A 57,671-nucleotide genomic window follows, 5' to 3' on the forward strand; every position below is an offset into this window, starting at 1 on the left:
AGACGGAGTTGAAGCAGAAGAACTGACGCACCTGGAGCTGCAGGGTGAGGCGATATTTGAGCAAAGCTCTCAGCACGGTCTGGGCTAGAGAAGGTATGGTTCTCGTTCATGAGGCATTCTCCGTTAGGTGCATAGACTCGAATGGTGTAGCTCATAAGGGTGTGGTGTAGGGGTGAGTAGGAGTCTGAAATCGTCTCTTTTTCAGCAGGGAACACAGAAGGGTTAACGGGCTTTTGAGAAGTGAAAAGTGACTTGGGGGAATAACAGTAACTCGTTACTGAAAAAACGGTCTAGCGCTTCTAGCAGGTCTCCTTTTAGCTGCGACCGCATAAAAGGACTGGTTAAGGCGGTTTCGCTAGTGATGGGGTAGTCGCGCTTAGCGGGGTTCATAGGAGTAGGAGTTGAAATCGTCTCTTTTTCAGGTGTGACGGGTTCAACAGGTGAACATTCAGCTCTCAGTTGAGCCATTAATACAAACGCGTCATAAACAGCATTAGCGATTAAAGCACTTGGAGCATTAAGCTTGCACATCTCGTAACCGTTATTGCGAAACCATGTACCCCATGACTGAAGTTCAATGCGTTTCATCTGAAATACCTTGTCAGGATTAGCAAGCAATTCATTTTTGGTGGGGTAGTTGTAACGCATTTCTCAATCTCCTTAATTTGATTCGGTCTCTTAATCAAACTAACGGTTGTGAAGTTGACCGTCAATAAGTATTTATGCTTATTTTTCCATAGCTTTCTTTAATAGTTCCTCTACTTGTTCAACGGTAAAACCCTGTGCAATAAGCTCATCAATGATTTCAACCATTTTACGAACATCTTCTTTATGCTTGGCGGGAACCTTAATACTCAATGTTTCGTTGTCTGTAAGGTATTTTGGTTTCCTGCCACTACCCTCTCTTGCCCCGCCTCTACCGAATCCTTTAGCCATAACTCAACCTCCCATCACTGCACTACCTGATTCTCTCATAATGCAAAATTTGAAAGCGTAACGTAATCAGCGCTTACCCTTAATCAAGTGTGAAAAGTGTGTGCAGAGAAGTGTGCAATACTGTGAAAAGAGAGACGTAACGTGACCCCTGAAGTGGGTTGCGCGTACTGTCAGGGCGATTAGCACAGTGGTAGCGCACTTCCTTCACACGGAAGGGGTCACTGGTTCGAATCCAGTATCGCCCATACAACTCAAAAGCCTTGAAACGAAAGCCTTGAAAGACGCGAAAGCCTCTCGGGGCTTTCGTTTTTAATGCCACTATGTCGATTTAGAGAAGTAGTACATTTGTGAAGATTAGTCAGGGCAACCGCATACTCGAAATGCGAGGCTTGAGGGGCAACAAACAGAAAGCAGGAAGCTATGCCTCAGTTGGTTGAATCATCCGCCCCATTGCTAGCACATTTCAAGCACCTGGAAGACCCGCGATCGCAGCCTTTGCTGGAGCACGGGCTACTTGACATCATTGGACTGACGATTTGTGCGGTGATTTGCGGTGCCGATACCTGGGTCGACATTGAAAACTACGGGTGTGCGAAGGAGGAGTGGTTGAGGGGCTTTCTGCGGTTGCCCAATGGTATTCCCTCCCACGACACCATCGCTCGGTTATTTGCAGCACTCGACCCAGGAGCCTTGCAGAATTGTTTTTTGAGCTGGGTGCGGAGCGTGGCGCAATTGAGTCAGGGAGAAGTGATTGCGCTTGACGGCAAAACCCTGCGGCATTCCTACGAGACCGGGGGTAGCAAAGGAGCGATTCATATGGTCAGTGCTTGGGCAAGCCAAAATCGCTTGGTTCTCGGACAGACGAAGGTGGATGAGAAGTCGAATGAAATTACAGCGATTCCACAATTGCTGGCGGTGCTAGACTTGCACGGTTGCATCGTCACCATTGACGCGATGGGTACGCAAAAGGACATTGCCAAGCAAATTATCGCTGGTGGTGGGGAGTATGTTCTGAGTCTCAAAGGCAATCAGGGCAACCTTCACCAGGATGTCGAGCAACTGTTCCAATGGACGCGCAAGATTGCGTTCAAAGACGTGACCCACGAGTTTTATCAGACTATTGAGTCAGGTCATGGTCGTGTTGAAATTCGTCGTTACTGGTTGCTCGATGGGGTTGAGCACTTGCTTGATGCTCCGTTGTGGGTCGGACTTCGACGGGTTGGCTTAGTCGAATCGGAACGCCGTTGAGCCGGACAAGCACCCACAATTGAGCAGCGCTACTATTTGGTGAGCCTTGATGGCAATGTTCAACGCTTTGCCTACGCCGTTCGCGCTCATTGGGGCATTGAAAACCAAGTCCACTGGGTCTTGGATGTTGCCTTTGATGAAGATGCCTCTCGCATTCGCAAAGACCATGCTCCCGAAGACCTTTCCCCGATCCGGCATATAGCGCTCAACCTTTTGCGTCAAGACACTGAGACCCAAAACGGCATCGAGGCGAAACGGCTGAAAGCAGGATGGGACAACAACGACCTCGCGCGTCTCCTCACTGCTTGAATATGCGTTTGCCTTAGTGCTTGAGCAGTTAGCGTTGACTGAAATGCTATCTCATGGCAATTCAAGAGACATTATTCTGAAAATTGCTGCCAATCCCAACACAACTGAGACAACGCTGACTCATCTAGCCGAAGCCTTAACTCGCACAATTCGAGCGGCGGTTGCTGCGAATGCCAAGACTCCACTATCTGTTCTAGAGCAACTGGCGCAGGATGACCGACCAGAAGTGCGTCGAGCAGTGGCTGAAAATCCTAATATCTCGGTTGCTCTGAAAGCGAAATTACGGGAGTTTTCGCCTTAATTTTCCGCCACAGCAACGAACAACTCGACGGTAGGCGACTTATGACCAGCTCCAGCATTCTCAATTGACAACTGGGTCGATCGGATCGGGCATATTGAGGTAAGACGCGATCGATCCTGACTATGCTAACGCCAGAACAACAAGCCGCAGACGAAGCAACGCCTGTAGAGAAATTGCGGGAGTTCGTCCAGCAAAGCGTTGAACTCGCACGAATCGTTTCTCGAAATTCCTATGCTGATCCAGAGCTATTGCGAGAATTAGCCGCCAGTTCAGATCAGGAAGCCCGTTGTGGCGTTGCGGCAAATCCCAATGTACCTGTAGAAGTTCTGTTCAAACTAGGTGAGGAGTTTCCAAAGCAGCTATTAGAGAATCCTGTGGTATCTCTTTTGTTATTAGAAAATCCAGATCTCTTTAATAATCTTCCTCGCCCGACGGTAGACAGCATCTTGAAAGAGGAGTGCATCCCGACCTTCTTTCTAAACTGGGCAATCAATCAGCGTCGGATAGATTTTTCAACGTGGCTTGCTAAACAGCCTGAAACACCCAAGCGAGTCCTCGTAGAACAAGCAACTCGCTCAATTGCAGAGCAAAGCGAACCCTGGTGTGAGTTTTTGGAAAGTGTCATTCAAGATCCCAATACGCCTGACGATGTGCTTGAAGTCATCGCGACTAGAGATGACAGACTGCGAAACCCAATGACGGATAGAGTTGATCAGGCGCTTATGCTTAGACCGAAGCTACCCAAACCTGTGATCGAAATTTTGGCAGTCCGAGGTGCCGTCTCTGCCAAGATTGAAATTGCTAGACGACCAATCTCTGCTGATCTTCTCCGAACACTGGCGGAAGATCAATCAGAAGTCTGGCTGCTTTGTGCCGTCGCCCTGAATCCCAACACACCAGAAGATCTGTTAGAGGAATTGATTGTGGGCGATCGCAGTCCATACTATGTCAAAAACTCCGTCGCTTTAAGTCCCAACCTTTCTGATCGACTGGTGTTCCTGCTGCTTGAGAAGGATAATTTTGATACCCGATCACGGCTCGAAATCAACCCCCATCTTCCCATTACAGCATTAGAAAAATTAGCAAAAAGCTCAAACCGGATTCACCAATGGCTTGCGGCTATGCATCCAAATACACCCATGCCAATCTTGATGGATTGGCTCAAGCATGATCCATCCAAGCACACGCTCCTAGCTAGAAATCCTGCCATGCCGGAGGAGATCATTCGCCAATTCTTGAAAAGTCCATCTGCGTCGGTTCGTGCAGGAGTTGCCGAAAATCCCAGTACTCCAGAAACCTTCCTAATTCAGCTATCAACCGACCATGATTCCAATGTCCGTCATGCAGCACAAAAAGCTTTAAAGGACACCGACTCCAGGAAAGCCTGGCAGGAAGTTTACTTCAGCCAATCTACCTGGCAGTAAGCTCCGCGATTTTTGAATCTTCTTTTCACGATTTGGTCATTGATTGCTTCATTATGACTCCCACTGAACTGAAAGCCTACCTTGATCGTCTCCTCACCCAAAACTTGAAGATCAGCACGATGATTTGGGGATCTCCAGGAATCGGCAAATCGAGTATTGTGGGTCAACTGGCGTTGGAAAAGGCGATCGACTTTATCGATGTGCGACTCTCCCAACTGGCCCCCACGGATTTGCGAGGGCTTCCGGTTGCCATAGACGGGATTTCCAAGTGGTATCCGCCAGAATTTTTGCCCCGTGAGGGGAGGGGTATTCTCTTTCTCGATGAACTGAATATGGCTCCTCCAGCTATGCAGGGAGTCGCTCAGCAATTAATTCTCGATCGTCGGGTGGGTTCCTACACAGTTCCAGAGGGGTGGTTTGTTTGGGCAGCAGGGAATCGCAAAGAAGATCGGGCGGCGGTATTTGAGATGCCTGCACCCCTGGCAAATCGGTTTCTACATCTTCAGGTGGAGCCAGACTTTGAGAGTTTCAAAGCCTATGCGCTAGAAACAGGCGTACACGAACAAACCATCGCGTTTCTCTCGTTTCGATCGACGCTACTGCATAAGTTTGACCCCCAGCAGCCTGCCTGGTGTTCGCCGCGATCGTGGGTGATGGCAAGTGCGCTGCACACAGCAGGGTTAGGGATTGCGCCAGCGGTCGGAGTGGCGGCAGAGGCAGAGTTTGCGGCGTATCTTCAACTTTACCGCACCCTACCGGATCTCACGCCCATTCTGAAGGGGAATGGCGATCGCATGGCTTTTCCCACTGAACCGTCTGCCCGCTATGCCACAGCGATCGGTCTGACGGTACGGGCAGCAGACGCAAATCAAGCCTACAGCGCCTTTACCTGGCTCAGTCAAACGGCGACAGCGGAGTGGGTACAGCTATTTGCCATCGATATGTTTCGAGTCATGCGGAGCAAAGGACAGATGGGAACCCTGGCAAAACTGGTGCAGAAAGATGCTCAACTTCAGAAATTTTTGCAGGAGTTTCAGCAATTGGTGGGTTTATGAATTTAGATTTAATTGGGCTTAAATTTTATCTTTAGCGTTTTTTTAGCTGCTTTTATAACACTCTCATCATAATCTCCAGGTAGTTCTTCGCTGATGGCGGTCGATTGCGATCGATAATTTCCAGCGAGTTCTTCAAGGATGGCTGTCGGTGTATTAACATTGCTGGCGATCGCTCTGCGAATATGATCAAACACATATCTAAAGCGTTGGTGGAGCGAGTCTGGCGGATTCGTCGCCAGCATTTCTAATATGTGGGGCGGCGTTTTGGGATGCCCTGCTATCCCTCTGAGAATCCACTCTCCATCCAAATCATCTTCCTGAGTTTCAGTTGCTATCTCGTCAAGAATATCCTCATCATCCCAGTCACCTTCCTGCGTCTCAGTCTGAGCTAAAGTCGCTTCTATTAACGTCTCAAGAACAGTTTCGGTCAAATCATGGCGTCTTAGTACTCCCTCTCGGACTCGACCGCTCGGATCGGTTGCCAACGTTGCGACACTCTCAAGGGACGTATTCGGATGGGTTGCAGCTCTGTAACGCACGTCCTCAGTCTGTGCGTCAACCAGCCGTGCAAGAAGCTTGGCAGGGGTTTTAGGATTTTTGAGCAGGCTGGTGCAAAGTTCTATCAGCCACTCTGCGATGCGCTCTAGAGTGCTAGCCGACGCATTAGGATGTTCTGCCACTTTAAGGAGAATATCCTCATCGGCATCCAGGCTCAGTGCTTCTAACACATGGGAGGGTGTATGGGGATGGTCAGCCACTAATCGACGCACCGCAGGATGGCTATCGGCTGCAAACATTTCCAAGAAATGAACAGGGGTTCCCGGTTTTTCCTCCATAAACTCAGCAAGCGCGATCGCCATCTCTGAAGCATTTGGATGAGCCTTAACCAGACTGCGAATTTCCCAAGACTCTTCTCCAGCTAATTTCTCTAATACGGTTGCTGGGACACCAGGTTTTTGCAGAATTGCCCGATGTATTTCATTATTCCGCCAACTGGCAAACCGATAGAGAATATCAGCGGGTGTATTGGGATTTTTGACAACTGCGGATAGAACATCAAAACTTGAATCTTCTGCCAATTCAATCAATAGTGACGTTGGGGTGTTGGGATTCTTGGCAACGTGACATCGCACAGTTGTTTCAGGGTGTTGGGCAAGCTGCTCCAAAATTGAAATAGGCGTGTTGGGCTTCTGGGCGATCGCACCCAAGACTTCCAGGCTTGGCACCGTAGACAAATTTGCTAACGTCTCACCGGAAGCCGTTGAGCTACGAGCTAAAGATAGGCGGATAAATAAACTCTCAGGTTTCTCTAACAGCAGAATGTTGAAAATCGGGTTGGCAACGATCGCGTCAGGAAACTCTTTGCCCAGCTTCAGGAGAACGTCTTGCGGCGTGTTGGGATGGCTGGCAACTGCCCGACGAACGTCTGCATCTTCATCGTCGGCAAGCTGCTTGAGTAAATCAGGAGCGGTATGATCAGCAAGAGCAAGACGGGTGGCGCGACTCATAGCAGTATCCCGTAAGGCCGTAAGGCAGTAATGATGCTAGTTTGCCCTGAAATTAAGGGCATTTTTACAATAGAACCTGACACCTGGCAATTTGAAGATTCGTGAAGGACTTTCAAACCCTGATCAGTGCCTCTCTCCTGCGGTTGCGAATGAAATCTCCTTTCTTCGCCACACTGGCTCTCTTTGCTCAGTTTATCCCTACGCAGCAGACTCCCGCAGCCGCAACGGACGGCAAGGATATATTCTTTAATCCAGACTATTTACTCTCCCTACCTGCTGCTCAACAGGACGGGCTATTCCTGCACGAAGTCTTGCACGCTGCTCTACTACATCCTTTGCGACGAGGAGTGCGCGATCCCAAACTCTGGAATATTGCTGCTGATATTGTCGTGAACGGCATGATTATTCAGCAAGGTGTTTTTCAATTACCGCCCAACGGATTATGCGATCCCAAACTAGAACATTTCGGTGTAGAAGAAGTATATGAACTGCTGCTGAAACAAGATTCGGAGCAAATGAGTTTACCTAACCCTGATTTGCTCGATCGTCCGCCAGAGGATACTGATTCTAACCAAACTCAGAAGCAAAATCAGTCTAGTCCGACTCCCTCAAGTGAGCAGGTGCAGCAAAGCAGCAAGAACGCTCAAGGAAACGATCGGGACCAAACCGGTAATATCTCTCAGTCAAACAATCGGAACCAGAACCAGGACAATCGGTCTCAGAGACACGATCGAGAACAAACTGGCGATGATACTTCTCAAGCAGACGGTCAAAATCAGGATAAAGGCCGTGGTTCCCAGACGAACGATCAAGGGCAGGTGAGGGAGAATACCGCTCAGATCGGAGATCGGAGTCAAGATACAGAGAATGCAGCTCAATCGCGTGATTTGAGTCAGGATGCAAACCAGCCTCAAGCCAATGCATCCAAGCCAGCATCCGCGAACTCATTTGCGTCTGATAGCCTTTCCCAAGCTCAGAAAGCAGCCCTAGAAGCCCACTGGAAAAACGCACTTCAACAGGCAACGGTGATTGCGCGAACGGTGCATCATGGCAACCTGCCCGCAGGACTGGAGCGAGAGCTAGGCGTAGTGACCACTCCCCAACTGGACTGGCGATCGTATTTGTGGCGCTATCTGATGCAAACGCCGACTGATTTTCAGGGGTTCGATGGCGATTTGTGTACCAGGGGTTATATTTGGAATCGCTGATTGGCGAATCGGTGAATGTTTTTGTGGCAGTGGATACAAGCGGGTCGATCGGGCAGGTAGAACTCCAGGCATTTTTGAGTGAAGTTTATGGCATTTTGGCGGCTTACCCACATCTCCACTGTCTGTTGTACTACGCAGATGCCGATGTGTATGAACCCTATGAGTTAGAGTCGCAGCAAAATTTACCCAAACCGCAGGGGGGCGGCGGAACTTCCTTTGTACCCTTCTTTAAAGCGATCAACCAGGAGTGGGATAGACACAGTCAAGCCGTTAGCATTTACCTGACCGATGGCTATGGAACCTTCCCTTCAAAGCCACCTGAACTACCGACGCTATGGGTTGTGACGCCTGGCGGGTTAGCGTTAGAGCAGTTTCCATTCGGCGAAGCAGTGCGTCTGCTATCCATCGATTAACTTAGAGTTGAAGAGATAAGACGCAAGAAATGTCAAAGTTAGTTGCGTTTGACACGACCAACTGTCGATCGCCATACCACTGCCTCAATTTCTGCTCAGTCTCATCCAGGATAGCGATCGACCCAAGGCGATTGCCACAATTCCCTCAATGGCTTGCAAGCGGTCGACAACATGACAAATGAGCTGGGGCAACTGCTGATTCATAGTACTTCGTCCCATCACTTGTTCTAAATAATAATTGGGTGAACTGAAGCAGCGAAATTAACCACTTCAGTTCACCCGCGACAGATTGCCAATCTGGAACTGATTGTACCTGCTTCAGCCCAGGCAGTGGCATTGATTAAATGATCGTTCAAGAAAGCTTTAAGCAGAGGTTATGTCGGCTGCACTTAGTTTCACCACGATCTAGAAACCTCAGCGTTTAGATACACTAATACCAGCTTGCAATCATCTAGGCATCGCTAAAGCTACCTAGAGGAAATTGCCCACTAACGGAGAGAACAACTATGGCAATTGATTTATCTCCAATGATACAAAGTGCGAAGACCGCCGTTTATAGCTTTATAGCTAACGCAACAAACTCAGCCAATGCTGAAGCAAAAAGCGCACTTAGCAATGCGAGAACTTTAGCCGAAGAGCCGAAGCACTCGATCGAGACGTTGACCAGTCATCTAAGCCAATCGATCAGTAATCTAAATGCATTTATAGGAAACCTAAAAACGTCTGTCTTGGAGACAACTAGTGGTGCCATTAGCAACAACATAGGCACCATCCCAGAGTCTACCAATCAGGCTACAAACACCATCGTAGAAAACACTGGACGGGCATCAGGAGCTTTCGATGCTGCTACCAGCATTGCTGTACAGGTGCTAAACGATGCGGCAACTTCTCTGACTCAAACAGCAGGAAAGACAAAAAATTCACTGAATGAGACATGGCAAAAAACAGGGCAAGTCAGTGAAATGCTTTCTAGCAGCATTCAAAATCTGGTTGTGACTTCAAATCAGTTATGGTTAGAAGAACATCCAATGGTATCTTGGCTAGTCGCTCATCCCTTTTGGGCGATCGCGCTAGTTCTACTGACTCTTTTTCTAACCTGGAGCTTGTTGGGAGCGATCGCCCAATTTACGCAACAGGCTTTTTTGTTGATTTTACAAGCACCACTCAGATTAATTCAATCACTGTTTAGAGGTGTATTTCAGTTACTTAAGCGCACTGATAATCTTCCACTCACTCAGTTCAATGAGGAACAAATGCCTCAAAAGCGGCTTGTTGAAATTCTCAATCGCTTAGAGAGCTTGCGACAGGAACAAGAGGCATTAATGAAGGAAATGCAGACCATTCTTCTCTCCAAGCACTGAAAAGTGCCGCAGTAAATTTGAGCCCCTTTGACGCATCGATGCTGTCTGCTATTCCCAGGCTTCGAGTTCAGTGACCCAATATTGTATCAGGGCAGAAATTTGCGATCGTCGCGCTTCAAACGTCGCCGCAACCCAAATAAATACCAATCCCAGCAAAATGCCCAATGCCCATAGCAGCAACGAGTAATTGTCGATAAAGCGCCAAAGTTGTCGCAATACCTGGATTACAAACGCAGCCGTACCGACAAACAGAAAGGCCCGAATACGCAACACCAAGCCAGCCAGAATAAACCCAAGCTGAAGACTGATGCTGAGAAAGCCCAGTAAGAGGGACGATACACCTGCAATGCCTACTTCCGCTTGATAAAATCCAGTCAGGCAGACTAGTGCTGTTGCAAAACTCCGTAAAAGATGGCGTTTGTCACGATCGCTCGCCCCTCTAAATGTGGGGTCAACTTGCGCGAGATACAACAGCGATAGACTCACCAGTGCAGCAATCCACAGCGGTTCTTCTGCCCTCAGATTATGTAACCACCGCAGTACCGCCCAGTCTGCCAGCAACACACCGATGTAGCTAAGCCGTATTTGTCGTTCCGCTTTTGCTAACCAGGCGTAGAACGCTGCCACAATGAACAAACCCTGAATAGCGATCGCGCCAATCGTCAGCACAGTTACCGCTATAGGTAGAATCGCCGCCGATCGCTCCCACGGTTCGCGTTGCCATCCCCACCGTCGCCAAGGCAATTGATACAGCAAGAAAGCTAGCCCTGCCGCGATCGTCCCGCCCCACGCCAGCAGCAAGCTATCTGGAAGCAACTGGTGCAGAAGATGGGCGATCGTGGCGATCGCTTCGATAATACCTGCGTAAGTCCAGATGAGAAATGAGGTATGGGGTGTGGGGTGTGGGGTGTAGGGTGTAGAGGTCTGAATTGCTCCCGCTGCTTCCCCTGCCCCCCTCTCCCCTCTCTCCTCTCTCCCCATCGCCAATGCATACGCCGCTAAGGTCGCCGCGATGCTTGTCCACAGCCATTCTCCAGTGCTACTTAATGAACTGACGAACGCAAGTGGCAGTAACGCACTGCCCAGTGCCCAATGTAAATGAGCGATCGCTGCTACTTCGTGAACCGAAAGCCGTAGATAGGTCACCAGCCAGCGTTGCAGGAGTTGAACAACGATCGCGATCGCCGCCGCCAATCCTGCCATCAGAACAAGGCCATCCCCTGCTGCGCCGCCTTTTGCCTGCGAGAGTTGGTAAATCAAGAGTTCATACGCTGCGATCGAACCCCCCAACACTGATAGATAAATCAATGGTTTGAAGGGGTGCCTTCGCCCTACACCAATCCCAACGAGCGCTGCCGCCAGCGTGTAAAGCCCGGTTGTAGCGGTAAACGAGCGGTGTTGGAGAAGCAAGCCAATCAGGGCATAAAGAAGAGGGATGAGGTGCCAACTGGAAAGGGGGAAAGGACGGGATGAGGGATGAGGGATGGGGGATGAGGAATGAGTCTCTGGCCGCAGATTGGTGACTTCTGACTCCTGACTCCTGACTCCCCGATGCACTTGCCACCAATCACCCAAAAGTTGCGTTCCTAGACCAAGGGCAAGGTTCACGATCGCCACCGCATCAAGCGATCGTCCAGTTAGCGAGATGATGCCTGTAATCATAAGTTCCAGGCTCCAGGCGATCGCATAGAAGCCTGGGTTTTGAGGCCGTTGCCAGGTGCGATAACTGGTAGCCAGAAAGAGAATGCCAGCAGCCGCTAAGTACTGCCAGTGGGGAGACTCAATCTGTATATAGACTACTAGATGACAGAGCGTCAGGACTGTCAGGGTTACGACTGCAAGCGCGATCGCCCATCCATCTGTTGCCTGTCGATAGAGGGTTGCTAGCACTGTTTCACGACGGCATAGCCATCCCCACAGCAGCCACAGCAGGAGCAGGGCGATCGACAGCAGATTCACACTTAGCTCAACCGTGAGCGAATCTTTAAAAACCTCCCAGACTACAGCCGCCGCAAACGTAAGCCCAAAGCCAATAGTGATCACGGCTGTCAGCAACTGCCGTAACTGATGCGTATTGCTCAACATCAGCACAGTAGCCGTCCCTAACCCAATCAACCGTGCAGGAGCAGAATCGAACATCAAGAGCTGCACTAAAAACAGGGCGATCACGCTCAAAACGCTCGCCGATCGACGTTGAGGGAGGCGGCTACGGCTACCCAACACTGTCAAGGCAAGGGGTACTGCTAGCCACATGCTGCCCCAGGTTGTGGTATTTCCAAAGGTGTGGCTCACAAGCTCCCACAGCGACCATCCACCCAGCACTTTGGTAGACAAGAGTACATAGCTGCTAGCAGCAAGGAGAAGACCTGCATGCCAGGTGCTTTGCTGCCAGCTTGGGAGGGGGAAGGCAGGGGGCGCTGGGTGAGCGGAGGGGGAAGGGGAAGCGGAGGAAGAGTGAGGGGGAAGGAGGAGACTAGCGCTTAGGCTCCATTCAGCGATCGCACCAACAAGTAAAAGCGCTGCCCAGGTGTTTTGGTTCAGGTTGGGCAACCACAGGTGTATGAGAGAGGCGATCGCGGCTAGCCCAGTGCCATGCGTCAGGTAAAGCAGCGCAGCGGTTGGACGAGTGCGCCCTCGCAAAAGAGCAATCAGCGTAGCGGTCAATAGCACTAAATTGAGCGATCGTGTCCAGCTATTGCCAAAGCTGATGGCTGTGAGAACAAGCCCCAGCCCCAATGCCAACCATTCTGCCCGTTTCGCCAAATCGGGTTGCTGCCAACGGCGAAATCTTGCCGCCAACCCTAGTGTGAGTAGCACGTATGGAAAGACCGCTATCCCCAGTAGCGCCACTGGCATTCCCGCTTGCCCAGCCAGTTGAATACTCGTTTCAATGACACGCTGCTGCCAGTCTGGAGGGACGGCACGCCACAGCAGCCAAACCGTTTGCAGCCCTACAAACCAGCCTGCTATGAGATACTGCCCCTGACTCGATCGCAACAGATAATCCGCCAACAACCATATGCTAAGCCCACTGATGGCGATCGCCTGCCAGGGTGGAGTGACTGTCACAGCAATCAGCCAGCCAATCAACAATAAACCAGTACCACCCCGCTGCCAACCAATGCGACTGGCATCTCGTCGCCCCAGCCAGCACAGCAACCAGCCACAGACTCCCACCGCTAAACCAAGTCGGTCGATGGGTACGCCTGCTGCTAAAACAGCACGAGCAAGGAGGAGAAGAGTGGCGATTGCGATCGTGATGGTGGAAAGGGGTTGGGGGGAAGCAGAGGGAGCAGGGGAAGCGAGGGGAGCAAGTTCGTCTACATCCGCTAAATCTTCCTGAACCTCCGTCCCCTCAGAGACCGCTTCTGGCTCCTGACTCCTAACTCTCGACTCCTGACTCTCGTCTCCCAACTCCCGATCCTGATAGACCAGCGCGATCGTCGCCCCGATCGTCCCTACGTAAGTCGCCACTAGAGGAAAGCCTGCCCAACTCCAGCCCCAGTGCAGCCAACTCAACCCGATCTCGGTTCCGAGTGGAAGCAAGTCTCGACTCCCGACTCCCAACTCCCGACTCCCCATCTCCGGTTTAAGCAACTGCACCGTAATGCCTGTCAAGACCAGCGCTGCGATCGCTGCTATCCCCCAGCCCAGCCCACCACTCCACAGCCGAAAGCCATCCATCATCCAGAAATTGACGGGAATAATCAGCAGCGTAGCAATCTGAAGCATTCTTGCTGTCAATCGCAGCTTGGGCTGTCGTCCCGTCCAGACGCTTGCTGCCCAAAAAGCCAGCGTATAGGCAAACAAAATCCCGTACTGCCCGATCGGAGAAAAATTGCGCCACTGAGTTGCTGCCAACACCCCAGACGACACCACCACCATGAACACACCCAGAAACAGCAGCCAGATCACACTGACTTCTGCCATAAAGGATTGAATGCCTCGTGCGATTGGGCTAGGCGAACGTTCAACCGCTACACTTGCCCCTACAGGAACACGTGCGTCTTCAGTCGCAAAATCATTGGCTGCGGCAAAATCATTGTCGGTCGATCGCACCACGATCAACTCTGGTAAGGGGCATGTGAGATGATCGGCACAGATTTGTAAAACGGTGGCCTCCGAAAGCAACCCCAAACGCAACCAAACATCTAAGCCTTCCAAAAGGTTGGGATGCCCGGATTGGACGACAAGCTCAAAGATGATGGGGCGATCGAGCGGAGAAACCATAGCTTATTCAGAGTTTGAAACGTTGCTAGTTGTTAAGCGACTTGAGGCATGGATATAGGATGGCAACCTGAAGTGTGACTGTCAGTGTTTCACCTCAAGTTAGCCCAAAGCGTCTCCAAAAAGCAGGCTCAAGGCACGACGAACATATGCCGTCCAATCTTCTGATGTTGGCTGAAAAATCAAGGCGTAAAGCATAATGCCGCTCATGGCATCGAATACTAAATCTGGATCTAAATCCATCGGAACCTCATTTCTTGCTTTGGCTCGCTCAATGACAACAGCAAACGCCTGTCTTCGAGGTTGTAAGTATTTTGTCCAATAAATCTGGGCAAACCCAGGATTGCTTGATGCGCTGCTAATAATCATGGCAACTGTTTGTCGCCCAAGAGGACTGAGCGTCATTTGTGCAGCGTTCTTAATTAAGACATCAATGTCACTCCCAAGCTTTCCTGTATCAGGAATGACTATCTCTTCGCGGATGCTCTCGATCGCATCAGCCGTCAACTCCTCTTTACCGTTGTAGCGTCGATAAATAGTTGTCTTTCCTACACCAGCGCGATCAGCGATCGCATCAATGCTCATCGCCTCAAAGCCAACTTCTGCCAGCAATTCTAAAGTGGCTTGCAGCATAGCTTGATGAGATTGGGCACTCCGAGGTCTTCCGGGCGGCTTTTTACTTGCATCAGTCATAAGTGCTATCTTAAAAACGATACCGTATCGTATCGAAATAGAATGATGAAACAATATTCTCACTACATGGCTCAAGACAGCACTCAAACCCTTCGAGAAGGTTTAGAGGAATACTACGCGCTAAACCCGCACCTGACGTCGCCGGACACGCAACCACCTGAATTTGCCAAAGTTTTGCGGGCGCATGATGCTGGTCATGTTATCTATGGTTGCGATACAGGAATGTATGACGAATTAAAGATATTACCGTTGTTTTGGTGGACAAGTGAGTGTACCTTTCAACGGTTCCGTGAGATGAGAAATACACCTGCTGTTGATGTCATGTACGACGACATGATCAGAGAAAAGGGAGTTCTTTGGCTCTACGGAGCAGTGATCAGGGTGCTTCCGCTATTAATTCCAGCGCTAGTCTCAATTTGGTTCAAAACCCGTAAACGCCATAATCGTGTTCCTTTTCTGGAGTTTGAGCCGTTGCTCGATCGCTCTCTTCTAGAGATTCGCCAAGAGTTTGATCTTTTACCACTGTTTAAATAATTGGGTATGAGCCATTTACCGTTGCTGTTGCACCCACTGGCGAAAGTTGATTTCGGCAGACACTTCATCCAGTAATGCCGCTTCTAAAAATTGGTATAGATCTGTTTTTTGCACTGAGGGAAAGGTGGAAGAGCGATCGCGCTCAACGTAATGACCATCCACCAGGCACAAAATCTTCCATGCTCGTCCATTAAATCGCCAAAACTCCGGTACACCCATACTGGCATAGAGCCGATTTTTATTAATATCAGTGTTGGTAATATCAACTTCAACGACTAAATCTGGAGCCGGATCACGCTCTAAATCAATTTCGTGATCCGCAACCATAGCGTAATTTTGAATGTAATAGCCGTTATCTGGTTCGGCGCTTTTCAGTAAGTCTTCGCGATTGAGCGTCGTCGACCCCATCGTCTTAATTTTCATACCCAGCTCAACGACCAGAATACGGATAAAAAGTTCAATCAGCCGTGCATAGCGCTCATGGCTTTCAAGGGGCCTCGTAATTTCTAACACTCCGTTGTCATAGATGAAGCGAGCACGAGTACGCTCAGTCAACAATTGCTGAATTTGCTTAAACGACGACCAATCGAGATCGCGAAAGGTAATCCGCTTTTCACCGATCGGCTTAGGTGGAGACTCTAGCAGCATAGAAATAACCTCGCTTCAATGACTCGATGAGTGTTTTTGAGAAAAGGCTTCAAACTAACAACTAATAATAAAATTCTCACTCACTGAACGCAGATGACCTTTGCAGCTCAGCAGCCATATTTTACGTCCGGTGCAGCGCGACCGTCCTCAACCGTATTCCGGCTTCTTAGTTTTGTCAGTCAAGCAGGAGCTTCCCCTATGCTATCTGGAGCCCACGGCACTAATTGTGATCAGAGAAGTGCAGATGAATGCGATCGCTAGTAATAGTCTCTTTCCCACATAACCTTCCTTTGGACGCTAATAAGTGAGCTTCATTTATTAAGCAGTGAAAAGCTTAAATCGCCCTGATGATTAACTTGGAGAAGCCTAAAAATTGAAAAGAAACTATTCGGTAAATAATACTAACTAATGAATCGAGCGCATATCAAATCGATCGCGACTCCATTCTAGCGATCGTGCTGTTTGAGAAAGGTTTCCACTGTGGCGCGATCGGGCAAGGATGACTGTGCGCCTGCTTTAGTAGCGGAGAGCGCTCCAGTTGCTGCGCCCCAAACGATTGCCTGCCGTATTGACAAGCCCTCTGACAGGGCGGCGGCCATTCCCCCATTAAAAGCATCGCCAGCCGCCACCGTATCAACCGCCTTCACTGCAAAAGCCGGGATAAAAAAGGATTCGTCTGGCGTTGCACAAAAGACCCCGGTTGCGCCTAGTTTAATCACAACAGTCTCCACACCCCGTTGATGTAGGACAGTGGCAGCCTGAGCAGCAGTCGTTGGATCATGTACCGGAAAAGCAACCAATTTGCTTGCTTCAACGGCATTGGGCGTCATGATGTTGACACAGGCATAAAGCTCCGCTGGCATGTCAGATCGCGCTGGGGCTGGATCTAAAATCACACGAACTCTAGCCTGATGTGCGGCTTGCGCGGCGGCTAATACAGCCGGAAGCGGAATTTCAAATTGCAGCAAGAGGGCAGCAGCACCCGGTAGGCGCTGGATGACGCGATTAACGTCGATCGCCTCAATCTGTCCGTTTGCCCCTGAAATGACAATAATGTGATTTTCGCTTCGATCGTCCACTGCAATCATCGCCACACCCGACGCAGTAGTTTCATCAACCAACACATCTGATGTGTTAACCTCAGCCGACTGAAGATCGGCAAGTAGAGCTTGCCCGAACCCATCGTTTCCTACACGCCCTACCATCACGGTCGGTATATGCAATCGCGCGACAGCTACTGCCTGGTTTGCGCCCTTGCCACCGGGAATGGTTGCAAAGCTGTAGCCCAAGAGTGTTTCACCCGGAACTGGCAGTGAGGGCGTTCGGGCAACTAAATCCATATTAATGCTGCCAAAAACAACAACATGTGGTGCATTCATAAGCGTACCAACGGGTTAGATGAGAGCCAGGAGTTACTTTTTATTAAGCTTACGACGGTTTTAATGTTAGGAGAAAAGCTAAAACTGCCTTCTAAAAAGGGTTTTAGCACACAAGAATCTGCACTCTATCTTTGGGTATAGACGCTTGTCTGAGGATTTTATTTTGCAAACCATCACGGTAGGATAGAAATCTGGGAAGTGAAATGAAAGCAATAGCTGCAAGTTTAATGACAAGCAGGTTTAATCAAAGTTGTTTAATTCACTGAGACTGTTTATATCATCTACTTTAGACGTAACTAGTAGTGATTTTAGAAACGCAAACTCATTGCCTGGTTCACGTTTAAGCTTACGGCTCAAGCGAAACCCGGCATTAAACCATCTGAAACAATCGCCTTGCTGGCAACTCATACGGGTTGTAAAACGTTGATACTGCAAGTCTGGCACTGCCGATCGTAGTGTATTGCTGATTTAATCTTTAGCGATTCACTATTGTTTGTATTGACATCATTTGCATTTGTCCATGAGTCTGCTTTAACTGACTTTCTGTTAATGAATGGGTGACATGACCGTGAAAAAAGTAGCAATTCGTAACGCGCTCCGTCAAGGCAGTCTTGCGGCTGGCATCGTGGGTCTTGCTAGCAGTGCCTTTGTCGCTTGTACCGCAGGCAATCAGATTAATGAAGGCGTTCAGAAGGCGGTGCAAAGCGGTGATTTGAAATCGATCGCCGTGACCGTTGGCGACCTCAGCAATCCCTTTTTTGTGCTGATGGGACGGGGTGCAGAGGCAGAAGCCAGAAAGATTGGTGGTGACAGCGTGAGAACGACGATTGTTTCTAGTGGGTATGACCTGAATCAACAGTTCAACCAGATTGAAAACTTCATCGCGTCCAATACCAATGTCGTTATTCTGAATGCTGCTGATAGCAAGGGCATTGCCCCCGCAGTCGCCAAAGCCAAGCAAGCAGGGTTGATTGTCATTGCGGTGGACACGGGCGCTGATGGCGGCGTGGATGCCACGATTACGTCCAACAATGTGCAAGCGGGACAGCTCAGTTGTCAATACATTGTTGATCGCCTCAAGGGTAAGGGCAATGTAGTTATCGTCAACGGGCCGCCCGTCAATTCAGTGCTCGATCGGGTGAAAGGCTGTGAAGACGTCTTTGCCAAAAATCCAGGTATCAAAGTGCTGTCTAAAGACCAGAACGCGGAAGGCAGTCGAGATGGTGGGTTACGCGTGATGACGGATTTGCTGACTTCGTTTCCCAAAATTGATGCCGTCTTTTCGATCAATGACCCTAGCGGCATTGGGGCAGAACTCGCTGCCAAACAGGCGAAACGCAATGAATTCTTCATTGTGAGTGTAGATGGTGCACCCGAAGCAAAACAGGCGATCGAAGACCCTAAGAGCCTTTTTGTTGCAACGGCTGCTCAAGACCCACTGGGCATGACTCAGAAAGCCGTGCAGGTGGGTAACGATATTTTGCATGGTAAAAGACCTGCCGACCCCAACATTTTGATTCCCGTTAAGCTCATTACCCGCGACAACGTCAGTAGCTACAAAGGCTGGACGGGAGAGTGAGGGATGAAGGCTAAAGGCTAAAGGCTGAATGCAAGCCATCTAGAAACTTCCATCTTTATAAATAGAACAATAAAATTTTTTGGGAGTTGTTTATGACAATTGATACACAAACCTCAGTGCCTGATGCGCCGATCGCAACACCCGTTTTAGAAATGCGAGGTATTACCAAACGGTTTAGTGGTGTACCCGCGCTGCAAAACGTCAATCTCACCATTTATCCCGGTGAAGTCCATGCCTTGATGGGTGAAAATGGCGCTGGCAAAAGCACGCTGATGAAGATTCTGGCGGGGGCGTATATTGCCGATGAAGGCGAAATTCGCATTAACGGCGAACCGATCGACATTGCTGATCCGGGCAGAGCAAGACGTGCAGGCATTACGTTGATTTATCAAGAACTGAACGTTGCACCCAATTTGACCGTAACGGAAAACATCTTCATGGGCAGCGAGTTGCGACGGGGGCAATTTCTCGATCGCGAACAGATGGAACGTCATGCCGCAGAAGTGTTAGCAACTCTGGGAGCTGATTTTGAACCAAATGATGTGGTCTCTACTCTGTCGATCGCTGAGCAGCAGCAGCTTGAAATTGCCCGTGCGCTCAAAGACAAAAGCCGCATTTTGGTGATGGATGAACCGACGGCAGCCTTGTCCGATCGGGAAACCGAGCGCTTGTTTGAAGTCATCCGCAAACTTCGCAGCGATGGCATTGCCATTATCTACATCAGCCACCGCATGGAAGAAGTGTATGCGCTCGCCGATCGCATTAGCGTGCTGCGCGATGGCGAATACATCGGTAGCTTGACGCGGGATGAAATTTCCGCAGACCGCCTGGTGCAGATGATGGTGGGTCGATCGATGGGCGATTTCTATGAACACAAGCGGCAGACTAATGTGGGTGCTGCGGTGCTGGAAGTCAGAAACATCAGCGACGGACGCAAGGTCAAACCAGCCAACTTGACGCTTCATGCAGGCGAAATTGTCGGACTGTCAGGCTTGGTGGGTGCAGGGCGCACGGAGCTATCGCGGCTCATTTTTGGTGCCGATCCAAAGACCAGTGGTGATGTGTTTCTGAATGGTAAACAGCTACGGATTAACTCACCCGGAGACGCGATCGCGGCAGGCATTGGCTACGTTCCCGAAGATCGCAAAGATCAGGGCTTGTTTTTGGAGATGAGTTCGGGCAAAAACATTGCGCTCAATTCACTGCGGGAGGATGCCAGAATCGGCGTCATCAACTTTGGCACGATTGGCAAAATTGCCTCAGATGCCGTTCGCGATTTCAATATCCGGCTGGCGAATTTAGAAATCCGCGCGATGGATTTATCGGGTGGAAACCAGCAAAAGCTTTTGCTGGCACGGTGGTTAGCCATTAAACCTAAAGTGCTGCTGCTGGATGAACCCACTCGTGGCGTAGATATTGGTGCCAAAAGCGAGATCTATCGCATTATCAGTGACCTATCTGCACAAGGGGTTGCCATTCTCATGGTGTCCAGTGAACTGGCAGAAATTGTGGGCATGAGCGATCGCGTCCTCGTCATGCGCGAAGGGCAACTGGTTGGCGAACTGGGCGGCACAACAGGCATTGAAATCACACAGGAGAACATTATGGGTTACGCCACAGGAGCATCGGAGGTTACCGCATTATGAGTCAAACCGAGTTAACCCCACTGGGGCGGAACACGGGCGATCGACCCAAAGCGCGACAGCGAAGCAGCACCAAAAACTGGCTGCAAGTAGCAGGCATTCTACCGATTTTGCTGCTCATTTGCATTCTGTTTACCGTGCTTTCGCCCAGCTTTCTGACTCCCGGCAACCTGGTCAACATTGCACGGCAAGCCTCGATTAACATCGTGCTGGCAACCGGGATGACGTTTGTCATTCTCACAGGTGGCATTGATCTATCCGTTGGCTCTATTCTTGGCGTATCGGCTGTCATCGCTGTTCTGGTCTCCTTATTGCCTGCGCTAAGTTGGGCTGCGATTCCCGTGGCGCTGTTAGCAGGCTTGCTGATGGGGTTGGCAAATGGTGCGCTCATTGCCTTTCTAGATTTGCCGCCGTTTATCGTGACGTTGGGCGCACTCACCGCCTGGCGGGGTGCGGCATACCTTGTGGCAAACGGTACCACGGTCATCAACCGCGACCTTGGTTTCGCCTGGATTGGTAACAACTACCTGGGGCCTTTACCCTGGTTGGTAGTGATTGCGCTGTTAGCGATCGGTGCAAGCTGGTTTGTGCTACGACGCACTGTATTGGGTGTGCAGATCTATGCAGTGGGCGGCAATCAACGAGCGGCACGGCTTACAGGTATTAAAGTCAACCGAGTGCTGCTATTTGTCTATGGGGTCAGCGGTCTACTGGCAGGCTTGGCAGGCATCATGAGTTCCAGCCGTCTCTACAGTGCTACTGGGCTGTTGGGGAATGGGTATGAGTTAGACGCGATCGCCGCTGTCATTTTAGGCGGCACGAGTTTTACAGGCGGCATCGGCACCATGCCAGGAACCCTGCTGGGTGCGCTGATTATCGCCGTGCTAAACAACGGGTTGACGCTGCTAAACATGTCGTACTTCTGGCAGTTGGTGGTGAAAGGTCTGGTGATTATTGTTGCCGTCACCATTGATCGACTCCGTAGGCGAGGCGGACGCTAAATTCAGCCGATTGAACAACTAACGGCTCCTTAAGGTGCGATCGCTAGGAACGATCGCCACCCAAGGAACCATCGTCGTTTCAATTAAGCCTAATATGTCATACCAATTTAAAGCATGATTACTTCAGATCAATCGCCGGGAGGGGCACGGCAATGCCGTGCCCCTACAGAATGTGCAGCTTAAATTGGTATCAGTACGCTCAATAGGCTAGAACGCACGCGAAGCAACCTCTTCTGCCTTTACCTTTTGCCTTCTCTAGGGACCCGTAGGGTTAGTCGAAACATCAGTCGGAACCACCACAGGCTGCCCTTTTTGCTGACGAATCTGGTAAGAAACACTACTTTCAGCCGATGGACAACACAGTGCATCAGCCTCTTTGTAGCGTGCAAATTCAGCCGAAAGCTCGGTCTCTTCAAACAAGTAGGTGCGACCAGACGCGCCATCTGTCCGTGAATCCATTGGCTGTGGGGAAAGCGTTCCAGCAAATTTGCCATTCACAAATACAAAATCCTGATAGCCCAACGGACGGCACATACCATCGACACCGCTAAAACCTGTGACAAGCGACACTTTCCCAAACCGCTGATAAGACCCAAAAAGTTTCCATCCAGCACTGTTTACGGCTTTATCTTCAGGAGCCGTGGCAGGTCGTATCGTCGCCTTGCACTGGTGGAAATTGTCTAGATCAACGCTGGATAAAGGCGCTTTGGGTAGGGAAGCACCCGGTTTATTCCAGTTGGCTGGTTTTGCCTGATCTAACCAGAAGCTTTTGCCTGGTGGCTGAGCGATCGTGACAGAAATGGTACTGAAGGCAAGGAAAATCGCCGTGGCATATCCAATTGATTGATAATGTGTTCGCTTGCAGTCGCTCATGCTGAATACTTTTTCATTTACTTACATTTTTGACAAACCTAATTTTACGCGTCAGAAGCTCAAGACAAATTAAGAGCAGCGATCGCCTCATTCTGATGCCAATACCGTAACTTTAGCGTCGGAAGCCTTTTTTGCCTGCACGATGGGCATTTCTATATAAAAGGCTGAACCTTGATCAGGGGTAGACACACAACGTAGCGTACCGCCGTGTCGTTCAATAATTTGATAGCTGATGGAAAGCCCTAACCCTGTCCCTTTACCAACAACTTTTGTTGTAAAGAACGGGTCAAACAGCTTTTGCTGCGTCGCACTTGACATCCCTGGCCCATTATCGCGCACCACAATCTGAACGTGCTCTGTATCGAGCCTTTGAGTTTGAATGGTAATCACTCCGGGCCGATCGCGATTCACGTCCTTGTCATCGTTGGCATGAGCGTCTTGCAACGCATCGATCGCATTCGACAAAAGATTCATAAAGACCTGATTTAATTGCCCCGCCGAGCATTCCACCAACGGCAATTCACCATAGTCTTTAATCACTTCAATACCCGGTTGCTGAGGAGACGGTTTCAACCGATGCTGCAAAATCATCAGCGTACTGTCAATCCCTTCATGAAGCCATACATGCTTCATTTCAAACTGGTCTAAGCGCGAAAAATTGCGGAGCGACAGAACAATTTCACGAATGCGATCGGTGCCTACCTTCATAGATGCTAGTAGCTTGGGTAAGTCTGCCAAAATAAAGTCCAGATCAATCAAATCAATCTTTGCCTGCACATCTGCTGGCAACACAACATAAATCTCTTTGTAAAGCTGCAAAAGGTCGAGCAAATCTTGTGTGTAGTGGTCAACGTGAGCCAAATTACCATAAATAAAATTGACTGGATTATTGATTTCATGCGCCACACCCGCTACAAGTTGCCCCAAAGACGACATCTTTTCAGATTGCACCAGTTGAAGCTGCATCGCCTGCAATTGATGCAAGGTTGCTTCAAGCTCCTGAGTCTTTGCCTGTGTTTCCTGAAGCAGTTCTGCCTGATAAAGCGCCACATCAAGCTGAACGGCAATTTGGCGAACAAATTCAATCTCTGATGTTTGCCACTGACGCGGTTCAGAACATTGATGAATACACAACAACCCCCACAGCACCTTGCCTCTCAGAAGTGGCACAATCAAATTAGCTCTGATTTGAAACTGTGAGAGAACCGCAATATGGCAATCGGCTAACCCCGCGTTGAGCACATCGGCTACCGCTTGAATTTGCCCCTGCTGATAATGCACCGCATACCGTTCGCCAAAACAATGGTCATGAATACGGCGCTTGAGAGCCGATGCATAGGGCGGGAGTACCGCTTCTGAAACAAATTCACCGTCATCAAAGCCTGAGTCGGGGTAGAACCGAAAAATACCCACCCGATCGACATTGAGTAGCTGACGCACTTCGGTCGCTGCCAAATGAAAAATAGCGTCTAGCCCAAGTGGGGCACGAATCTTACCAATGACCTCTGCCAGAGCCTGTTGCTGCTCCGTAAGGTGTTGTAACGCAGCGGTGCGTTGCTCAACATGAAGCTCCAGATCCTCATTTTGACGCTTGAGCTTGTTCTGAGTTTGTTCAAGCAGTTGCTTGCTCACTTGCTTGTGCTGCTGAAGCTGGTACACCAGCCACAAGGATACCCCACCAAGAATGGCGATCGCGCCACCACACAGCAACAGTAGGAGATCAGCACCGCTCCAATCAGATTCAACGACAAGCAAAAACAGCCGATGTAGATTCAGAGCCCAATCCATCATTGAAGCATCCTCTCAACCACGCGCATGATGCTTCAGACCTTAACATTTGCAAGAATCAGTAACCACAGTAAAAGTAGCCAAAGTGGTACGCTTCTTCTCCAAGAAGCGCCTGCACCTCAAAACAGATTCAACAGAGAAAAGATGAATCTCAATCACCGCTTAAATGTAACCTCAAGCATCGAATCTGTGTCGTTGCTTGAGGCTGCTTTCAGAGTCTATTCATAATATTTATAAAGAGATCGCTGTAGAAAACCCTGTATGCAAAATTTTGCAACATTAAGAAAGCTTGCACCACAATCGCCATTGCTAGATGTTAGACCCTGTCGGCGGAATGCCAAGGATAGCACAAGGGAACTCCGTCTCTAACTGTTGTACTAATGGGTGTGTGGCCGAATCGCACCCTAACAGCAGTAAGGCAGCGGATTCTGCTTGAGCCACCCGCCGCAATTCAGTAGCCACCTGCCCAAAACGGAGATGGGTTTTGAGAGAACCACGCCATTCATCCGCCAAATGGCGCGCCTGCCAAAGAATTAAATCGGCCTGGTCAAACTGATTGAGTTGGCAGGCTGCTGCCCGTATCGGTGATTCAGCGACAGCGCTATTAGAGCGATGCCCTGCATCGAGAGGACGATAGTCAGTGTCGATCACACCGCGATACAACCGCTGGTCAAACTCCTTCTGGTCATAGCCCCACGGGGTGGAACACTGAAGCGGCAAGGATGGAGCAGGAGAACAGGCATCCGCTGCATCCAAAACATAAACAACTTGCACTGTAACCTGCTTACCCGTTGCCAACCGTGTCTGGTGCGCAATCCACAGGGTTAAATCCAGAGCCGTTTGGCTACGAGGAGAGCCATTGTAGGCCACAAGAAGGTTGATTCGTTTAGAAGAACTGGACTCCACTCCATTAAACGGCACCAACACCATTTGTTTGGCGAGATTAGGGCAGCCCAGCGCGTCTTGCAGACGTGCAAGCATTGATAAAATATTCACGGTTGAACCTCTCAAGAATAGAGTGTACGAGAGGTGGGTCAGTAACAGATACGAAACCGTTGCTGAGCGGTAGGACGTATCTATCAGGAGACTCCAATAACCATAGCTTTTTAAGCAATAGTTTTGGGCGACTCCTCCCATTGCCGACGGAGTTAGCTGACGGGCTAAGACTGGAAGGTGTCTCTCTCAAAACGCTGAGATTAGCCCCAATGATTTGGTTCCTCCGCTTGAGTTGAAGCGCTGTATACATGCCCTTGCTTAGGCATCAACTCATATTAGGCTACCCACTTGTCTAACAACTGACGGACGAGTCTGATCGTCACCAAATGTGTTGTAAAAGAGCAAAGCACAGTGCAGTAAAGCTAACTTAGACCATGTTAAGCGGTCTAAACTGCTATCTCTAAAACAGAAGCAACACATCTCTGCTTGATCAAGTTAAATCATCCTTAGTCAATATAGCTCACTGAAGCTTTATTGGTTATCTTCCCTTGGAGAGTTTAACGATGTGTTTACCGTACTATCGCATTCAGGGCTTGAACTTAAACCTTTTATCTCCCAAGTCTTAGCAGAGGGTCCATCAGCGCTTTAAAGCATGGGTATAGGTTATGGAAGAGCCAGTCTAAAATCAAGCTATATGATGAATGGAACGATCGCGTTGATCGAATCGCGTAAGTCGATCGCTTAGTCTCCACTACAGGTAGGATTTTTGGGCGTGACTGTTTCCCCTTTAGCGTCAGGGCTAGACCTGACGACTCTTTTTCCCTTTGAGTTGGACGATTTTCAGCAGCAGGCGATTGCCGCGTTGGAGGCGGGTCGATCGGTCGTGGTCTGCGCGCCTACAGGATCAGGAAAAACGCTCATTGGGGAGTATGCCATCTATCGAGCGCTTAAGCGCGGCAAGCGAGTTTTTTACACCACCCCACTTAAAGCACTGTCGAACCAAAAACTGCGCGATTTTCGAGAACTTTTTGGCAGCGATCAGGTGGGTCTGCTGACCGGGGATGTGTCGGTCAATCGGGATGCCCCCATCCTGGTGATGACCACAGAAATCTTTCGTAATATGCTCTACGGTACCCCGATCGGCGAAGTGGGCACGTCGCTTACAGGCGTTGAAGCCGTGGTGCTGGATGAATGCCACTATATGAACGATCGCCAGCGTGGCACCGTTTGGGAAGAATCCATTATTTACTGCCCACCCGAAATTCAGCTTGTGGCGCTGTCTGCCACTGTTGCCAATAGCGATCAACTCACGGATTGGATTCATCAAGTCCACGGCCCGACCGATCTTATTTATTCTGATTTTCGCCCCGTCCCCTTAGAGTTCCACTTCTGCAACCCCAAAGGCCTCTTTCCCTTACTCGACGACAGCCAAAAGCGCATCAACCCCCGCCTTAAGCTGAAAGGTGTGAAAGGTGCCCCCGGTGGTAGTAAACGCGGCCCGCGCCAGGAAAGCCCCAATCTAGCCTTTGTGCTGAGCCAATTGCGGCAGAAAGATATGTTGCCTGCCATCTATTTCATCTTCAGTCGGCGGGGCTGTGATCAGGCTGTTGCGACTGTCAGCGATGCACCGCTATCGATGGTCAGTGAAGCAGAAGCCGCGCAACTCCGCGCACAGGTCGATGCCTTTCTAGCACAAAACCCAGAAGCAGGACGGGCAGGGCAGATTGAACCGCTATACCAGGGCATTGCAGCACACCACGCGGGCATTTTGCCTGCCTGGAAAGGATTGGTAGAAGAGCTTTTTCAGCAGGGCTTAATCAAGGTTGTGTTTGCTACCGAAACGCTCGCAGCCGGAATTAATATGCCTGCCCGCACAACGGTGATTTCGAGCCTCTCTAAGCGGACTGATCTGGGACATCGCTTGCTGAACGCCTCTGAGTTTTTGCAGATGGCAGGACGAGCAGGGCGGCGCGGCATGGATAGCCAGGGGCATGTCGTTACTGTGCAAACGCCTTTTGAAGGTGCACGCGAGGCAGCGTATTTAACCACTGTGGGGGCCGATCCACTAGTAAGCCAGTTTACCCCCAGCTACGGCATGGTGCTAAATCTGCTGCAAACCCATACGCTGGAGGAGGCAAAAGAACTGGTTGAACGCAGTTTTGGGCAATACCTCTCCACGCTCTACTTACGACCTCAGCAGGACGCGATCGCCCATCTCGAGGCGGAGCTTGCCCAACTGCAAGCACAACTAGAGGGCGTGGATTGGAGTTTGCTGGCACAGTACGAAAAGCTGCAAGAACGACTGAAGGAAGAGCGCCGTCTGCTGAAGATTCTGCAAGACCAGGCAGCGGAAGTGCAGGCTAGCGATCTGCCCGTGGCGTTGTCGTTTGCGATCGCAGGCACCGTCCTCAGCCTCAAAGGTGCCAACGTGCCTGTCGCCCAACCGCTACCCGCCGCGCTGGTGATGAAGGTGCCTGGTGCGGGACAGTTTCCTTACCTCATCTGCATTGGGAAGGACAACCGTTGGTATGTCGTTACGGTAAAAGATGTTGTGGGTCTGCGGGGCGAAATTCCCCGGCTCAGTGGTGTGGATCATCTCACGCCACCCCCTGAAATGCCTCTCAAACCGGGGCAGATGAAGTCAGGGGACAGCACCACAGCGACGATCGCCAATCAAATTCCCGCTGTCCCGTCTCCAATCGACGAAGCGCCCGAAGTGTACGAGCAGCTTCAGCGTATGGAAGGCGTCCAACATCAGCTTGAAGCACATCCAGTTAACCGTTGGGGTAATCGTGTGACCATTCTCAAGCGCCAAAAACGCATCACAGCGGTACAGACTGAACTGGTCGATCGCCAGACCAAGCTTGATCGGCAAGCTCAACAGCACTGGCGAGAATTTCTGGACTTAATCGAAATTCTGCAACATTTTGGCTGTCTCGAAGGCTTAATTCCCACACCGTTAGGTCAAGCGACTGCTGCGATTCGGGGCGATAACGAGCTTTGGTTGGGACTAGCGCTCATGTCTGGAGAGCTTGATGTGCTGGATCCACACCATCTGGCAACGGCCTGTGCTGCACTCGTCACCGAAGTGTCGCGCCCTGATAGCTGGACACGCTATGACCTTTCTGGCGAAGTCGAAGAAGCGTTGGGTGGCTTGAGAGGCATTCGTCGTCGCCTCTTTCAGCTTCAGCGCAAATATCAAGTTGTACTCCCTGTATGGCTAGAGTACGAACTGGTCGGCCTGGTCGAGCAATGGGCGCTCGGCGTGGAATGGACAGAACTCTGCTCGAATACCAGCCTTGATGAGGGCGATGTGGTTCGCATTCTCCGCCGCACGCTCGATTTTCTCTCGCAAATTCCGCACGTGCCGCACGCGCCGAACGAATTGAAACATACAGCACATCAAGCCATTCGCTTGATCGATCGCTTTCCTGTCAAAGAGGGTGTGTAGTCTACAAAAGGTTGTTTAGCCCCAAACGTAACCATATCGGCTAGCCTTCTTCCAGGCCGCCAACCACTCGGTTACGCCCAGCAGCTTTTGCTTTTAAGAGGTTTTGGTCGGCACGTTGCAGCAGGCTGGCTCCTTTCAGATCGTCACTAGCTTTTAGGGATGCAGCACCCGCGCTAATGGTCATGTCAAGCGTGAGGGCGTCGTCGATCGCAAACGTCTGGTCACCAATTAAGTGACAGAGGCGACGACCAACCAGCAAAGCTTCTTGCTCATCGGTACTACTCAGCAGAATGACAAATTCTTCGCCGCCATAGCGAAAGAGCGTATCGCGAAACCGGAGGTTGTGGCGCAGCCGACCGGCGATGAGTTGCAGGGCGCGATCGCCAACAGGATGCCCGTAGGTGTCGTTAATGTTTTTGAAGTAATCCACATCCAGCATCAGGATGCTCATTTGCTCTGAGCGAACGCGAGAATTTTGGATCTGACGAGGCAGTTCCCAATCAAGGGCACGACGATTATTCAGTTCTGTGAGCGGGTCTGACAGCGCGATCGCAGACAGAATATCGTTCGTTCGCATCAGTTCACGGTGATTCTTAACGGTACGCAACCCAGAGGCAATTTGTGCGCTGAGCAAACGGTCTTGCTGTATGACCACATCTAGATCCAGTGTCTCCCCTTTGGCATCCTGTTTAGGAAACCATAAATAGGCATCGGCACCGCTCTCCAGCGCATCGGCTCGGCACTCCATTTCCCAAAAGCGATCGCGCCACGCTTCTGCCAGGGTATGCGTCGGATAATCGAGCAGCAAGCAATAAATCCAGGCAAGACGCGTTTGCTCTTTAATTTGGCGGCAAAGTTCTAAGCTACCCGGTTGATTTCCCTGAAGAATGACCAGATCGGGCTGCTGTGCTTGAACCAGCGGCATGGCTTCGCTTGCATTTGTTGCCACTTCTACAGTGCAACTCACTAAGTTTCGGATACGAACCAGAAGTGTTGCCAGAAAGTCATCACCTCCGACTAACAAAATCGAAGCGTCCATTGGCGTTTTAGCAGCCTAGTTTAAAAATCAGGTTCATACGTTATTAAGGTACTGGGGTTTCTACTGCGAGAGTATGCATCATAGACCATTTGGCAGGCGGAATCAGAACACCGAATATTCAGGTATCAATCTACACTTTAAGAAAAGAAACACACGGAGGTTCAACGTTTCCGCAAGTCTTGTTTGTAGAAAACGATTGAGCGCTTGGAGTCTTTATGAACTGGCATATAGGGTAGAGCATCCGTAAACTTTAGCAGGATGGGGTTGCCATCCCTCGGCGATCGTGGTGAGAATCTGCACCTAACAGCCATACAATCACACGAACGCTACCTTTTTTCGAGGAGTATGCCCAAATTTCCACTTGTCCAGGCTATGTTGTGTCCCTTTCCGCCATTCTGCGAAAGCTTCAGGATTCCATGACACTTCAAGCAGAGATTAACTACCGCTGGGTTAGACAACTGTTAGGTTAAATAGGCTAAACAACATCAGTAATGTGGCATTAGTGATGTGGTCTTAAGGCACTGCCCTCAATAAAATCTAACAAGATACGTTGATGGGGTTTGCCGAGCGGGCGCGTCTGGTTCGCCTGGTGCGAGTAGCGATCGCCCCGCCGAATGTCTTCAACACTCGCCAGTGCCATATCCCATCCTTCCTTTAGGACAAGCTGGCTGAGATCGACATCCAACACGCCTTGGTAGACACAGCGAACTACCTGGATATCTTCATAAAAGCCGAAAGGGGTAAGCATGGCGGGTGCGTAACTAATTTCTTCCACTAATTCCCGTCGAATTGCCTCATCAGGATGCTCACCAGGCTCTAGGTGACCACCAAACAGCGCCCAGTGGCCGGGGTAGAGAATGCCAGGAATATCGTCACGGAGTTGGAGTAAAAAATGACCGTTTTGATGCAGAATGACGATCGCAACTTTATGACGATGCTCCTGACTAATATCCAAGTGTTCTATCCTCCCACGTCAAGCTTTTGCAGAAAGTTCTATGCTCGTAGGTGAGCAGTCAGCTCTCAGCGTGGGACGTGCCACGATCGCTTTTGACGGCAGGCGTATGCTGAAGTTGCCGCTGCTGCTCAAGATAAACAGATCCCTGTTCTCTGCCGTTGAGTTGAATAGTTTGATAGAGCAGTTTGCCCTCTACCACAACGCCATCACCTAAATTTGGGATCGCGTCTGTGGCAATCACCCAGAGGCTTCCCGTAGCGTCGCTGAGTTCGTAAGCAGTCTTGCCTAGGAGAGGCACCCGTTGACCCACCTGCCCTTTAACCTTCACGATCGCGTTGACATGAGGCGTCTGTTTGAGCGTCGCGATCGTATTGGTGGCGATCGCAAACTCAACAGGTTGAATACCACCACTGCCTTGTGCCTCACCGAACGAGACACAACCCGTTAGACCCATCATAAGCAGAGCCACCATTGACCACTCGGTATGAGCTTTCATGGGAGCGGTTAAAAACCCCATGATATTTCTCCCTCTCAGAGACAGACGCAAAGGAACGCTAGATCTGCGAAACTGGTAAGCAACCTAACGCTGTATTAACACAGACATTGATGTTTGACCATATGTGCGGCAGCGATCGCTGCCTTGATTCTGCCTAATGTCTACTGCTCAACTGCTTGACGGCAAAGCCCTCGCCAATTCAATTCAAACTGAGCTAACGCAACAAGTCCAGGACTTGCAAATTCGCAAAGGCCGTGCGCCCGGTTTGGCAGTGCTGATGGTAGGGGATAATCCTGCTAGCGCGGCATATGTTCGCAATAAAGAGCGAGCTTGCGCCAATGTGGGCATTGCATCCTTTGGTCGGCATTTTCCAGCCACCGCAACCCAGGCTGAGTTAGAACAGGCGATCGCCGCCTTGAACGAGGACGAACGCGTCGATGGCATTCTCGTCCAGCTCCCTCTGCCAGACCATTTAGACGCGGTTGCACTCCTGAACCAAATTGCTCCCGACAAAGACGCAGACGGGCTGCACCCAGTCAATTTGGGGCGACTGGTGCGAGGGGAACCAGGTTTACGAAGCTGCACTCCCGCAGGTGTAATGCGACTCCTTCAAGCCTATGACGTTCACCCCAAAGGGCAACACGCCGTCGTGATCGGACGCAGTATTTTAGTCGGCAAACCCCAGGCGTTGATGCTACTGGAAGCGGATGCCACTGTCACGATCGCCCATTCCCGCACGCCTGACCTCGGCGCGATCGCGCGGGCTGCTGATATTCTCGTAGTGGCCGTGGGTTGTCCAGCACTCATCACGGCGGCGATGGTAAAACCAGGCGCGATCGTCGTCGATGTCGGCATGAACCGGGTTACCGATGCCAGCGGCAAAGCGCGTTTAGTTGGGGATGTTGACTTTGCCTCGGTGCAGTCGATCGCGAAGTTGATTACACCAGTTCCCGGTGGCGTCGGTCCTATGACGGTCGCCATGCTGCTCCAAAATACGGTGCAGAGCTACATCGAACGCTAGAGGTCGAGCGAAGTAGCCCAAGCCGCAGTGATAGCGAGATGAACAAGGCTCATGGCTTAAAACAGTTGTTTGCAGCCCCAAGTTGACCGACGTGAACGCAAAAGTCCAGAAACTCAATGTCTCATGAGTGCAGAAACCTCCGTAGAATGATTGAGGGGTTGAGAAGCGTGGGGATAAAGAATGATTGAGGGAAATCGATTGGGTCACGCGATTGTGATGTAACTGAAGTGAGAACGGGGAGGGAAGTATCGAAATGGTTTTATCAGACAAGCTGCATATGTCCCAGAAGGCAAGCCATTTTGATCTGGCAGCCTATCTACAAGAACGGCAAACGCTTGTAGAGGCGGCGCTCGATCGTGCACTCCCAGTCATTTATCCCGAAAAGATTTATGACGCGATGCGTTATTCCCTACTGGCAGGTGGCAAGCGGCTGCGTCCCATTCTCTGTTTGGCAACCTGTGAACTCATTGGTGGCACGATTGACATGGCGATGCCCACCGCTTGTGCCTTAGAGATGATCCACACTATGTCATTAATCCACGACGATCTGCCCGCGATGGATAACGACGACTATCGGCGCGGCAAGCTGACCAACCACAAAGTGTACGGTGAAGATATTGCCATCCTGGCAGGTGATGGCTTACTTGCCTACGCTTTTGAGCACGTGGCAATGGAAACAAAAAACGTGCCCTACGATCGCCTCCTCCGCATTGTCGCCATTTTGGGACGGGCCGTTGGCGCGGCGGGTCTTGTCGGTGGGCAGGTGGTTGACCTCGAATCGGAAGGCAAAACAGACGTCTGCCTGGAGACACTCAACTTCATTCACAATCACAAAACAGCCGCATTGCTCGAAGCGTCTGTGACATCAGGTAGCATTCTGGCAGGTGTTTCAGAGGCCGATTTGCAGCACCTCACACGGTATGCCGAGCATATTGGTCTGGCCTTTCAAATTGTGGACGATATTCTAGACATCACAGCAACCCAAGAGCAACTGGGTAAAACGGCTGGCAAAGATCTGCGAGCGCAGAAAGCGACCTATCCCAGCATTTGGGGCCTAGAAGAGTCGAAAACTCAGGCACACACGCTGGTGCAAAAGGCCAAAGCAGAACTGGCAGGCTTTGGCGATCGAGCCAAACCGTTAGTGGCGATCGCTGACTTTATTACCGCTCGTACCCACTAAATAGAAAGGTTAAAGGCTAAAGGCTAAGCGAACTTTTTATCCTTTATCCTTTAGCATCCATCCTTTATCCTCCTCTCTCCGCAAAACACATGCAGGACTTTGGCAACATTATTCACAACCAGGTACTGCTGGTCGCGCTTATCGCGTGTCTGGTTGCTCAAGCCATGAAGCTTGTCATTGAGTTTGGCAAACATCATAAAGTCAATTTGCGGGTGTTGGTAGAAACAGGCGGCATGCCCAGTGCCCATTCGGCACTTGTTGCCGCCCTGGCAACAGGTGTTGGACAAACCGCTGGCTGGGCAAGTTCCGAGTTTGCGATCGCGATTATTTTTGCGGTGATCGTTATGTATGATGCAGCAGGCGTGCGACAGGCGGCTGGCAAACAGGCCCGCATTCTCAACCAAATCATTGATGAGTTTTTTCAGGAAGATCAGCAGTTCAACGAAGATCGCCTTAAGGAATTACTCGGTCACACTCCCGTCCAGGTTATCGCTGGCTCGATTCTAGGAGTGCTTATTTCCTGGGCCGCTGAGCTTGCTTATTAGTCAGTTTTGAGTGCAAAGTTTTGAGTTTTGAGTTGAGGGAATCGGTAAGAGGTTAGCCAGCAGTGGTTTAGCCTTCAGTCAGTTTTGAGTGCAAAGTTTTGAGTTGAGAGGACAGGTAGTGGACAACTAGCAGCGGTTTAGCCCTCAGCCTCAGCTACCCCTACTTTTACCTTCTGTCCCCGCCTTCTGCCCCTCGCCTTCTGCCTCCTGCCCTTAAATCAGCCATTACCAGGGAAATGCTCAATCTGGGCATAGCCACTGAAGACCAACTTCTTACCCTGAGTTTCCAAGCGGTTGATGCGCATCGTCACGCCGTCAAGGTCAAAGCGATCGAGATCCACCATATTGTCGAGGATCTCGGCAAACGCCAGCGTCAGCACGCGCGAGACGCCTCTAAGGGTCTCTGGCACCACGTCTTCGTTAAACTGCGGGTTCTGAAAGGAAATTCGACGGCGACGTTCGACCGCTAAAGACGCAATCAGGCTGATCGGGACAGAGCCATTGGGTAGCTCCGTCTTCGCAAAGATTTTGATCTGGCTACCGGGCATTAGCTGTAGATTAACATCCGTAAACGAGACAGGCTCACCACCTGACAAATTGGTGAGTTCGGGCGTATCAATATTTAAAAGGCGTTTTTTAACCAGTTCAGCCATAAACGCCTGGTTAATACCGTCTTCGGTCAGCACAACCTGCGCGATCGCCTGCGTTGGCTGTTTCAACCGAATTTTACCGCTCAGGACAGAGCTGAAGTCGATCGAAACCGCGTCCGTCTCAAAGGACATTTCTTCGACCCAAAAGTCTCTGCGAATGACCAAACGGCGGCCATTCATCTTGAAGTTGTCGATACTCCCTTGCAGTAGCTTGCTGGAAGGAGAGCAACGGATAGCCACCTCAACTGACTCACTCTGAGAGAACAGATGACGGATCGATTGGCTGACAACCTTATTGAGCATGCGCTCACCAAAGTCGGTGCCGGTAGGGGGTGCAGTGAAGCCACCAATCATGCGATCTTTCGTCCCGAAGGTTGTCTCACTACGTTGTAACAAATTGTGAAGTACTCAGCAATCTTTATTTGGATTGAACGTCGCTCAATCGATCGCAAAGAGACTTACACAAACACGTTCAAAGAGGCATGAATAAAAGCGATAGCAAGTTTTTGGGAACGTCAGGCGACAAACGATTAAAGTTTTCTTGACCTTCGATTTGTAAAGCTGATCTGAGAAGCGCTGCGCTGAACGCTTGGGCCGATACTTGGCTACCCAGCAGAATCACTAGCGACAAAACCCTCACCGAAGAAGGCGTTGTACCACCAGCCTAACTGCACCAAGCAGAAACGAAGTCGATCGCTCAGTCTTTTGCAAAACCCGTTAACGGTACGCTCTATTTTAACCCGGATCGCTCCAGTGCCAGACAGCGAACCTTGAACGAGAATTCAGGGGGCAACGTCAGGCTCTTCGTGACTTTTAGCTTTTTCTATACGAAGCCACCCTGCTCAAAGTTGTGAACTGAAGGGCGAACTTCGATTCCTTAGGTGTAAGTCCTATCTAACTTGATTCTGACTTTTGGCTCCTGATTTCTGGCTTCCCTTCCTGCCTTCATCCCTCGTCCTTTCACCTTCTGCCCTATCCCTCACCCCTTACCCCTCACCGTTGCCTAAACACATCGGCTGTCGCGCTGGATGGTGATTCGGCATAGCGTTTGAGTTCACGTGCCATGCGACGAATACCCTGCTGCTCGTCCTGACGGATGAACGGGAAGATCACCCGTGTGAGCAGTCCAGAGAAATTTTCCTGGTGAACATATTTGGTGCGGTCGCGCCCTGACTCCTGGAGCTGGAACACATGCTCATGCACAAAGCCAGGAATTGAGGACACCCACTTCAAGCAAACTTCTGGCTGCAACAGCGTAATGAGGGGTTGAAACTCTGTTTCTTCATCACCCAGAATGCGCCGTAGTGATAGCGAAACCTCCCGTCCCTGCTCAAAGCGTTGCTTGGGGTCGCAGTCATAAAGGTAAGTATTCCAATACAACCATTGCTCTTTACGCAGAAGCGCTTGCCAAACCCTACGCCGGGACGCATTGATCTCCATTTCGACATAAAGACTAGGCATAGGAACGTTTGGCTTAGACGTTTGAACGAAGTGAAGGCAGACGGTGGCGGCAAGGGAGTTGTTGATTTTTAGTGTTTAGAAGGAGTCAAAAACGACTCATGTACTAACAGCCAACAACCAACAACTAACAACTGGGTCAACTCAAACCTCTCAGTCTGACGGCTGAGTGCTAAAAGCTGACGGCTGATAGCTAATCACTATCCCATTCCTCATTTTTCCCTTTTATGCCGACAGTTCACGATGACTACATCAAATCAGTTGGTGTGACTTGGTACAATTGCGGGTCAGACATTCCTTTAAGCTAATGACGCTCTAACAAGCTGCGCCTTTGGGGCACTACTAAAAAAGCTGGTAGCTGACTGCTGCGGCCACGTCTAGTTAACTCAACTAAAACCCGTTGTAAAGCCAAATGCCCATGACTAACCTCACTCCTAATTCCAGTTTTAGCCTGACCATCCGCTTCCAGGTGCCAAATCGCCCTGGGATGCTGGCATCGGTGACTAAAGCCGTCTCTAGCTTGGGCGGCAACATGGGTCAAATTGATTTGATTGAGCAGACTCGCCAGTTGTCGCTGCGCGATATCACCATTGATGCGGCCAGTACAGAACACGCAGAGACGATCGTGGAAGCTGTAAAAGCACTCCCCGATATTAAAGTGCTGAATGTGTACGATCGCACCTTTGACTTGCATCGTGGCGGCAAAATCACCGTAGAGAGCCGTATTCCATTACGGGGACAGGCCGATTTGGCAATGGCGTATACGCCAGGGGTGGGGCGTATTTGCACCGCGATTGCGGAAGAGCCAGAAAAGGTCTACACCCTAACCATCAAACAAAACACGGTAGCGATCGTCACCGATGGGAGTGCTGTCTTGGGGCTGGGAAATTTGGGGCCTGAAGCGGCGATGCCAGTCATGGAAGGCAAAGCCATGCTGTTTAAAGAGTTTGGCGATTTGGACGCATTCCCCATTTGTCTCGCCACGCAAGATACCGATGCGATCGTGGAAACGGTAAAGCACATTGCGCCCGTCTTTGGCGGCGTCAACCTGGAAGATATTGCGGCTCCCCGTTGCTTTGAGATTGAAGCCCGCCTCCAACGCGAACTGAATATTCCTGTTTTTCATGATGATCAGCATGGGACAGCTATCGTCACACTGGCGGCACTCATCAACGCATTGAAGCTTGTGAACAAAACAATGGCAGACGTGCGCATTGTGATTAATGGGGCAGGCGCAGCAGGGGTGGCGATCGCTCGACTACTTCGTAAAGCAGGCGCAGAGCATATCGCCATGTGCGATTCCAAAGGCATCCTGTCGTTTGATCGCGCTGATCTCAATGATCAGAAGCGTGAATTTGCCCTTGAGAAAGGCGGCAAGCTGGCTGATGCGATGAAAGACAGCGATGTTTTCCTGGGTGTTAGCGCGCCAGGAGTCGTGACACGTGAGATGGTGCGATCAATGGCAAAAGATCCGATCGTGTTTGCAATGGCAAACCCCATTCCCGAAATTCAGCCAGAGCTGGTCACGCAGGATGTCGCTGTGATGGCAACTGGGCGCAGCGATTATCCCAATCAAATCAACAACGTGCTGGCATTTCCCGGTGTCTTTCGAGGTGCCCTGGATTGCCGTGCCTCTACCTTTACGATCAGCATGTATCTCGAAGCAGCACAGGCAATTGCCTCGCTCGTGAAACCATCTGATCTCAATCACGAGTTTATTATTCCATCCGTTTTTGATGAGCGAGTGGCAACGGCTGTCTCTGCGGCTGTACAGCAGGCAGCACGTCAGGATGGTGTCGCGCGGGCTTAGCGCCGATTTTAGAAGCCAATGCAGGCTTTTTTTGTAGCGCTCAAGCTTACCTGGAACAAGACTAATCCAACCGCAGTAGCCCTTTGCGTACCCCGTAGAACAAGCGATCAATAATGATGTAATCTTCCTCAGTCAGCCCATCAGTTAACAGGGTCAGCATCAATTGATAGCGGTTGGAAGGCGTAATCTTACCTGATCCCAGGATTTGTCCTGCCAGGTCTTCTAGTGAGATACGGGTGGGAACGGCGATCGTAATCATAAGCGGCAACCTGATTGTCATCTGTTTCAAAGGTTTCGTTAGCATTCCCTCCCGCTTTGTCTGCGTAACAAGTTGTGTATCAGCTTTAAGCAAATTACACCCTGCACAACTGATGACGACAAGCAGCAGCAAGAACCATCACCAGCCTCGATCGTATGTCTACCTTCAGTCATTCCCTCTTGAGTAATCCGCGTTTGGTAGCAAGTGTGACTGCAACCCGCTCACTGCACATGAGTAGTATGTATACTGCATACCCCAGCGTGTTGTTCGCTAAACGCTGTTGCAAGGAGTCGTGGTTCACATGGTTAATACAGCTCGTCGAACGGTTTATCCCAGAGGCTGCACCTTTACCGAATCAGATTGGGATGCACTGGCACCTTTTTGGTATCCGATCGCCTTTAGCCGCGATGTGAAAGAGCAGCCCATCTCTGCAACTTTGCTCGATCAGCGGTTAGTGATTTGGCGTACCTCAGCGGGCATTTCTGTAGCCAACGATATTTGTCTGCATCGTGGCATTCCACTAAGCATGGGTTGGGTTAGCGGCGACCAGCTTATTTGCAAGTACCACGGCTTTCACTACTCAGCCGAGGGGCGCTGTGTCGAAGTACCTGCAAACCCTGGTGCCACCATTCCTGCTAAGCTTTGCCTCAAAACCTATCCGGTCAAAGAAGCGTATGGGCTGGTGTGGACATCGCTTGGCGGGGGTGAAGAATATCCCTTACCTGACCTGCATGAGTGGGATGACCCTAACTATCAGCAAATTCTGCCGAATGCGGTCGATATCAATGCGGCGGCTGGCAGACAAATGGAGGGCTTTCTTGACGTGGCGCATTTTGCCTGGGTGCATACCAACACCTTCGGCGACCTCAACAATCCGGTGGTGCCGCGCTACGATGTCGAAAAAACACCCAATGGGATTCGCGCTGAGTACCTCAGTACGGTCAGCAATTTTCCCAAAGCCATGCAAGATCTTGCCCCGCCTAATTTTCAGTGGCTCCGCATTTTCGAGGTGTTCTTCCCGTTTACCGCACGCCTGACGGTGCATTTCCCTGGCGAGGGACGGTTGTGTATTCTCAATGCGGCTTCGCCAGTGTCTGCCCGCAAAACGCGTATCTTCGTCCCACTGTGCCGCAATTTTGACAAAGATGCACCGCTGGAACCTGTGTACGAATTTAACTACCAGGTGTTTGCCGAAGATCAGGAAGTGGTGGAAGCCCAATATCCCGAAGATTTGCCGCTGGAACTTTCTACTGAATCGCATATTGGCGCAGACCGAACCTCGATCGCCTATCGCAAAGGGCTGGGTGCGCTTGGCTTGGGTCGAACGTATACGGCTTGAAGTCTGTTGGCAATCAGCGATCAGCAGTCAGCGGTCAGCTTGTTTGGTTCGCTGGTAGACAATTGTGTCGGGTAGTACGAAGCATTCTTAAGCTCAGTATGCTGTCATGATTTGGGAGGGGACTCGCAAACTATGAACTAAAGCAATGGATGCCGATCGAATCATTTTTCAAGCGAAGTGGATTGTGGTCAAAGAAAGTCCTAGAGGATTTCAGTATTTGGAACGCAAGGGCAAAGATTCGGTTGCCGTTTTTCTGTTGCGAAGCAGTGCAAACCCGCCGCAGTACGAAGTCCTCATTCGCCAGCAGCATCTTTGTCTCGACAATCGAGAAGTAGATGGGATGTTTAAGCTCTTCCCCTGTCCGATTACGGGCGCATTGGAGGAAGGGGAATCGCCTGAAGCCGCTGCGCTGCGAGAAACTTACGAAGAAGCAGGGTATCGAGTGACAGTACAACCATTCGGTCAGTACATCGTCGGTACGCAGGTGAATGAAATGTGTTATCTCTACTATGCTGATGTGACTGGAGTGGAGCCGGATATCGCGCTCCAAGATGGCACCTACATGGAATCAATCGGGCACAACGAGTGGCATCCCTTTGAATACTTGAAGCACTGCGACTACGCCGCCTGCCAGATTGGTTACGCGAAGCTTCGATCGCGCCTCTTCCAGTAGAATAGGTGGGCATCGATCGCAAACAATGCCAAGCTGCATGACAAACCCCTACGCTGAAAACCGGGACTATTGGATCAAGCAAAGCGAGATGTTGCAGGCTGCGATCGCGCGGATGGCAAATAATTCATTAGAAGTGAAAAAAGTTGGCATCACAGTTTGGGCCGCGATCGTCGGTTTTGGGTTTGCCAATCGAAGTACCGCCTTATTTCTATTAGCATTCATCGCTTTTGCCTTATTTGGTGTCCTGGATCTTTACTACCTCGATCTGGAGCGCAAGTTTCGCGAGAACTTTAATCGCCTCACTCGCATTAACAGTGGCTACATCATCAGTGACGATGATGCATGGGTTGAGAAGATGCAAGGGAACTTTCTCAAACCGGATGGATCGACCAAATTTTTGGAACAGTTTCCTCAAGCAATCCAATCCTGGGCAAATTTGCCATATTTAATTACCTTTCTCATCACAATTTTGCTTCTGGTCGTCCCGTTTCCAGCGTTGCCCTCAAAGTAGAGCGATCGTTCCAACTACCATGCGATCGCGCCCATAGAAAAAGCGATCGCGTACACCGTCCATATCAATTTGCAGGCAACTTGCAGGAAAGGATGCAAGAGGCAATTCTATGCTGCAACAGGTCTGGGGGCATGCAGACCAATACCGTTGCCTTCGCTGTCTTGAATGATGCCAATAAACCCCGGCTCACCAATATCGGTCTTGGGCATCAAGAGCTTACCTCCGCTAAACTCTACCCGTCCCAATGCCTGTTCTAACTGTTCCACCGTGCCCAGGTTCAGGTAAATTAAGGTGCCTGTCATGGAAGGAGTCAGGCGATCACTTTTGACGATCGCGCCTCCCACACTGGTTGCCGTCTGAGCGCTGGGGAAGAAGGCTTGCGGCTCTCCCATAAATTCTGCTTTTTGGATTTCGGTACCCAATACAGAGCTGTAAAAGGTGACTGCTCGATCGAAATCGGCAGCAGGAATTTCAAACCAGTTGATGGCATTCTGCATATAAGCTCCTTGTCAGCAATAGGACCACTCAAGCTTACTGGAAGAAATAAAATAGAACAAGTGTACTTATATGCGCCTCTCCGCTAAGACTCAACGGTGCCAGGTAGCAAAAAAACAAAATGCCGATTCTGTGTAGGGTTAGAGGCTAGCAATTTGATTGGCTGACAAATCTTCCCGTGATCGCTTGCCCCGCCCTGCACTTTGAGTGCTTGTCATTACCCAGATTTTTTACCTCAGCCTGCCTGCGAGCGAGGCGCCCCAGCAGCGCTCTTGGAGACGGCACCAGCCGCGCCACAAAGTTTGCCCACCTGGGTTGCCATCGCCTCTACGCCCAATCGCGCCACCTATTGCGCCAAAGACCGCCAAAATTCGCCGAGTGTTTGGGGTGGGTGCGGCAATGCCTGACGCGCCGTTAAGACCGGAATCATCGCGTCAGGCATCGCGTCGGGTGTGGGTGTTTCTGGGTGGGTTCGCGCGAAGGTTCGCAGTGGCGGCAGTCGCACTGCCCCAATGGCGAGCAAGCCTAACAATCGCACCAAGCCGTCAGCCGTGGTCAATGGGCGGCGTTCATGGCACAGCCACGCTTGAGACAGTTGTGAGACGCCTCAAACACCCAACGTCTGCGTACCACTCCACGTGCATCAGGGCCTCGGTTGCATCGCTGAGTGCAATGGTGGTAAACAACACCCATGCCAACGCTTGGGCTCGCTTTGTCCCTTGCCACACGCGCATGCACCAACCCGACGGCGCTGCTTCGTGTCGCTCACTGCCAGGCACCAGAGGCCGCACAGACAGTGCAAACCAGGCAACCTGTCAGGGCAACCGTCTGTTGCGGCTGTCCATCGCGTCCTCGCAGTTTTAGCGTGGTTTGAGCCAGCGCAGAGACGAAAACACCTCACGGCCCCGGTCGCCCACACTCCCCCAACGTTGCTCGCCCTTTGGCGCACGTCCTATCGCTTCGAGCCGTTCTGCCCAAACTTCGGCTTCTCGCTAGCGTGCTGCACGTTGTGTCCGGGTTTCCGTTCCCGCTTTGACCGCAGTGCGTCGCCACACCCGTTGTCCAGCCAGTCCCATCACCTCTGCGTTTCCAGGCGTCGGAATGACTGCAAGCCAACTGTGCCACATCCAGCCTCGACCGCCAGCGTTGCCGAGGTGTCCAAGCGCTTGTGTTGGAACGTGAGCGCTGTCATCCAGGTCGCTGGTCGCTGGCACTAAGAGCACGACCGCCGCACGGCTCTGGGGTGGCTCGGTCTCGCGCCTGCTGCCAGGGCGGTTGACTCAGAACCGCATGCGTCACAGCGGCCTCGTCGAGCAGTCGACAGCCCGCTGTGAGTTCTCGTCAACGCAGCAGTTGTGCGGGCAGCCTACCATCAAGATCTCCTGCCAGAGCCGCTCCCATCTTCATCGCTCGTCGCGTCCGGCGCGCATCGCCTAACGCTGCTTCTCCCCATTGCTGTTCTGCCCACTGTCCCAGCTTGCCGTATGCGTCGATGGTCGTGCCCACACTCTAGCTCACTGCAAAAAGGTGGGTAATGACAAGGTTTATTAGGACGGGCGTGGTAAGGTTGATACCTCAAAGTTTTTGAGCTTAATTGATGACGCGCTCTAACACTCCACTTGTTAGCGGTGCTCTACAATCAAAAACATCGCCAGCACTTGCACGACCTATGCTGCCAATCATTTACTCAGACGACTTTTTGCTGCACGAAACAGGGCACTTTCATCCTGAAAAACCCGCACGATTAACGGCAATCAAAACAGCGTTGAAAGCAGCATCCTGGGCAGATCAGCTAGAGTGGCTATCGCCTACCCCTGTAGAGCAGCGTCCAGTGATGGCAGCACTCGCGCAGGTGCATTCCCAACGCTATATCGAAGGTGTACGCCGATTGGCAGAGCGGGGCGGCGGCTATTTAGATGCCGATACGCCAATTTCACTGCGCACTTATGACGTGGCGTTGTTAGCGGTAAGTGCCTGGTTAGATGGGGTTGATCGCGTGCTGGAAACGGCGAATCCAGCCTTTGTCTTAGCGCGCCCACCAGGGCATCATGCTTTGAGCGACGTGGGTATGGGCTTTTGCATTTTCTCTAATGCCGCGATCGCCGCTCACTATGCACTCACCCAACCGGGCATCGATCGAGTTGCCATTCTTGATTGGGACGTGCATCACGGTAACGGTACCCAGGCGATTGTCGAAAGGCATCCCCAAATTGCTTATTGCTCATTGCATGAGTCTCCCCAGTATCCCGGCACAGGCGCAGCAACCGAGCGTGGACTGTATCACAATGTGCTGAACGTGCCGATGCCTGCTGGTAGCACGATGGCAGATTATGCACCAGCTTTTGAGCAACAGGTCATACCATTTTTGACGCACTTTCGACCAGATTTGCTGATTATCAGCGCTGGGTATGATGCCACCCATGCCGATCCCCTGGCAGATATTGCACTCAAACCAGAAGATTTTGGAGTATTTACACGCCATTGTTTGACGCTCACTCACCATATCCTCTTTGGCCTGGAAGGTGGCTATGACCTGGATGCGATCGGGCGATCGGTGGTGGCAACGATCGAGCCATGCTTGTCATAGAGCAGTTAATGATTGCGTAAGCTACAGTTTGGTAAATACGGGTGTAGGGCGTAGGGTGTGGTGAATGCAAATGAAAACGGCTCTCATTCACGGCAAAGGTTGCACCGTTCGTGCTTCTCCTAAGGTGCTGACGGCTAATTTATATTGTTAGGCATCGGAGTTTTTGATAAAGGAGTATTATGCCTTGTAAAACTCATCAAAGTGAGTTTAATGCTATATGAAAAACCTGATTTTTTACTTAGGCTTTGCAACGCTCATTACCCACGAGCTTGATGCAATGACGCAATCTGAATGGAGATTGCTACTTGGGTTGAGAAGTCTGCCTGAACAAATTGCATCATTTACTTTTGTTGTTATTCACATACCTTTGATTGCAGCACTTCTGTGGTTGACAAGTAATGAATCTCCAAGTATTCGGCACTCTTCACGGATTGCATTCGCTACATTCCTTGTGATTCATATTGGGCTTCACAAGTTATTGGAAAATCACCCAGATTACACATTTAACTCGTTGCTTTCTTCAGGGCTTATCTATGGCGGTGGTTTGCTTGGCTTTTTTTATTGGGTTTCGATTTTTATATCTTGGCGGCGCAGTGTGCCTAGCAATTCGCTTAGAGCGGACTAGCGAGGAATCTCGGTTTAGATTCAAAGAGTACTTGCCGCCGCCCAACCGGAACGTTAAAAGTAATTTCTAGAAGGGCTGTCAATGCCTGCATGGTCATGAACGAGCTGGATACGCGAGAATGGCTGCTGACAAATGGGTTGGGGAGTTTTGCAAGCGGGACGGTTTGTGATGCTCGCACCCGAACGTATCACGGTTGGTTAGTGGCTGCGATCGACCCACCCCGGCAGCGAACGCTGTTGTTCTCTCATCTAGAGGCTAGCCTGGAAGTCAGTGGTTTGATCTTTGCGCTAGGCACCAACTTCTGGACTTCTGACAAGGTTGATCCCCAGGGCTATCGGTTATTGCGCGAGTTTAGCATTGATCCTGTGCCGACTTGGGTTTGGGGTTTAGGAGAGCAGTGGCAGCTACACCGTCAGATCATGATGCCCTACGGGTTGGCGCAGGAGGAGCCTTCGCCAGGGTCAGCCTTGCCCAGTCAGCCTGTGCATCGAGTGTTGGTGGCATACCGCTATACAGGCAACCAGTTAGCCGTATTGCGCTTGCGACCCATTATGGGCGATCGAGTCTTTCATCATCATCAACAGGAATCACCAACGCTTTCCTTTTCTCAGTTAGTGGGTGCCAACCAGGTCTTTCTGCAAGCGCTGCATGCTGGCAAGACAGGCACGCCCTGGGAACTCTCCTGGAGCCACGGACACTATCAACCAGAAGAGACCTGGTATTGGAACTATTACTATCCAGAAGAAGCAAACCGTGGCTTAGATTATCTAGAAGATTTGTTCAGTCCTGGGTATTTGACCGTTTCGTTGCAGCCGGGTGAAACGGTAACGCTAGAAGCGCGGGTTGGCCTCCCTGTATCCAGTCCCCATCCACTAAACTCAGTCACTGTTGAGCAAGCAATAAAAGTTCAGCAGCAGCGGTTAGACCGTGATTTTTTGCACTTGCCGACCATTGATCGCAATCAAACAATATGGGAATCCTTACTGCGGGCAAGCGATCAATTTATTGCGTATCAGTCGGCGCAGAAGGCACCCACCATCATTGCTGGCTACCACTGGTTTAGCGATCGTACTCGCGATACTTTGCTCTGCTTACCAGGCTTTGCGCTCACCACCAAGCGGTTTTTATTGGCACGAAGAATGCTCGATCAATTGGGGCGATCGACCTCTCAGGGGCTAATCCCCAATTGGTTGCCAGATAGTCGCGGTGATGCGGTCTACCGCAACCTCGATTGCGCTCTGTGGTGGATCGAGATGCTGGGGCTATATCTACAAACCACCCAGGATTGGGATTTTCTGGTTGATCAGTACGAAGTGGTCAAGCAAATCTATAAAGGGTTTACGGCTGGCACGCTGCATAATATTCGCGTCGATGCTTCAGATGGGCTAGTGACTTGGGATGATGCCACCACACCGTTGACCTGGATGGATACACTGGTCGCGGGTGAAGCTGTAACCCCGCGACATGGCAAACCCGTTGAAATTAATGCCCTCTGGTACTCGGCGCTTTGTTGGTCAAGTCAGTGGGCAACGCTGCTAGCAGAGCGTCCTGATGGTGAGAACACCGATCGCCTGCTCAATCAAGCTCGACGCTATGCCCAACAGGCAGAGCAGGTCAAAGATTCCTTACAAACGTTTTGGCATCCTCAGCAAAACTACCTCTACGATCGCATTGAGCCAGACGATCGCCTGGATGGCACCATTCGCCCAAATGCAGTTTTAGCCCTATCGCTCCACCACACCGCTTTTACAGTCGAGCAATCCCGTCAAATTCTCTCCACAGCGCGCGATCGTTTGCTGACACCCTATGGACTCCGCAGCCTTGACCCAGACGCACCAGCCTATTTAGGCACCTGTAGCGGTTCTCCCCGCCAGCGGGATTGGGCATACCACCAGGGCACCGTTTGGAGTTGGCTCCTTGGACCGTATATTCGTGCCTGGAGCCGTTTCTACCCAGGAGAACCCCTACCAATCGATTTACAGCCACTCCTGACCCACTTTCGAGAGCAAGGCTGCTTCAATGCGATCGCCGAAATTTTTGATGGCGATGCACCCCACACCCCACGCGGCGCGATCGCCAGTGCCATCACGATCGCCGAGTTGCTCCGCCATTGGCAGGAGTTGGGATGGGAGGAGAAGGGTGAGGGATGAGAAGTTTTGAGTTTTGAATTTTGAGTTGAAGAACGATCAGCGGTCAGTGGAGAAGTTTTGAGTTTTGAATTAAAGAGCGGTCAGCGGAGAAGTTTTGAGTTTTGAATTTAAAGAGCAATCAGCGGTTAGCAGTCACCAGCTATCAGCCGTCAGCCAACCGTAAAACGGAAGTAAGCTAAAGCTTTCAAGGCTCATCTGTCCAGCTTGCTTCTAACAACCAACAACTTTTCTTGAATGCCCAATGGGCTATACAACTAACAACTTCTTCTACTCTCACGGCAAAAAGAGTTGCAACAGCGTTCCCAAAGCACTCAGCAGGTTAATGCCAAAGCCGTTCCCCGTTTTTGGCTCTTTGGGCGGCGTTTCTAACGTTTTAATCGACTTTTGAATGTCTAACGCGGTCTTTGTGTCGCCCTGCGCTGTGAAGAGTTTATCTGCTTGCTTTAAATCCGCGATCGCCCCGACGCGATCGCTTACTTGGAGCCGTGCTAACCCTCGCCCTAGATAAGCTGGCGCAAAATCGGCTTTACGTGCAAGGGTCTGGGTAAAGTTCTCAACGGCGGAGGCGTAGTTTTTCTGCTCAGCATCTGCCATAGCCCATTGGTAAAACTCCTCTGGACTGCCCACCGCGTTAGATAGACCGATCGCCCCTCGAAACTGGGTACGCTCTAAATTTGCGCCTTGTAAGGTGGCATTCGTCAGGTAAGCGTAACGCAGGTCGGCAGCAGCCAGATTTGCGCTATCCAGGTTGGCTCCGGTCAGATTAGCACCCGACAAACTCGCTCCTGCCAACGTTGCACCCCGCAAATCGGCTCCTTCTAAATTGGCTCGACTGAGATTTGCTTGACTAAGATTCGCCTGACGTAAATCTGCGCCCCGTAGATCGGCATACACTAAACCCGCATTGCTGAGATCACAGCCAGAACACTGCCTGGTTGCCAGCAACGCCTGCGTTTGCGCTGGGTTGTCTGCCCGCACGGGCAACGTCAAGCTCAAAGCCAATAGCACCGTGCATTCTACAAATACAGCTGCGTGAATCGGCGAACGTTGGACTCTCATAGCGATCGATCAAAAAGAACGAGAAGCCTCATCATTTAACTCTAAGTTCTCGCTCTAGGCACAACTAATTCAAAACTTCAAGTGTATTCCGTACTATCCAAAAGCGGCATTCGCACAGAAAACAGCTTAAACACGATACTGATTTTTCACCGTCTTAGTCGTAAACTAGCTCAACGCAAGCATCCTGCTCGTCTTGGCAGTGCTACTGAGTAGCTAGGCATCACTAAACTAGAAATGGTTTAGGGGGTGGAGGGATAAAACCCCCTGCCTGGGGGCAACCCCCTCAAAGAACCTTTTACAAATCATTGTGCTTACCTATTTAACAAAAGTAACGCCAAGCTTTGAGCCATATCGCAATTTAAGGAGTATTCATGGGTAAATCCACAGTACGCGGCATGTTAGACGTTGAAACGTTGAAACAGATGGTTGCAGATGAACAAATTGAGACCGTCATCACCGTCATGCCAGACATTTATGGACGCTTGATGGGCAAACGCATTACAGGTGATTATTTCGTCCATGATGTGCTGGAGGAGAACGTCCACGCCTGCGACTATCTGCTTGCCTGCGATATGGAGATGGATCCTGTACCGGGCTACCAATTTACAAGCTGGACAAGCGGCTACGGTGATTTTCGTTTGGTGCCTGATTTAAGCACGCTACGCATTGCGTCCTGGCTGGAGAAAACCGCGATCGTGCTCTGTGACGTGCTGAACGAAGAGGAAGACATCCCTGTTAACATCGCGCCTCGCAATCTGCTCCGCAAGCAGCTAGAAGCCGCCAAAGCGCTGGGATATACCCTCATGGGTGCATCGGAACTAGAGCTATATCTCTTTGCCGATTCCTACGAAGCAGCCCGTAAAAAGCACTATCACGACTTGCAGCCGATCGGCGCTTACATTGAGGACTACCACATTTTTCAGGGCACCAAAGAAGAGTTTGTGATTGGTGCCATTCGTAAGCATCTTGATCGCTCTGGTATTCCCGTTGAAACCTCCAAAGGTGAGTGGGGCCCAGGGCAGCAAGAAATCGGCCTGCGCTATACCGACTTTCTGGAAATGTGCGATCGGCACGTTCTTTACAAACATGCCGCTAGAGAAATCGCGTGGCAAAACGACGCGGCTGTCACCTTTATGGCGAAATGGGATGAACGCTACGCAGGCTCCAGCATGCATATTCACGCCAGCCTCTGGAATGAAGCAGGCAAACCGCTCTTTCCTGGTGATGAAGCCTTTGGCCCCGTCCACAGTTCACCCTTGTTTCGCTGGTTTCTCGGCGGCTGGATGACCCATATCCGAGAAATCTTCGCCTTCTATGCCCCCTACCCTGCGTCCTACAAACGCTACGTCGCGGGATCATTCGCCCCTACCGGGATCGCCTGGTCCTATGACAATCGCACTGCAGGCTTTCGGGTGCTGGGGCATGGAGCCTCCTTACGGTTAGAGTGCCGCGCACCTGGGGCCGATGCTAATCCGTACCTGGCGTTTGCAGTGACCCTGGCGGCTGGCCTGGACGGCATTAAAAACAAAATCGAGCCACCCCCCATGTTTGAGGGAGACGTGTATGCCGCACGAGATCTGCCACAAGTGCCCTTCAGCTTAAATGAATCCATCCACGAACTTGAGAAGAGTACCTGGGCGCGAAGCGTCCTCGGCGATGATGTCGTTACACACTACTTGCATTTCTTTCGCACCGAGCAGCGCAAGTTTGACGAAGTAGTCACCAGTTGGGAACGAGCGCGGTATTTTGAACGCGCGTAAGCTAAAAGGCAGCAGGCTGACGGCAGAACGCAAAACCGCGCCCATCAGTGTTTTGATGATGGCGATGTGTCCTACAGCGGTTATTGATTGGTTAAGCTACAGTTCTTTGAGGAGGGGTGTGGGGTTTAGAGTGTCGGGTGTGGTGAATGCAAGGAAAAATGGCTGTAATTCATCCAGGTACCGCTATAGACTCACCCTCTGCATAACCATGTGTAGGGACGTTACATGTAATGTCCCTATGCACAATCTTCGGATAGGCTACGAGCGTTTGGACTTAAAGAAACAAGGCTTGGCGATGCGCTAACACTTTTGCGGGTTCGATTTCAGTTACGGCTTCATCTAGCGGCAGCATCCGCACGCAACGTTTGAAGACGTTCGCCTGGTAAACGCGACGATTGGTCATATCAACGCCTGTTAGCCAACCACTTCTGGGATGATACGCACCTGTGTCGATATCCAGCCAGCCATGACCTCGTGCTAACTCCCCTGGGGCAACGTTTGGCAGCGTAAAGGTGATCGTATGCCCCGTCACAATGAGCTTGTCCGCAAAGTATGGTTTGGGGCTGCTGTGAAATTCATCCCGAATCCAGCAAAACTCTTGCGTTGTTTGAGCCTGAATGGGCAAGTTGGGATGAACACCCGCATGAACCAGCCACAAATCGCCTAGATCAAGATAAACGGGAAGTGTTCTCAGCCACTCAATGTGGTCAGCTCGAATGCCCGCATCACCATAGCTGGCAACCGTCGCGCGGCCACCACTGTAGAGCCAAGCCTGCAAGGCAGGATGAAACACGCGTCCATTGGGAAACGCATCGAGCAAAAGCTGTTCGTGGTTCCCCAGCAGGCAGTTGTAGCCATTCTCCTGGACAAAGCTGATCACATCGGCGCTATCTGGGCCACGATCGATTAAATCACCCAAAAAATAAAGCTGATCACCAGTACCCGGTGCGATCGCCTCCAGTAGCGTCATCAAACCTTCGTAGTGACCGTGTACATCGCCAATGATGATACGACGATGATTAGCTTCACTCATGCAATCGCCTTCTGTGTAATCTTTGAGCCATCTTTTAGCAGCTTAACCGTACTCTATAACACAATGATAATCAGGCAAATCATTGCTGCAAAGCCTCGGCTGAGCCTTTTCTTTTTAAGGTGATTTGAATCACTAAACTCATTATGCCCTGATTTTTTTTCCCGTTCCAGGTCAGGTATTAAAGATTACATTTAGCAGTGAGAAATTTACTAAAGGTTCACTGTCCTGCTTGATGCCAAAACAGCCAAACATAGGTCTGGTCTGGCATCAAGCCAAAACTTACTGCCCTAAGGCTCTAAGAAAGCGCTGCATCTCTTCAATCACAGTCCGCTTTGGTGAAGCTTGTGCGCCGCCAGCTTGAAGCAATTGTTCCAGCCGTTCAGTGCTCGGTTTTTCCAATTCTTCTGCCACCAACGCATAGGTATTGTCAGTCTCAAGCCACACTTGCCAGGGTGCGGGATAACAGCGCAATAATGCGGTTCGATCGAAGGGACGTAGGTAATAACACGGCTCAAAGGTATTGAGAAACCGTTCACGAATTTTACGCGCGGCATAGCCAATACCAACGGCACCAATATCCTCTAGGCGTGGAGTAAATAAGACGACAGGGCGATCGCCAGCAGCGGTACAAACTTGCTCTACTGGTGAAACTTCCACCGAAGAAGGTGCGATCAAGAGAAACAATTCATCAGCGGGACTTACTAGTTCTTCCACAGAAGTTGTTTGCCGTGATCCAGCCACATCCAAACTGCAAATGTTGAAAGACGTTTCGCCCCAATCACGTCTTGCCAGTGCAGCAGCCCCAGCATCCGTGAAAAACACTTTTAGCCCAGCCCCCATGCTGCTAAAGATCGAAAGATACTGAAACGCAATAGGGGTAGGCTTTAGCTCTGGTAGCAATAAATCAATTTGTAGACGAGTATAGCCAGCCGCGATCGCAGCTTGGGTAGCGCTTTGTGCTTGCACGATCGCGGCTTCTAACGTTTGAGGAAATTCAACCATGAGTGCGAGTGGGGCCAACAAGTTAGAGAACTGAGGACAGGGAAACCAGTAGCCAGGATGCGGTTTTTTATTACCTACAAGACATCTTTGCTGAAAATGCGGTCGGTAGAAATCAGTTAGTAGGAACCATCAGTATAAAAGCCACTCGTGACTCCTGGTTGATTCGTACAGAAAGTTTCTATCGAGAGAAGTGCACACTTAAAAACGGGGGCAAGCGTTTGAGTGCTTGACCCCGTTCAGCAAGTATAATGACGGCGGTTTTAACTACAGATTAATCCTTGTTGATGATTGCATTCGGTTCTAAAAACCACACAGCGTAACCTTGAACAGCCTTAGTAATGACAGCACCCACATCTTTGCGCTGTAACCTGGCAGCAAGCGTAAGTGCCTGCTGTTGAGTTGTCACTACTTTCAGCAAGCCGTAATACCTGCCCTCAAACAGCACGGCGGCTAAACGCTGATCTGAATCTGGCAGGCTGATGTGACACGCTTTGTAATCGCTGCGAGATTCAAGAATTTTGCAGGCAGGTACATCGGTGACTTGAGCAAGTGCTTGAGACGGCGATCGCGGACACGCATCAACATAGGCTTCAGGCTCTAGCCGCCAAATGGCATAGCCTTTAGCCAGTCTGGTAATGACGGCTGCTTTACCTGCGGATGTCAATCGTGTAGCAACTTCGAGCGATCGTGAACGGTCTTGTACCACTTTGACAAGGCTGTAATACTCATCGTCCACCACAACGGCTGCCACTCGATAATCTTCTTCTGGCAGGCAAATGTGGCAGGAACGATATTGATCACGAGATTCTAGTATTTTAGGAATCAGATTCAAAGGATCTACGGACAGTGGAGAGTGCGTCGGGACTAGCATGAACTGACCTCAAATAGATGCTCCAAAAGGGTCACTTTTTGAGATGCTCTTTCTAAGAACCTCAAAAAAACTTCACCAGGATGGCTTTATTCTGCCTGGTGTAGCACTACAACTGAAACCGTGATAACGCGCATTTTCAGCCTTTTGGCGTAGAACGATTCCGGGTTGAACCGAGTTAGCCTCCTGCTTAAAACTTAAATTCCATGTCTCATCCTTGCCATATCGTCGTAGTAGGTAATCCTGCTATTATTTATGCCAGTCGAAACGGTACGCCGGATCGTATGCTGCCGATTCTCAAGCGATTTCTCGATAAGTTTTGGCAAGAGCGCGATTTAGCAGGAGAAACTAGCAACACGCCTGAGTGCCTGGTCGCCCAAATTGTCGTCCGCTTTGGTTTTGAAATTTGTGAAGATGACTTCTCCAATTTGCGTGTCGGCGTGCGGTACGACCCCAACGTCGAATACCTTTATGCGATATCGTTGGAACGCGATATCAATGTGTGGGTGCCAGAAGATTCCTACCGACAAGAGCCAGAGCTTGGGCTGACGGGCTGTCGGCGATGGGAGGGATGAGGGCTGGGGGATGGAAAAGTTTTGAGTGTTGAGTTCTGAGTTAAAGAGCGGTCAGCAGTCAGCCGTTAACCCGCTCCCCACTCCCCATTTCCAACTTCTGCCTTTTGCCTTTTGCCCTCCTGCTTTCTGCCCTTCTCTCACAGTTTGGCGTTGCAGAATGTTTGATAATCAGCGTCTACTTGAATGGCGTAGGTGCGGGCATACTCTAACAGGGGTTGGTGCCAGACAGCCGTTTGAGCAAAGGTGATGAGGTCGTCGGCGATCGCAGAGCCTTGTCTTCCACCACTGAGCAGTTGGCCCCAAGCAGTAACCTCTGCCATTGTTTCGATGACTTTGCGTAACCGACGAAGTTTGCCATTCCATTGGCTGAGGTTAACTTCATCGTCCATTGGCTGTAACTCGCGCAAGACGTAAGCTTGCCCATCGAGTTCTACAGTGTCTAGCAAGGCAGGAGGAGACCATTGTACGCGTTGCTGAATAGTTACAATCCGATCGGCTTGGGTTGACCATTGAGGTTGTGCCAGAGTCAGGTACGGCTGTAACGACGAAGTACAGCTGTACTTGAGATCCAAAAGGTAGTTAGCGTTGGGTGAACCGTTGCCTTCAACCAGTAGAATGTAGCGCTCAAGCCCCAGACTGCCCGTACCCGCAACGCGATAAGCAACATCAAGAAGACGAAAGAATTTTGGTTTCTTCTGTTTTGCAGCCCAGGTTTGTATGAGGATCTCGATTTGTTTGCGCTGGGTTTTGGTGATGGGACGGGCTTTTTCGTTGAGCAACAGTCGCCGCGTTTTGCCAACTTTTTCTGTGCGCTTATCGAGAAATTCTTTGCGTTTTCTTAGCTTCAGACTGTCTATCAGTTCTTTGACTAAGCCTGTTGAGGTATCGCGGTTGACCATGCCAACCTGTCCCTTTGATAGCACCCTGGTATAGGCTGTGAGAAAGTTTTGGCAAAGCGCCTGAGCATCGGTGTCGTCGATATTTAGACTATGGGCTGCGACCAAAATCGAGGTCAAAAACCGTGCTAAATCCCACGTGCAAGGAGCCAGAGCGGCTTCATCAAAATCATTGATATCGAAATAGACCAAGCGATCGTTCCCTTTGTAAGTGCCAAAGTTTTCGAGATGCAGATCGCCACAAATCCATACAGGGGGAGCCTCGTTGAGCGCTGAGCGTGCTGGAAAATTTTCGTAGAATAGATGGCAGGTGCCACGCAGAAACGCAAAGGCATTTTGCCGCATAGTCTGATATTTGAGGGCAAGTAGCTCTGGTCTACGGTTTCGATTAAACTGCTGAATACGATCGACAAGGTCTGCCATGCTGGTTCTGATACAGGCGCTGAAGATTTTGTTTGAAGAAAATAAAAGCGTGAATGGGATGCGATTCTAGCACTAGCATTACGGATTGAAAAGTTGCTGCTATCAGTTGTTGGGTTACCCGCTTGAGGAAAAAGACGCTCAGTAACAACTGTTACAGGAGAGCGGAGCCGTCTCTAAGGTAGTTTATGGCTTCGACACTAGCAGTCTGTCAACTCAAAGTTGACATTCTATTAGCACCCTAGAATAGAAGATGAGGGCAAGGAGAAGCCCATAGAGATGCTAGTGGGGGTAAACATGCATTCAGGCTGGTCACGCGTTTTGCGATCGACGTATCAAAGAGATCCCGCTATCAGCTTTGTGCTTACGGCTGGAGTCGTGGAAGCCGCGATCGGTGGGTTGAATGAACACTGGTCACTGCTAACCTTTGGGTTAGGGACTGCTGGCGTTGCGATTACACTGCGCTTCTGGCAACAGCGTCGTCAAGTCGCCAAGTGGACTGAGCGTGCACCCGTATATACCCTTTCTGCCGCTGATGCTCGCCCCAGGCTCCCAGAGCTAAAGCCTAAGCGTAAGCTAGCGAGCGGTAAACGCTAAGTCTGTAGTGATTCGGTAATCGATCGTTGATTGAGGATGAGTAACAAAATGGTGATCTCTGCAGCAAACCGTGCTTCTACAAAACGACTCTTAAAAATCGGTGCAGTCGCAGTCAATAGCGGTTTACCCGTGAAAACGATTCGCTACTACGAAGAGATTGGGCTCCTGACTCCCACGGTTGAGCGATCAGAGGTAAACTATCGGCTCTTCAACGAAACCGTATTGAATCGTCTAGCCTTTATTAAGCGCGCACAAACCCTTGGGTTAACGCTTACCGAAATCAAAGCGATTCTGACGGTGCATGACGAAGGCGAACTGCCTTGCTGCGAAGTAAAGCAGCATCTTCAGGACAAAGTGGCGATCGTCAGCCAACAAATTAAGGCTCTAGAAACCCTTCGTACAGAACTCAACGGCATTCTTTCTGGTTGGCAGGAACACCCACCTGTACATTTGATTGAGCAAACAATTTGCCCCAATCTTCAGTGAGGATGAAGGCTAAAGGATGAAAATTTGATAAGACTTACGGCAGAAGAGATCCGTCACTCTCCTTGCCCCCTGCTCCCCTTAGCCCTCACGAGTGCTACGGTAGAACGGTGCTGAATAGAGCGAGGCGCTACTATTCATTAATTCAATCGCCAGACGCATCCGATGAGTATTTTTACGCTGCGATCGCTCCATAAAGACTTTGGGATCAAAGAGATTTTGCGTGATGCCAGCTTCAGCCTGGATGATGGCGACAAGGTAGGGCTAATTGGCACCAATGGGTCGGGCAAATCGACCCTCCTAAAAATGATTGCGGGTCAGGAGTCGATCGACAGTGGTGAAATGCTGGTTAACCCCAGCGTGCGGATTGTCTATCTGTCTCAGCAGCCAGAGCTAGACGACGATCTCACCGTGCTAGAGCAAGTGTTTGCCGACAGTGGCGATCAAATGGCGTTGGTGCGCGAGTTTGAAGAAATTTCTGACAAACTGGCGCATGGACACGGCGATCACGAACAACTGATGGCAAAGCTTTCCAGTCTGACCCACCAGCTAGACGCGACCGGAGCCTGGGATCTGGAAACCAACGCCAAAATTATTTTGACTAAACTAGGCATTGAGGACTTTGATGCCACAATTAGCGCTCTGTCGGGTGGCTACCGTAAGCGTATCGCTCTAGCAGCGGCACTGCTCTCTGAACCCGACGTGCTGCTCATGGATGAGCCAACTAACCATCTCGATGCCCTTTCAGTGGAATGGCTGCAAGGTTATCTCAATCGCTTTCGAGGCGCACTGCTGCTAATTACCCACGATCGCTACTTTCTCGATCGCGTTACCAATCGCATTCTAGAGATCGATCGAGGCGACCTCTACACTTACAGCGGCAACTATTCCTACTACTTAGAAAAGAAAGCCCTCGCCGAAGAATCCGCTGCCAGCACCGAGCGCAAACATCAAGGAGTATTGCGCCGCGAACTGGAATGGCTCAAACGCGGCCCCAAAGCTCGAAGCACCAAGCAAAAAGCGCGGATCGATCGCATTCGCGCCATGCAGGCAACTGAATTCAAACAAGGTCATGGCAAAGTTGATATCGCCACAGCAGGACGACGCATTGGCAAGAAGGTCATTGAACTGGTGAACGTCTCAAAGGGCTATGGCGATCGCACCCTCATCAACGGCTTCACCTACGAATTTAGCCCTGAAGATCGCGTCGGTATCATTGGCGGCAACGGCGTGGGCAAATCTACCCTGATGGACATCATCACTGGACGCTTGCAGCCCGACTCTGGCACCGTCGAAACTGGCTCCACCATTCACATTGGCTACTTTGACCAGCACTCCGACGACCTCACCCTCAACCCCGACCAGCGCGTCATCGACTACCTCAAAGACGTCGCCGAACTGGTGAAAATCGCCGATGGCACCGTCATTACCGCCTCCCAAATGCTGGAGCGCTTTCTCTTTCCTGGCAATCAACAGTACGCGCCCATCAGCAAACTCTCTGGTGGCGAAAAGCGCCGTCTCTTCCTGCTGCGCGTCCTCATGAGTGCGCCCAACGTCCTCATTCTAGACGAACCCACCAACGACCTCGACGTGCAAACCCTCGCCGTCCTGGAGGATTACCTCGAAGACTTCAACGGCTGCGTCATCGTCGTCTCCCACGATCGCTACTTCCTCGATCGCGTCGTCGATACCATCTTCGCCTTTGAACCCAACGGCACCCTGCGCCAGTATCCGGGGAATTACTCGGTGTATTTGGACTATAAGCAGGCAGAGGAGGAGTCAGGAGTCAGAAGTCAGGAGTCAGAAGGAAAAGGGGGCAAGGGGCAAGGGGACAAAGAATCGCCATCACTAGCCAACAACCAACAACTAAAAACCAACAACTCCGCAAACTCAAAACTCAAAACTCAAAACTCTCAAAAGCTTTCCTACAAAGAAAAACGCGAATTTGAGCAGTTAGAGACTCAGATTCCCAAGATGGAAGCCGAAAAAGAACAGATTGAGAAAACGCTGTACCAAAATCCGCCCTCTGGCTTCACCGAAGTACAAAAACTCTCTGCACGGTTGGCTGAGTTAACGGACGCGATCGACACCGCCACCGATCGCTGGTTAGAATTATCAGAATTAGACTCCTAACGATCGTTCTGGTCCGCCATTAGCTTTTATCCTTTATCCTTAAGCCTTTATCCTTCTTCCATCCCTCATCCCTCTCCTCCCCATGTCCGCCCTCACCCTCACCCTACATCCCACCCTGGAGCTGACCGACGACCAGTTCTATGATCTCTGCCAGCACAACCGAGATTTACGCATCGAACGTACTGCAAATGGAGAACTGCTCATTATGGCTCCCGTAGGTGGTGAAGGCGGTTGGCGGAACAGCAAACTCACTCAACAAGTGGGCAATTGGGAAAACACAAACGATCGCGGCATTGCGTTCGATTCCTCTACGGGCTTTAAATTACCGAACGGCGCAGATCGATCGCCCGATGTTGCCTGGGTCAGCCGCGATCGATGGGATGCTCTTACACCGGAGCAAAAGCGCAAATTTCCGCCTCTTTGTCCCGACTTTGTCATCGAACTGCGCTCCGAAAGCGATTCTCTCCAGACCCTACAGGCAAAAATGCGGGAGTATATTGAAAATGGTGCGCGTCTCGGTTGGCTGATTGATCCCAA

Annotated in this window: 52 protein-coding genes, 1 tRNA gene, 1 pseudogene and 1 riboswitch (1 of these 55 running past the window's edge); of the genes and pseudogenes, 29 read left to right on the forward strand and 25 right to left on the reverse strand. The window is 50.7% G+C overall.

Annotated elements, in window-relative coordinates; all coding sequences use genetic code 11:
- Positions 1–222: 222 nt before the first annotated feature.
- Positions 223–648: a hypothetical protein gene (locus AC5JLP_RS14900; RefSeq protein ID WP_496068709.1), complete on the reverse strand. Its 426-nt coding sequence runs from the start codon at positions 646–648 to the stop codon at positions 223–225.
- Positions 649–726: 78 nt separating this feature from the next.
- Positions 727–936, reverse strand: a complete 210-nt coding sequence (locus AC5JLP_RS14905) for a hypothetical protein (protein ID WP_496068710.1) — start codon at positions 934–936, stop codon at positions 727–729.
- A gap of 173 nt (positions 937–1,109) precedes the next feature.
- Between AC5JLP_RS14905 and AC5JLP_RS14910 the strand changes: the two genes are divergently transcribed.
- From AC5JLP_RS14910 to AC5JLP_RS14930, 5 genes and pseudogenes are all read left to right on the forward strand, one after another.
- Positions 1,110–1,181 (forward strand) — tRNA-Val (locus AC5JLP_RS14910).
- A gap of 175 nt (positions 1,182–1,356) precedes the next feature.
- Positions 1,357–2,493, forward strand: a pseudogene (locus AC5JLP_RS14915) (ISAs1 family transposase).
- Positions 2,494–2,509: 16 nt separating this feature from the next.
- Positions 2,510–2,794: a variant leucine-rich repeat-containing protein gene (locus AC5JLP_RS14920; protein WP_496068711.1), complete on the forward strand. Its 285-nt coding sequence runs from the start codon at positions 2,510–2,512 to the stop codon at positions 2,792–2,794.
- 122 nt (positions 2,795–2,916) lie between these two features.
- Positions 2,917–4,218, forward strand: coding sequence for a hypothetical protein (locus AC5JLP_RS14925; RefSeq protein WP_496068712.1), 1,302 nt, complete (start codon positions 2,917–2,919; stop codon positions 4,216–4,218).
- 53 nt (positions 4,219–4,271) lie between these two features.
- The gene (locus tag AC5JLP_RS14930; protein ID WP_496068713.1) at positions 4,272–5,273 is read left to right on the forward strand and encodes a P-loop NTPase family protein; all 1,002 of its coding nucleotides are present in this window, start codon (positions 4,272–4,274) and stop codon (positions 5,271–5,273) included.
- 8 nt (positions 5,274–5,281) lie between these two features.
- Here the strand turns inward: AC5JLP_RS14930 and AC5JLP_RS14935 are convergent, their stop codons facing one another.
- Complete coding sequence (locus AC5JLP_RS14935; RefSeq protein WP_496068714.1) at positions 5,282–6,781, reverse strand: hypothetical protein; 1,500 nt, start codon at positions 6,779–6,781, stop codon at positions 5,282–5,284.
- 101 nt (positions 6,782–6,882) lie between these two features.
- On the opposite strand from AC5JLP_RS14935, the gene AC5JLP_RS14940 reads away from it, so the two are divergent.
- The 3 genes from AC5JLP_RS14940 to AC5JLP_RS14950 all read left to right on the forward strand — a co-directional run bounded on the left by AC5JLP_RS14940 (position 6,883) and on the right by AC5JLP_RS14950 (position 9,763).
- Positions 6,883–7,989, forward strand: coding sequence for a DUF2201 family putative metallopeptidase (locus AC5JLP_RS14940; RefSeq protein ID WP_496068715.1), 1,107 nt, complete (start codon positions 6,883–6,885; stop codon positions 7,987–7,989).
- Positions 7,977–8,402, forward strand: a complete 426-nt coding sequence (locus AC5JLP_RS14945; protein ID WP_496068716.1) for a VWA-like domain-containing protein — start codon at positions 7,977–7,979, stop codon at positions 8,400–8,402. Before AC5JLP_RS14940 ends, AC5JLP_RS14945 begins: the two co-directional genes overlap by 13 nt.
- Positions 8,403–8,908: 506 nt before the next feature.
- Positions 8,909–9,763 (forward strand): hypothetical protein, encoded by an 855-nt coding sequence (locus AC5JLP_RS14950; protein ID WP_496068717.1) that lies wholly within the window; start codon positions 8,909–8,911, stop codon positions 9,761–9,763.
- A 48-nt stretch (positions 9,764–9,811) separates the two neighbouring features.
- Here the strand turns inward: AC5JLP_RS14950 and AC5JLP_RS14955 are convergent, their stop codons facing one another.
- Both AC5JLP_RS14955 and AC5JLP_RS14960 read right to left on the reverse strand, forming a co-directional pair.
- Positions 9,812–13,993, reverse strand: a complete 4,182-nt coding sequence (locus AC5JLP_RS14955) for a hypothetical protein (RefSeq protein WP_496068718.1) — start codon at positions 13,991–13,993, stop codon at positions 9,812–9,814.
- Between the two features lie 99 nt (positions 13,994–14,092).
- Positions 14,093–14,683 carry a TetR/AcrR family transcriptional regulator gene (locus AC5JLP_RS14960; RefSeq protein ID WP_496068719.1) on the reverse strand — a complete coding sequence of 197 codons (591 nt, stop codon included), beginning with the start codon at positions 14,681–14,683 and terminating at the stop codon, positions 14,093–14,095.
- 42 nt (positions 14,684–14,725) lie between these two features.
- On the opposite strand from AC5JLP_RS14960, the gene AC5JLP_RS14965 reads away from it, so the two are divergent.
- Positions 14,726–15,217: a hypothetical protein gene (locus AC5JLP_RS14965; protein ID WP_496068720.1), complete on the forward strand. Its 492-nt coding sequence runs from the start codon at positions 14,726–14,728 to the stop codon at positions 15,215–15,217.
- Positions 15,218–15,232: 15 nt separating this feature from the next.
- On the opposite strand, the gene AC5JLP_RS14970 is transcribed toward AC5JLP_RS14965, so the two are convergent.
- The gene (locus AC5JLP_RS14970; protein ID WP_496068721.1) at positions 15,233–15,865 is read right to left on the reverse strand and encodes a Uma2 family endonuclease; all 633 of its coding nucleotides are present in this window, start codon (positions 15,863–15,865) and stop codon (positions 15,233–15,235) included.
- A 446-nt stretch (positions 15,866–16,311) separates the two neighbouring features.
- On the reverse strand, positions 16,312–17,244 hold the full coding sequence (gene rbsK, locus AC5JLP_RS14975) for a ribokinase (RefSeq protein ID WP_496068722.1): 933 nt from the start codon (positions 17,242–17,244) through the stop codon (positions 16,312–16,314).
- A 562-nt stretch (positions 17,245–17,806) separates the two neighbouring features.
- Between rbsK and AC5JLP_RS14980 the strand changes: the two genes are divergently transcribed.
- From AC5JLP_RS14980 to AC5JLP_RS14990, 3 genes are all read left to right on the forward strand, one after another.
- On the forward strand, positions 17,807–18,823 hold the full coding sequence (locus tag AC5JLP_RS14980; protein WP_496068723.1) for an ABC transporter substrate-binding protein: 1,017 nt from the start codon (positions 17,807–17,809) through the stop codon (positions 18,821–18,823).
- Between the two features lie 92 nt (positions 18,824–18,915).
- Complete coding sequence (locus tag AC5JLP_RS14985; protein WP_496068724.1) at positions 18,916–20,469, forward strand: sugar ABC transporter ATP-binding protein; 1,554 nt, start codon at positions 18,916–18,918, stop codon at positions 20,467–20,469.
- Positions 20,466–21,467 carry an ABC transporter permease subunit gene (locus tag AC5JLP_RS14990; RefSeq protein ID WP_496068725.1) on the forward strand — a complete coding sequence of 334 codons (1,002 nt, stop codon included), beginning with the start codon at positions 20,466–20,468 and terminating at the stop codon, positions 21,465–21,467. The genes AC5JLP_RS14985 and AC5JLP_RS14990 overlap by 4 nt, the downstream gene beginning before the upstream one ends.
- 255 nt (positions 21,468–21,722) lie before the next feature.
- On the opposite strand, the gene AC5JLP_RS14995 is transcribed toward AC5JLP_RS14990, so the two are convergent.
- The 3 genes from AC5JLP_RS14995 to AC5JLP_RS15005 form a co-directional block, all read right to left on the reverse strand.
- On the reverse strand, positions 21,723–22,340 hold the full coding sequence (locus tag AC5JLP_RS14995) for an LppP/LprE family lipoprotein (RefSeq protein ID WP_496068726.1): 618 nt from the start codon (positions 22,338–22,340) through the stop codon (positions 21,723–21,725).
- An 87-nt stretch (positions 22,341–22,427) separates the two neighbouring features.
- On the reverse strand, positions 22,428–24,131 hold the full coding sequence (locus AC5JLP_RS15000; protein ID WP_496068727.1) for a sensor histidine kinase: 1,704 nt from the start codon (positions 24,129–24,131) through the stop codon (positions 22,428–22,430).
- 306 nt (positions 24,132–24,437) lie between these two features.
- Positions 24,438–25,124, reverse strand: a complete 687-nt coding sequence (locus tag AC5JLP_RS15005; protein WP_496068728.1) for a universal stress protein — start codon at positions 25,122–25,124, stop codon at positions 24,438–24,440.
- 126 nt (positions 25,125–25,250) lie between these two features.
- A riboswitch (cyclic di-AMP (ydaO/yuaA leader) is annotated at positions 25,251–25,399 on the reverse strand.
- 437 nt (positions 25,400–25,836) lie between these two features.
- Between AC5JLP_RS15005 and AC5JLP_RS15010 the strand changes: the two genes are divergently transcribed.
- The gene (locus AC5JLP_RS15010) at positions 25,837–28,515 is read left to right on the forward strand and encodes a DEAD/DEAH box helicase (RefSeq protein ID WP_496068729.1); all 2,679 of its coding nucleotides are present in this window, start codon (positions 25,837–25,839) and stop codon (positions 28,513–28,515) included.
- A gap of 40 nt (positions 28,516–28,555) precedes the next feature.
- Here the strand turns inward: AC5JLP_RS15010 and AC5JLP_RS15015 are convergent, their stop codons facing one another.
- The 3 genes from AC5JLP_RS15015 to AC5JLP_RS15025 form a co-directional block, all read right to left on the reverse strand.
- A complete protein-coding gene (locus tag AC5JLP_RS15015; protein ID WP_496068730.1) occupies positions 28,556–29,554 on the reverse strand; it encodes a GGDEF domain-containing response regulator in 999 nt (332 codons plus the stop codon).
- 499 nt (positions 29,555–30,053) lie between these two features.
- Positions 30,054–30,509 carry an NUDIX hydrolase gene (locus tag AC5JLP_RS15020; protein ID WP_496068731.1) on the reverse strand — a complete coding sequence of 152 codons (456 nt, stop codon included), beginning with the start codon at positions 30,507–30,509 and terminating at the stop codon, positions 30,054–30,056.
- Positions 30,510–30,567: 58 nt separating this feature from the next.
- Positions 30,568–31,026 carry a hypothetical protein gene (locus AC5JLP_RS15025; protein WP_496068732.1) on the reverse strand — a complete coding sequence of 153 codons (459 nt, stop codon included), beginning with the start codon at positions 31,024–31,026 and terminating at the stop codon, positions 30,568–30,570.
- 136 nt (positions 31,027–31,162) lie between these two features.
- Between AC5JLP_RS15025 and folD the strand changes: the two genes are divergently transcribed.
- The 3 genes from folD to AC5JLP_RS15040 all read left to right on the forward strand — a co-directional run bounded on the left by folD (position 31,163) and on the right by AC5JLP_RS15040 (position 33,751).
- Positions 31,163–32,026 carry a bifunctional methylenetetrahydrofolate dehydrogenase/methenyltetrahydrofolate cyclohydrolase FolD gene (folD, locus tag AC5JLP_RS15030; RefSeq protein ID WP_496068733.1) on the forward strand — a complete coding sequence of 288 codons (864 nt, stop codon included), beginning with the start codon at positions 31,163–31,165 and terminating at the stop codon, positions 32,024–32,026.
- A 253-nt stretch (positions 32,027–32,279) separates the two neighbouring features.
- Positions 32,280–33,206 (forward strand): geranylgeranyl diphosphate synthase CrtE, encoded by a 927-nt coding sequence (gene crtE / locus AC5JLP_RS15035; RefSeq protein WP_496068734.1) that lies wholly within the window; start codon positions 32,280–32,282, stop codon positions 33,204–33,206.
- Between the two features lie 89 nt (positions 33,207–33,295).
- Positions 33,296–33,751, forward strand: a complete 456-nt coding sequence (locus AC5JLP_RS15040; RefSeq protein ID WP_496068735.1) for a divergent PAP2 family protein — start codon at positions 33,296–33,298, stop codon at positions 33,749–33,751.
- Between the two features lie 218 nt (positions 33,752–33,969).
- Here the strand turns inward: AC5JLP_RS15040 and AC5JLP_RS15045 are convergent, their stop codons facing one another.
- Positions 33,970–34,797: an LmeA family phospholipid-binding protein gene (locus AC5JLP_RS15045; protein ID WP_496068736.1), complete on the reverse strand. Its 828-nt coding sequence runs from the start codon at positions 34,795–34,797 to the stop codon at positions 33,970–33,972.
- Between the two features lie 597 nt (positions 34,798–35,394).
- Positions 35,395–35,862 (reverse strand): SRPBCC domain-containing protein, encoded by a 468-nt coding sequence (locus AC5JLP_RS15050; RefSeq protein WP_496068737.1) that lies wholly within the window; start codon positions 35,860–35,862, stop codon positions 35,395–35,397.
- A 415-nt stretch (positions 35,863–36,277) separates the two neighbouring features.
- Here AC5JLP_RS15050 and AC5JLP_RS15055 point away from each other — a divergent pair, with 415 nt between their 5' ends.
- Positions 36,278–37,669: a malic enzyme-like NAD(P)-binding protein gene (locus AC5JLP_RS15055; protein WP_496068738.1), complete on the forward strand. Its 1,392-nt coding sequence runs from the start codon at positions 36,278–36,280 to the stop codon at positions 37,667–37,669.
- 61 nt (positions 37,670–37,730) lie between these two features.
- Here AC5JLP_RS15055 and AC5JLP_RS15060 read toward each other — a convergent pair whose 3' ends face one another.
- Entirely contained in the window at positions 37,731–37,949 is a 219-nt protein-coding gene (locus AC5JLP_RS15060; protein WP_496068739.1) for a hypothetical protein, read from the reverse strand.
- Between the two features lie 280 nt (positions 37,950–38,229).
- On the opposite strand from AC5JLP_RS15060, the gene AC5JLP_RS15065 reads away from it, so the two are divergent.
- The 3 genes from AC5JLP_RS15065 to AC5JLP_RS15075 all read left to right on the forward strand — a co-directional run bounded on the left by AC5JLP_RS15065 (position 38,230) and on the right by AC5JLP_RS15075 (position 40,451).
- Complete coding sequence (locus AC5JLP_RS15065) at positions 38,230–39,267, forward strand: aromatic ring-hydroxylating dioxygenase subunit alpha (RefSeq protein ID WP_496068740.1); 1,038 nt, start codon at positions 38,230–38,232, stop codon at positions 39,265–39,267.
- Between the two features lie 145 nt (positions 39,268–39,412).
- Positions 39,413–39,940: an NUDIX hydrolase gene (locus AC5JLP_RS15070; RefSeq protein WP_496068741.1), complete on the forward strand. Its 528-nt coding sequence runs from the start codon at positions 39,413–39,415 to the stop codon at positions 39,938–39,940.
- Positions 39,941–39,977: 37 nt separating this feature from the next.
- Positions 39,978–40,451 (forward strand): hypothetical protein, encoded by a 474-nt coding sequence (locus tag AC5JLP_RS15075; RefSeq protein WP_496068742.1) that lies wholly within the window; start codon positions 39,978–39,980, stop codon positions 40,449–40,451.
- 107 nt (positions 40,452–40,558) lie between these two features.
- On the opposite strand, the gene AC5JLP_RS15080 is transcribed toward AC5JLP_RS15075, so the two are convergent.
- From AC5JLP_RS15080 to AC5JLP_RS15095, 4 genes are all read right to left on the reverse strand, one after another.
- Positions 40,559–40,948 carry a VOC family protein gene (locus tag AC5JLP_RS15080; protein WP_496068743.1) on the reverse strand — a complete coding sequence of 130 codons (390 nt, stop codon included), beginning with the start codon at positions 40,946–40,948 and terminating at the stop codon, positions 40,559–40,561.
- Between the two features lie 344 nt (positions 40,949–41,292).
- Complete coding sequence (locus AC5JLP_RS15085) at positions 41,293–41,505, reverse strand: hypothetical protein (protein ID WP_496068744.1); 213 nt, start codon at positions 41,503–41,505, stop codon at positions 41,293–41,295.
- A gap of 433 nt (positions 41,506–41,938) precedes the next feature.
- Entirely contained in the window at positions 41,939–42,169 is a 231-nt protein-coding gene (locus AC5JLP_RS15090) for a hypothetical protein (RefSeq protein ID WP_496068745.1), read from the reverse strand.
- 118 nt (positions 42,170–42,287) lie between these two features.
- The gene (locus tag AC5JLP_RS15095) at positions 42,288–42,452 is read right to left on the reverse strand and encodes an IS4/Tn5 family transposase DNA-binding protein (protein WP_496068746.1); all 165 of its coding nucleotides are present in this window, start codon (positions 42,450–42,452) and stop codon (positions 42,288–42,290) included.
- A 163-nt stretch (positions 42,453–42,615) separates the two neighbouring features.
- Between AC5JLP_RS15095 and AC5JLP_RS15100 the strand changes: the two genes are divergently transcribed.
- From AC5JLP_RS15100 to AC5JLP_RS15110, 3 genes are all read left to right on the forward strand, one after another.
- A complete protein-coding gene (locus tag AC5JLP_RS15100; RefSeq protein ID WP_496068747.1) occupies positions 42,616–43,533 on the forward strand; it encodes a histone deacetylase family protein in 918 nt (305 codons plus the stop codon).
- A gap of 217 nt (positions 43,534–43,750) precedes the next feature.
- Entirely contained in the window at positions 43,751–44,158 is a 408-nt protein-coding gene (locus tag AC5JLP_RS15105) for a DUF6713 family protein (RefSeq protein WP_496068748.1), read from the forward strand.
- A 95-nt stretch (positions 44,159–44,253) separates the two neighbouring features.
- Positions 44,254–46,308 carry an amylo-alpha-1,6-glucosidase gene (locus AC5JLP_RS15110; RefSeq protein WP_496068749.1) on the forward strand — a complete coding sequence of 685 codons (2,055 nt, stop codon included), beginning with the start codon at positions 44,254–44,256 and terminating at the stop codon, positions 46,306–46,308.
- A 273-nt stretch (positions 46,309–46,581) separates the two neighbouring features.
- Here the strand turns inward: AC5JLP_RS15110 and AC5JLP_RS15115 are convergent, their stop codons facing one another.
- Complete coding sequence (locus AC5JLP_RS15115) at positions 46,582–47,367, reverse strand: pentapeptide repeat-containing protein (protein WP_496068750.1); 786 nt, start codon at positions 47,365–47,367, stop codon at positions 46,582–46,584.
- 371 nt (positions 47,368–47,738) lie between these two features.
- On the opposite strand from AC5JLP_RS15115, the gene AC5JLP_RS15120 reads away from it, so the two are divergent.
- Complete coding sequence (locus AC5JLP_RS15120) at positions 47,739–49,127, forward strand: glutamine synthetase family protein (protein ID WP_496068751.1); 1,389 nt, start codon at positions 47,739–47,741, stop codon at positions 49,125–49,127.
- Between the two features lie 274 nt (positions 49,128–49,401).
- On the opposite strand, the gene AC5JLP_RS15125 is transcribed toward AC5JLP_RS15120, so the two are convergent.
- The 3 genes from AC5JLP_RS15125 to AC5JLP_RS15135 form a co-directional block, all read right to left on the reverse strand.
- The gene (locus AC5JLP_RS15125) at positions 49,402–50,160 is read right to left on the reverse strand and encodes a metallophosphoesterase family protein (protein ID WP_496068752.1); all 759 of its coding nucleotides are present in this window, start codon (positions 50,158–50,160) and stop codon (positions 49,402–49,404) included.
- Positions 50,161–50,439: 279 nt separating this feature from the next.
- Positions 50,440–51,162, reverse strand: a complete 723-nt coding sequence (locus tag AC5JLP_RS15130; protein ID WP_496068753.1) for a DUF1995 family protein — start codon at positions 51,160–51,162, stop codon at positions 50,440–50,442.
- 271 nt (positions 51,163–51,433) lie between these two features.
- Positions 51,434–52,033 (reverse strand): hypothetical protein, encoded by a 600-nt coding sequence (locus AC5JLP_RS15135; RefSeq protein ID WP_496068754.1) that lies wholly within the window; start codon positions 52,031–52,033, stop codon positions 51,434–51,436.
- A 203-nt stretch (positions 52,034–52,236) separates the two neighbouring features.
- Between AC5JLP_RS15135 and AC5JLP_RS15140 the strand changes: the two genes are divergently transcribed.
- Entirely contained in the window at positions 52,237–52,605 is a 369-nt protein-coding gene (locus AC5JLP_RS15140) for a histidine kinase (protein ID WP_496068755.1), read from the forward strand.
- A gap of 137 nt (positions 52,606–52,742) precedes the next feature.
- Here AC5JLP_RS15140 and AC5JLP_RS15145 read toward each other — a convergent pair whose 3' ends face one another.
- Positions 52,743–53,924 (reverse strand): DUF2252 domain-containing protein, encoded by a 1,182-nt coding sequence (locus AC5JLP_RS15145; protein WP_496068756.1) that lies wholly within the window; start codon positions 53,922–53,924, stop codon positions 52,743–52,745.
- A 294-nt stretch (positions 53,925–54,218) separates the two neighbouring features.
- On the opposite strand from AC5JLP_RS15145, the gene AC5JLP_RS15150 reads away from it, so the two are divergent.
- From AC5JLP_RS15150 to AC5JLP_RS15165, 4 genes are all read left to right on the forward strand, one after another.
- Complete coding sequence (locus AC5JLP_RS15150; RefSeq protein WP_496068757.1) at positions 54,219–54,518, forward strand: hypothetical protein; 300 nt, start codon at positions 54,219–54,221, stop codon at positions 54,516–54,518.
- Positions 54,519–54,566: 48 nt separating this feature from the next.
- Positions 54,567–55,004: a heavy metal-responsive transcriptional regulator gene (locus tag AC5JLP_RS15155; RefSeq protein WP_496068758.1), complete on the forward strand. Its 438-nt coding sequence runs from the start codon at positions 54,567–54,569 to the stop codon at positions 55,002–55,004.
- A gap of 162 nt (positions 55,005–55,166) precedes the next feature.
- Positions 55,167–57,134: an ABC-F family ATP-binding cassette domain-containing protein gene (locus AC5JLP_RS15160; protein ID WP_496068759.1), complete on the forward strand. Its 1,968-nt coding sequence runs from the start codon at positions 55,167–55,169 to the stop codon at positions 57,132–57,134.
- Positions 57,135–57,216: 82 nt separating this feature from the next.
- Positions 57,217–57,671 carry the 5' portion of a Uma2 family endonuclease gene (locus AC5JLP_RS15165; protein WP_496068760.1) on the forward strand. The gene runs 130 nt beyond the window's last position, so 455 of the gene's 585 nt are visible here — the first part of the coding sequence; it begins with the start codon at positions 57,217–57,219; the stop codon falls past the right edge of the window.

It is taken from the genome of Stenomitos rutilans, assembly GCF_059505485.1.

Bases quoted from the DNA above. Each gene is read 5' to 3' on its own strand.
- AC5JLP_RS14900 (WP_496068709.1), bottom strand. From the start codon at position 648: ATGCGTTACAACTACCCCACCAAAAATGAATTGCTTGCTAATCCTGAC.
- AC5JLP_RS14905 (WP_496068710.1), bottom strand. From the start codon at position 936: ATGGCTAAAGGATTCGGTAGAGGCGGGGCAAGAGAGGGTAGTGGCAGG.
- AC5JLP_RS14925 (WP_496068712.1), top strand. From the start codon at position 2,917: ATGCTAACGCCAGAACAACAAGCCGCAGACGAAGCAACGCCTGTAGAG.
- AC5JLP_RS14930 (WP_496068713.1), top strand. From the start codon at position 4,272: ATGACTCCCACTGAACTGAAAGCCTACCTTGATCGTCTCCTCACCCAA.
- AC5JLP_RS14935 (WP_496068714.1), bottom strand. From the start codon at position 6,781: ATGAGTCGCGCCACCCGTCTTGCTCTTGCTGATCATACCGCTCCTGAT.
- AC5JLP_RS14950 (WP_496068717.1), top strand. From the start codon at position 8,909: ATGGCAATTGATTTATCTCCAATGATACAAAGTGCGAAGACCGCCGTT.
- AC5JLP_RS14955 (WP_496068718.1), bottom strand. From the start codon at position 13,993: ATGGTTTCTCCGCTCGATCGCCCCATCATCTTTGAGCTTGTCGTCCAA.
- AC5JLP_RS14960 (WP_496068719.1), bottom strand. From the start codon at position 14,683: ATGACTGATGCAAGTAAAAAGCCGCCCGGAAGACCTCGGAGTGCCCAA.
- AC5JLP_RS14965 (WP_496068720.1), top strand. From the start codon at position 14,726: ATGATGAAACAATATTCTCACTACATGGCTCAAGACAGCACTCAAACC.
- AC5JLP_RS14970 (WP_496068721.1), bottom strand. From the start codon at position 15,865: ATGCTGCTAGAGTCTCCACCTAAGCCGATCGGTGAAAAGCGGATTACC.
- rbsK (WP_496068722.1), bottom strand. From the start codon at position 17,244: ATGAATGCACCACATGTTGTTGTTTTTGGCAGCATTAATATGGATTTA.
- AC5JLP_RS14980 (WP_496068723.1), top strand. From the start codon at position 17,807: ATGACCGTGAAAAAAGTAGCAATTCGTAACGCGCTCCGTCAAGGCAGT.
- AC5JLP_RS14985 (WP_496068724.1), top strand. From the start codon at position 18,916: ATGACAATTGATACACAAACCTCAGTGCCTGATGCGCCGATCGCAACA.
- AC5JLP_RS14990 (WP_496068725.1), top strand. From the start codon at position 20,466: ATGAGTCAAACCGAGTTAACCCCACTGGGGCGGAACACGGGCGATCGA.
- AC5JLP_RS14995 (WP_496068726.1), bottom strand. From the start codon at position 22,340: ATGAGCGACTGCAAGCGAACACATTATCAATCAATTGGATATGCCACG.
- AC5JLP_RS15000 (WP_496068727.1), bottom strand. From the start codon at position 24,131: ATGATGGATTGGGCTCTGAATCTACATCGGCTGTTTTTGCTTGTCGTT.
- AC5JLP_RS15015 (WP_496068730.1), bottom strand. From the start codon at position 29,554: ATGGACGCTTCGATTTTGTTAGTCGGAGGTGATGACTTTCTGGCAACA.
- AC5JLP_RS15025 (WP_496068732.1), bottom strand. From the start codon at position 31,026: ATGGGGTTTTTAACCGCTCCCATGAAAGCTCATACCGAGTGGTCAATG.
- folD (WP_496068733.1), top strand. From the start codon at position 31,163: ATGTCTACTGCTCAACTGCTTGACGGCAAAGCCCTCGCCAATTCAATT.
- crtE (WP_496068734.1), top strand. From the start codon at position 32,280: ATGGTTTTATCAGACAAGCTGCATATGTCCCAGAAGGCAAGCCATTTT.
- AC5JLP_RS15040 (WP_496068735.1), top strand. From the start codon at position 33,296: ATGCAGGACTTTGGCAACATTATTCACAACCAGGTACTGCTGGTCGCG.
- AC5JLP_RS15050 (WP_496068737.1), bottom strand. From the start codon at position 35,862: ATGCCTAGTCTTTATGTCGAAATGGAGATCAATGCGTCCCGGCGTAGG.
- AC5JLP_RS15055 (WP_496068738.1), top strand. From the start codon at position 36,278: ATGACTAACCTCACTCCTAATTCCAGTTTTAGCCTGACCATCCGCTTC.
- AC5JLP_RS15060 (WP_496068739.1), bottom strand. From the start codon at position 37,949: ATGACAATCAGGTTGCCGCTTATGATTACGATCGCCGTTCCCACCCGT.
- AC5JLP_RS15065 (WP_496068740.1), top strand. From the start codon at position 38,230: ATGGTTAATACAGCTCGTCGAACGGTTTATCCCAGAGGCTGCACCTTT.
- AC5JLP_RS15070 (WP_496068741.1), top strand. From the start codon at position 39,413: ATGGATGCCGATCGAATCATTTTTCAAGCGAAGTGGATTGTGGTCAAA.
- AC5JLP_RS15075 (WP_496068742.1), top strand. From the start codon at position 39,978: ATGACAAACCCCTACGCTGAAAACCGGGACTATTGGATCAAGCAAAGC.
- AC5JLP_RS15080 (WP_496068743.1), bottom strand. From the start codon at position 40,948: ATGCAGAATGCCATCAACTGGTTTGAAATTCCTGCTGCCGATTTCGAT.
- AC5JLP_RS15100 (WP_496068747.1), top strand. From the start codon at position 42,616: ATGCTGCCAATCATTTACTCAGACGACTTTTTGCTGCACGAAACAGGG.
- AC5JLP_RS15105 (WP_496068748.1), top strand. From the start codon at position 43,751: ATGAAAAACCTGATTTTTTACTTAGGCTTTGCAACGCTCATTACCCAC.
- AC5JLP_RS15110 (WP_496068749.1), top strand. From the start codon at position 44,254: ATGAACGAGCTGGATACGCGAGAATGGCTGCTGACAAATGGGTTGGGG.
- AC5JLP_RS15115 (WP_496068750.1), bottom strand. From the start codon at position 47,367: ATGAGAGTCCAACGTTCGCCGATTCACGCAGCTGTATTTGTAGAATGC.
- AC5JLP_RS15120 (WP_496068751.1), top strand. From the start codon at position 47,739: ATGGGTAAATCCACAGTACGCGGCATGTTAGACGTTGAAACGTTGAAA.
- AC5JLP_RS15125 (WP_496068752.1), bottom strand. From the start codon at position 50,160: ATGAGTGAAGCTAATCATCGTCGTATCATCATTGGCGATGTACACGGT.
- AC5JLP_RS15130 (WP_496068753.1), bottom strand. From the start codon at position 51,162: ATGGTTGAATTTCCTCAAACGTTAGAAGCCGCGATCGTGCAAGCACAA.
- AC5JLP_RS15135 (WP_496068754.1), bottom strand. From the start codon at position 52,033: ATGCTAGTCCCGACGCACTCTCCACTGTCCGTAGATCCTTTGAATCTG.
- AC5JLP_RS15140 (WP_496068755.1), top strand. From the start codon at position 52,237: ATGTCTCATCCTTGCCATATCGTCGTAGTAGGTAATCCTGCTATTATT.
- AC5JLP_RS15145 (WP_496068756.1), bottom strand. From the start codon at position 53,924: ATGGCAGACCTTGTCGATCGTATTCAGCAGTTTAATCGAAACCGTAGA.
- AC5JLP_RS15150 (WP_496068757.1), top strand. From the start codon at position 54,219: ATGCATTCAGGCTGGTCACGCGTTTTGCGATCGACGTATCAAAGAGAT.
- AC5JLP_RS15155 (WP_496068758.1), top strand. From the start codon at position 54,567: ATGGTGATCTCTGCAGCAAACCGTGCTTCTACAAAACGACTCTTAAAA.
- AC5JLP_RS15160 (WP_496068759.1), top strand. From the start codon at position 55,167: ATGAGTATTTTTACGCTGCGATCGCTCCATAAAGACTTTGGGATCAAA.